This is a genomic window from Janthinobacterium sp. (genome assembly GCF_009923995.1).
In the GTDB taxonomy this organism is placed as follows: domain Bacteria; phylum Pseudomonadota; class Gammaproteobacteria; order Burkholderiales; family Burkholderiaceae_D; genus Janthinobacterium.
Genome location: NZ_RFSK01000040.1, coordinates 1 through 57,131, shown reverse-complemented (window position 1 = coordinate 57,131; position 57,131 = coordinate 1). Strand labels below are relative to the sequence as shown.

Annotated in this window: 46 protein-coding genes and 1 pseudogene; 9 read left to right on the top strand and 38 right to left on the bottom strand. The window is 63.7% G+C overall.

The features are described 5' to 3' along the window. Positions 1-114: 114 nt before the first annotated feature. Positions 115-1,953 (top strand): annotated as a pseudogene (locus EBS11_RS18955) (phosphatase PAP2 family protein); the annotation flags it as partial. Between the two features lie 50 nt (positions 1,954-2,003). Here EBS11_RS18955 and EBS11_RS18950 read toward each other — a convergent pair. The 6 genes from EBS11_RS18950 to EBS11_RS18925 form a co-directional block, all read right to left on the bottom strand. After that, entirely contained in the window at positions 2,004-3,962 is a 1,959-nt protein-coding gene (locus EBS11_RS18950; RefSeq protein ID WP_290605305.1) for a S9 family peptidase, read from the bottom strand. A gap of 67 nt (positions 3,963-4,029) precedes the next feature. Continuing rightward, entirely contained in the window at positions 4,030-5,502 is a 1,473-nt protein-coding gene (locus EBS11_RS18945; RefSeq protein WP_290605303.1) for an amino acid permease, read from the bottom strand. A gap of 601 nt (positions 5,503-6,103) precedes the next feature. Further along, positions 6,104-7,534 carry an amino acid permease gene (locus tag EBS11_RS18940; RefSeq protein ID WP_290605301.1) on the bottom strand — a complete coding sequence of 477 codons (1,431 nt, stop codon included), beginning with the start codon at positions 7,532-7,534 and terminating at the stop codon, positions 6,104-6,106. Between the two features lie 116 nt (positions 7,535-7,650). After that, positions 7,651-8,109 carry a RidA family protein gene (locus EBS11_RS18935; RefSeq protein ID WP_102297355.1) on the bottom strand — a complete coding sequence of 153 codons (459 nt, stop codon included), beginning with the start codon at positions 8,107-8,109 and terminating at the stop codon, positions 7,651-7,653. A 219-nt stretch (positions 8,110-8,328) separates the two neighbouring features. Next, complete coding sequence (locus EBS11_RS18930; RefSeq protein WP_290605298.1) at positions 8,329-9,948, bottom strand: ATP-binding cassette domain-containing protein; 1,620 nt, start codon at positions 9,946-9,948, stop codon at positions 8,329-8,331. Between the two features lie 169 nt (positions 9,949-10,117). Next, positions 10,118-11,230, bottom strand: coding sequence for an NADH:flavin oxidoreductase/NADH oxidase (locus tag EBS11_RS18925; RefSeq protein ID WP_290605296.1), 1,113 nt, complete (start codon positions 11,228-11,230; stop codon positions 10,118-10,120). A 160-nt stretch (positions 11,231-11,390) separates the two neighbouring features. Here EBS11_RS18925 and EBS11_RS18920 point away from each other — a divergent pair, with 160 nt between their 5' ends. Further along, complete coding sequence (locus EBS11_RS18920; RefSeq protein ID WP_290605294.1) at positions 11,391-11,954, top strand: glycine zipper 2TM domain-containing protein; 564 nt, start codon at positions 11,391-11,393, stop codon at positions 11,952-11,954. Positions 11,955-12,064: 110 nt separating this feature from the next. Here EBS11_RS18920 and EBS11_RS18915 read toward each other — a convergent pair whose 3' ends face one another. The 9 genes from EBS11_RS18915 to EBS11_RS18875 all read right to left on the bottom strand — a co-directional run bounded on the left by EBS11_RS18915 (position 12,065) and on the right by EBS11_RS18875 (position 26,129). Then, entirely contained in the window at positions 12,065-12,574 is a 510-nt protein-coding gene (locus EBS11_RS18915; RefSeq protein WP_290605292.1) for a DUF1993 domain-containing protein, read from the bottom strand. Between the two features lie 137 nt (positions 12,575-12,711). Then, positions 12,712-13,737: a succinylglutamate desuccinylase gene (locus EBS11_RS18910; RefSeq protein ID WP_290605290.1), complete on the bottom strand. Its 1,026-nt coding sequence runs from the start codon at positions 13,735-13,737 to the stop codon at positions 12,712-12,714. Next, positions 13,737-18,452 carry an NAD-glutamate dehydrogenase domain-containing protein gene (locus EBS11_RS18905; RefSeq protein ID WP_290605288.1) on the bottom strand — a complete coding sequence of 1,572 codons (4,716 nt, stop codon included), beginning with the start codon at positions 18,450-18,452 and terminating at the stop codon, positions 13,737-13,739. Before EBS11_RS18905 ends, EBS11_RS18910 begins: the two co-directional genes overlap by 1 nt. A 309-nt stretch (positions 18,453-18,761) precedes the next feature. Beyond that, entirely contained in the window at positions 18,762-20,102 is a 1,341-nt protein-coding gene (gene astB, locus EBS11_RS18900; protein ID WP_290605286.1) for an N-succinylarginine dihydrolase, read from the bottom strand. A gap of 25 nt (positions 20,103-20,127) precedes the next feature. Beyond that, on the bottom strand, positions 20,128-21,618 hold the full coding sequence (astD, locus tag EBS11_RS18895) for a succinylglutamate-semialdehyde dehydrogenase (RefSeq protein WP_290605284.1): 1,491 nt from the start codon (positions 21,616-21,618) through the stop codon (positions 20,128-20,130). Further along, positions 21,611-22,663, bottom strand: coding sequence for an arginine N-succinyltransferase (gene astA, locus EBS11_RS18890; protein WP_290605282.1), 1,053 nt, complete (start codon positions 22,661-22,663; stop codon positions 21,611-21,613). The genes astD and astA overlap by 8 nt, the downstream gene beginning before the upstream one ends. Positions 22,664-22,676: 13 nt before the next feature. Next, positions 22,677-23,708: an arginine N-succinyltransferase gene (locus tag EBS11_RS18885; protein WP_290605280.1), complete on the bottom strand. Its 1,032-nt coding sequence runs from the start codon at positions 23,706-23,708 to the stop codon at positions 22,677-22,679. Between the two features lie 94 nt (positions 23,709-23,802). Continuing rightward, positions 23,803-25,044: an acetylornithine/succinylornithine family transaminase gene (gene astC / locus EBS11_RS18880; RefSeq protein ID WP_290605278.1), complete on the bottom strand. Its 1,242-nt coding sequence runs from the start codon at positions 25,042-25,044 to the stop codon at positions 23,803-23,805. A gap of 140 nt (positions 25,045-25,184) precedes the next feature. After that, on the bottom strand, positions 25,185-26,129 hold the full coding sequence (locus tag EBS11_RS18875; RefSeq protein ID WP_290605276.1) for a helix-turn-helix domain-containing protein: 945 nt from the start codon (positions 26,127-26,129) through the stop codon (positions 25,185-25,187). 131 nt (positions 26,130-26,260) lie between these two features. Here EBS11_RS18875 and EBS11_RS18870 point away from each other — a divergent pair, with 131 nt between their 5' ends. The 3 genes from EBS11_RS18870 to EBS11_RS18860 all read left to right on the top strand — a co-directional run bounded on the left by EBS11_RS18870 (position 26,261) and on the right by EBS11_RS18860 (position 28,170). After that, positions 26,261-26,695, top strand: coding sequence for a MarR family transcriptional regulator (locus tag EBS11_RS18870; RefSeq protein WP_290605273.1), 435 nt, complete (start codon positions 26,261-26,263; stop codon positions 26,693-26,695). Between the two features lie 48 nt (positions 26,696-26,743). After that, positions 26,744-27,028 carry a hypothetical protein gene (locus tag EBS11_RS18865; RefSeq protein WP_215403557.1) on the top strand — a complete coding sequence of 95 codons (285 nt, stop codon included), beginning with the start codon at positions 26,744-26,746 and terminating at the stop codon, positions 27,026-27,028. Between the two features lie 293 nt (positions 27,029-27,321). Then, complete coding sequence (locus tag EBS11_RS18860) at positions 27,322-28,170, top strand: HDOD domain-containing protein (RefSeq protein ID WP_290605270.1); 849 nt, start codon at positions 27,322-27,324, stop codon at positions 28,168-28,170. On the opposite strand, the gene EBS11_RS18855 is transcribed toward EBS11_RS18860, so the two are convergent. From EBS11_RS18855 to queA, 9 genes are all read right to left on the bottom strand, one after another. After that, entirely contained in the window at positions 28,167-28,331 is a 165-nt protein-coding gene (locus EBS11_RS18855; protein WP_290605268.1) for a hypothetical protein, read from the bottom strand. The two genes, EBS11_RS18860 and EBS11_RS18855, sit on opposite strands and share 4 nt — an antisense overlap. Positions 28,332-28,530: 199 nt before the next feature. Beyond that, positions 28,531-29,157 carry a glutathione S-transferase family protein gene (locus tag EBS11_RS18850; protein ID WP_290605266.1) on the bottom strand — a complete coding sequence of 209 codons (627 nt, stop codon included), beginning with the start codon at positions 29,155-29,157 and terminating at the stop codon, positions 28,531-28,533. Positions 29,158-29,231: 74 nt separating this feature from the next. Then, positions 29,232-29,933, bottom strand: coding sequence for a YafY family protein (locus tag EBS11_RS18845; protein ID WP_290605264.1), 702 nt, complete (start codon positions 29,931-29,933; stop codon positions 29,232-29,234). Further along, positions 29,930-30,679 (bottom strand): hypothetical protein, encoded by a 750-nt coding sequence (locus EBS11_RS18840; protein WP_290605263.1) that lies wholly within the window; start codon positions 30,677-30,679, stop codon positions 29,930-29,932. The genes EBS11_RS18845 and EBS11_RS18840 overlap by 4 nt, the downstream gene beginning before the upstream one ends. A 73-nt stretch (positions 30,680-30,752) precedes the next feature. Further along, a complete protein-coding gene (secF, locus tag EBS11_RS18835) occupies positions 30,753-31,775 on the bottom strand; it encodes a protein translocase subunit SecF (RefSeq protein WP_290605261.1) in 1,023 nt (340 codons plus the stop codon). Between the two features lie 90 nt (positions 31,776-31,865). Beyond that, positions 31,866-33,731 (bottom strand): protein translocase subunit SecD, encoded by a 1,866-nt coding sequence (gene secD, locus EBS11_RS18830; protein WP_290605259.1) that lies wholly within the window; start codon positions 33,729-33,731, stop codon positions 31,866-31,868. Between the two features lie 96 nt (positions 33,732-33,827). After that, positions 33,828-34,157 carry a preprotein translocase subunit YajC gene (yajC, locus tag EBS11_RS18825; protein WP_290605257.1) on the bottom strand — a complete coding sequence of 110 codons (330 nt, stop codon included), beginning with the start codon at positions 34,155-34,157 and terminating at the stop codon, positions 33,828-33,830. Between the two features lie 195 nt (positions 34,158-34,352). Continuing rightward, a complete protein-coding gene (gene tgt, locus EBS11_RS18820) occupies positions 34,353-35,492 on the bottom strand; it encodes a tRNA guanosine(34) transglycosylase Tgt (RefSeq protein WP_290605255.1) in 1,140 nt (379 codons plus the stop codon). Between the two features lie 2 nt (positions 35,493-35,494). Further along, a complete protein-coding gene (queA, locus tag EBS11_RS18815; RefSeq protein WP_290605254.1) occupies positions 35,495-36,550 on the bottom strand; it encodes a tRNA preQ1(34) S-adenosylmethionine ribosyltransferase-isomerase QueA in 1,056 nt (351 codons plus the stop codon). Between the two features lie 197 nt (positions 36,551-36,747). On the opposite strand from queA, the gene recG reads away from it, so the two are divergent. Continuing rightward, on the top strand, positions 36,748-38,850 hold the full coding sequence (recG, locus tag EBS11_RS18810) for an ATP-dependent DNA helicase RecG (protein WP_290605252.1): 2,103 nt from the start codon (positions 36,748-36,750) through the stop codon (positions 38,848-38,850). 11 nt (positions 38,851-38,861) lie between these two features. Here recG and EBS11_RS18805 read toward each other — a convergent pair whose 3' ends face one another. From EBS11_RS18805 to EBS11_RS18755, 11 genes are all read right to left on the bottom strand, one after another. Further along, positions 38,862-38,987: a hypothetical protein gene (locus EBS11_RS18805; protein ID WP_290605250.1), complete on the bottom strand. Its 126-nt coding sequence runs from the start codon at positions 38,985-38,987 to the stop codon at positions 38,862-38,864. Continuing rightward, positions 38,987-40,201 (bottom strand): MFS transporter, encoded by a 1,215-nt coding sequence (locus EBS11_RS18800; RefSeq protein ID WP_290605248.1) that lies wholly within the window; start codon positions 40,199-40,201, stop codon positions 38,987-38,989. The genes EBS11_RS18805 and EBS11_RS18800 overlap by 1 nt, the downstream gene beginning before the upstream one ends. Before the next feature lie 8 nt (positions 40,202-40,209). Further along, on the bottom strand, positions 40,210-41,199 hold the full coding sequence (locus EBS11_RS18795; protein WP_290605246.1) for a Gfo/Idh/MocA family oxidoreductase: 990 nt from the start codon (positions 41,197-41,199) through the stop codon (positions 40,210-40,212). Between the two features lie 41 nt (positions 41,200-41,240). Further along, entirely contained in the window at positions 41,241-42,044 is an 804-nt protein-coding gene (locus tag EBS11_RS18790; RefSeq protein WP_290605244.1) for a DUF3025 domain-containing protein, read from the bottom strand. 7 nt (positions 42,045-42,051) lie between these two features. Beyond that, positions 42,052-43,116, bottom strand: a complete 1,065-nt coding sequence (gene pyrC / locus EBS11_RS18785) for a dihydroorotase (protein WP_290605242.1) — start codon at positions 43,114-43,116, stop codon at positions 42,052-42,054. A 151-nt stretch (positions 43,117-43,267) separates the two neighbouring features. After that, the gene (locus EBS11_RS18780) at positions 43,268-44,716 is read right to left on the bottom strand and encodes an amidohydrolase family protein (protein WP_290605240.1); all 1,449 of its coding nucleotides are present in this window, start codon (positions 44,714-44,716) and stop codon (positions 43,268-43,270) included. Positions 44,717-44,754: 38 nt separating this feature from the next. Continuing rightward, positions 44,755-45,480, bottom strand: coding sequence for an amino acid ABC transporter ATP-binding protein (locus EBS11_RS18775; protein WP_290605238.1), 726 nt, complete (start codon positions 45,478-45,480; stop codon positions 44,755-44,757). A gap of 19 nt (positions 45,481-45,499) precedes the next feature. Then, positions 45,500-46,192, bottom strand: coding sequence for an ABC transporter permease subunit (locus EBS11_RS18770; RefSeq protein ID WP_290605236.1), 693 nt, complete (start codon positions 46,190-46,192; stop codon positions 45,500-45,502). A gap of 1 nt (position 46,193) precedes the next feature. Then, entirely contained in the window at positions 46,194-46,943 is a 750-nt protein-coding gene (locus tag EBS11_RS18765; RefSeq protein ID WP_290605234.1) for an amino acid ABC transporter permease, read from the bottom strand. Positions 46,944-47,040: 97 nt separating this feature from the next. Then, complete coding sequence (locus tag EBS11_RS18760; RefSeq protein ID WP_290605232.1) at positions 47,041-47,997, bottom strand: amino acid ABC transporter substrate-binding protein; 957 nt, start codon at positions 47,995-47,997, stop codon at positions 47,041-47,043. Between the two features lie 195 nt (positions 47,998-48,192). Continuing rightward, complete coding sequence (locus tag EBS11_RS18755; RefSeq protein WP_290605230.1) at positions 48,193-50,046, bottom strand: ABC transporter ATP-binding protein/permease; 1,854 nt, start codon at positions 50,044-50,046, stop codon at positions 48,193-48,195. Positions 50,047-50,107: 61 nt separating this feature from the next. On the opposite strand from EBS11_RS18755, the gene EBS11_RS18750 reads away from it, so the two are divergent. After that, a complete protein-coding gene (locus tag EBS11_RS18750) occupies positions 50,108-50,548 on the top strand; it encodes an acyl-CoA thioesterase (protein WP_052139932.1) in 441 nt (146 codons plus the stop codon). A 23-nt stretch (positions 50,549-50,571) separates the two neighbouring features. Further along, positions 50,572-52,164 carry an alkaline phosphatase D family protein gene (locus EBS11_RS18745; protein ID WP_290605225.1) on the top strand — a complete coding sequence of 531 codons (1,593 nt, stop codon included), beginning with the start codon at positions 50,572-50,574 and terminating at the stop codon, positions 52,162-52,164. On the opposite strand, the gene EBS11_RS18740 is transcribed toward EBS11_RS18745, so the two are convergent. Then, on the bottom strand, positions 52,161-53,027 hold the full coding sequence (locus EBS11_RS18740) for a LytTR family DNA-binding domain-containing protein (protein WP_290605223.1): 867 nt from the start codon (positions 53,025-53,027) through the stop codon (positions 52,161-52,163). The two genes, EBS11_RS18745 and EBS11_RS18740, sit on opposite strands and share 4 nt — an antisense overlap. A 157-nt stretch (positions 53,028-53,184) precedes the next feature. On the opposite strand from EBS11_RS18740, the gene EBS11_RS18735 reads away from it, so the two are divergent. Continuing rightward, positions 53,185-54,357 (top strand): acyltransferase, encoded by a 1,173-nt coding sequence (locus EBS11_RS18735; RefSeq protein WP_290605221.1) that lies wholly within the window; start codon positions 53,185-53,187, stop codon positions 54,355-54,357. Here the strand turns inward: EBS11_RS18735 and EBS11_RS18730 are convergent. Together EBS11_RS18730 and EBS11_RS18725 are read right to left on the bottom strand one after the other, a co-directional pair. Continuing rightward, a complete protein-coding gene (locus tag EBS11_RS18730) occupies positions 54,354-56,036 on the bottom strand; it encodes a long-chain-fatty-acid--CoA ligase (protein ID WP_290605219.1) in 1,683 nt (560 codons plus the stop codon). The two genes, EBS11_RS18735 and EBS11_RS18730, sit on opposite strands and share 4 nt — an antisense overlap. Positions 56,037-56,096: 60 nt before the next feature. Beyond that, positions 56,097-57,131: AMP-binding protein (locus tag EBS11_RS18725; RefSeq protein ID WP_290605217.1), on the bottom strand; the 1,035-nt coding region annotated here is incomplete at its 5' end.

The window sequence follows — 57,131 nt, the reverse complement described above, 5'->3', positions numbered from 1 at the left end:
CCTGATGCGCCACGCCGACGTCACCGCCGCGACCCGCGCGCTGCTCGGTGCCTGATCAGCCGCTCAAGCTGTTTTTCGACGGCGGCTGCCGCCCCAATCCTGGCCTGATGGAAACTGCCGTCGCCGCGCGCGGGCGCGTCTGGCACCGCGCCGCCATCGGCCACGGCCCTTCCTTTCGTCGATAACATTGCCAGCAACCAGCGCGGCGACGCCCGCTACGCGACGGCCGCCACGAATGCGGGCGTGCGCGTGCTGATCGGCATGCTCGACATCTGGAAACCATTGACGGAAATCGTTGATGCGGGCGTGAGCGCACCGGCCGTGGACGGTTTCCCCGCCGTCGTGCCTTCCGCCTGGACGGGCGTGCCCAACGATGGCACGCCGGGCGGCACCATCGTCAATGCCAGCGTGCACAACGCGAATATCGATTTCGTCGTGAAAGCCACCACCAGCCGCACGCCGGCACAGGAACTGGCCGCCTACCTGGACGACCGCCGCGGCAAGGGCTACAGCATCACCGACGGCATGGGCCCGCTGACGGACGCCTGGCGCAGCGCGGCGCGCCAGACCACCAGCATCACGTCCATCGCGCCGGACGCGACGAGCGTGCTGTACAACGACAGCGGCACGAACACGGGCGTGGCCGGCAGCGGCAATGCCGAATTCGGCAACGTGGTTGGCCTCGTCAATGCCATGGGCAACAATGGCTCGACGGAACCGGCCAAGCGCTTCTACAAATATGCGCGCCCCTTCCGCTGGAGCAGCAAGGTGGTGCTGATTCCCGCCCTGGTGCCGGCCAAGAGCGCCACGCCCGCCACCGATGGCGGCTTTACCAGCGGCCACTCGGCCGAAGCCGTGCGCGGCGCGCTGGGCATGGCCTATGCCTTGCCGGAGCGCTACCAGGAAATGGTGGCGCGGGGACTGGAACTGGGCGAAAACCGCATCATCGCCGGCATGCATTCGCCGCTCGACGTGATCAGCGGCCGCGTGCAGGCGCAAGCCATCGTCGCCGCCAACCTGCTCGATCCCGTCACGGCCGCCACCAAGGCCGCCGCCGTGACGCAGGCGCACGCGACCCTGATGGCAAAAACGGGGACCACGGCCGATACCTTCTATGACTATGCCCATTCGGGCACCAGCGCCAACGACCGCTTTTCGGATTACGCCAGCACCAAGGCCGCGTATATCCGCCGCCTGACCTTCGGCTTCGCGCAGACGGGCGCCACCAATGCGCCGGCCGTCGTGCCCAAGGGCGCGGAAGTGCTGCTGGAAACCCGTTTGCCCTACCTGTCCGACGCACAGCGCCGCGTGGTGCTGAAAACCACGGCCTTGCCATCGGGCTACCCGGTGATGGACGATGCGGAGGGCTGGGGCCGTTTGAACCTGTTTGCCGCCGCCGACGGCTATGCCGTCTTCACGGGCAATGTGGTGGTGGCCATGGATGCGGCCAAAGGCGGCTTTTCCGCCGTCGACCGCTGGCGCAACGATATCAGCGGCACGGGCAAGCTGAACAAGCAAGGCTCGGGCACCCTGAAACTGGGCGGCAACAATAGCTGGAGCGGCGGCACGCAGGTGGAAGCGGGGCGCCTGGAAGGCGTGTCGGCCACGGCCTTCGGCAAGGGCGACGTGTATGTCAGCGGCGGCACCGTGGTCAGCAATGCCCAGTCCGCCCTGGCGCTGGCCGGCAAGTACACCCAGCTGGCTGGCGGCAACCTGGAATTGAAGCTGGGCAGCAGCCAGGCTGGCCGCCTGAGCGTGGCGGGCCTGATGACGGTGGCGGGCGGCAGCCTGAAAGTGACGTTCCAGAATGGCTACAAACCGGCCGCCGGCGATACCCTGAACGTGATCACGGCGGCCAGCCTGAAAGGCAAGTTTGACAGCATCACCGTCGATGGCTTCAAGGTGACGCCGACGTACACGGAAACGGGCTTGCAGCTGCGCCTGGATATGTGATCTGTATCAAGCCGCATGCAACAAGCCGCCCCCGGGCGGCCTGTTGACTGTTACTTCAGGTACTGCTCGAACCAGCCGACGATGCGCCGCTGCAAGTCACGCTGGTGCTCGGGCTTGCGGAAGGAGTGCCCCTCGCCATCGTAGATGAACAGGCTGGACGGCACGCCCATGGCGCGCAAGCCGTGCCAGAATTCCAGCGACTGGGCGGCCGGCGTTTCCACGTCGCGCTCGCCCACGTAGATCAGGGTCGGCGTCTTCGCCGCCTTGATCGATTCGATGGGCGAGGCCTTGCGGTAGACGGCCGGATCGTCATACGCGGAGGCGCCGAAGAAGGGAATCATCCACTGGTTGATGCCGTTCTGGCCGTAATAGCTGATCCAGTTCGCCACGCCCGCGCCCGCCACGGCCGCCTTGAAGCGGTCGCTGTGCGTGACGCCCCACATGGTCATGAAGCCGCCGTACGAGTGGCCGATCAGGCCCAGGCGCTGGCCGTCGACGGGCGCCACTTTTTGCACGGCATCGATGCCGGCCAGGATATCGCGCCAGTCGCCGCCGCCAAAATCAGCCATATTGGCGCGCGTAAAGGCCTGGCCCTGGCCAAAGCTGCCGCGCGGATTGGGCAGGAAGACAAAATAGCCTTTCTGCGTCAATTCCTCGATCACGGTGGCCGTTTCCACGTAACGGGGCGCAGCGGCAGCGCCGGGGCCGCCGTGCACGTTGACGATCATCGGATACTGCTTGCCCGCGTCCTTCTGCAACGGTCCCAGCAGCCAGCCCTGCTCCCGGTATTGCTCATTGTTCCAGCCCACGTTTTGCACGCTCACCTGCGGCGCAAACTGATCATTGTCGTGCGTAATCTTTTTCAGCTGGCCGAGCTGCCCCGCCACCAGGTGACTGGCGTGCGTAAAATCTTCCTGCACGGCCGCCGCCTGCCGGCCATCGACACTGAACGACAGGCGGCCATCGCTGCCGCTGCTGCTCAGTTCACCGAGCAGCACGGGCTGGGCAGGGCCGGCCTGCGCGTCGACGGGTACCAGCGCCAGCTGCGAGTCGATCAGGGCCGTCGCCAGCAGGCCGGCGCCGCGCCAGACGACGCCATTGAAGGTGCCGCGGTAATCGGGGGTCAGGTTGCGCGGCGTGCCGCCGGCCAGCGGCACTGTATAAATGTCGCCGCCGATGGAGCCGAAGTCGCTCATCAGGCCGCCGATGAAGGCCACCGTCTGGCCATCCGGCGAGACCGAGGGCAGGTTCAGCTGCATGGCCGGCGAGGCGATCACGCGCAGGGCGCCCGAGGCTGCATCGATATAGCTGAGCTTGGCCACCCACCAGTTGCTGTCGCCATTGCCCTGCGCGCTGGTGGCCACGAAGCCGCGGCCATCGGGGGTCCAGTTGTATTCATACACATAGGTGTCGGCGGGCGACAGCAGGCGCAGCTCGCCGCCGCCGGCCGGCACCACGGCGATGCGCTGGGCGTCATCCTCGCTGCCCACTTCGCCCACCTGGCGCGCACCCGCTTCCACGGCGCCGGCCAGCTTGCGCGCGCCCACGGTGGCCAGCAGGGCCAGCTGCTGGCCATCGGGCGACCAGCGCGCCGTACTGGCCACGCCTTTGATACTGATCAACATCCTGGCCTGCGCCTGTGTCATCGTGGCCAGATACAGATGCGCCTTGCCCGCCTTGGCATCGTAAGCGATGAAGGCCAGCTGGCGGCCGTCCGGCGACCAGCTGGGCTTGTCATAGGAACACGCGGCGCAAGGATCGAACTGCCGCACGATGGCGCCGTTGGCGGCGTCGCGCACGACAATGGCCGCATGCGGGCGCTGCGGCTGCTCGCCCGCCTTGACGGACTCTATGGCGGCGATGCGCTGGCCATTGGCGGACAGGGCCACGGCGCGGTAGTCGCGCAAGGCCGGCGCCGCACCGTTCGCCGCAGGGGACGCTTGTGCCGCCACGCCCAGGAAAAGGCTTGCGAACAAGCCACAGCTGACCACATCAGTTATTTTCATCATGTAAATTCCGGTTAGAAATAAAAAAACCGCCGGCAAGCGCGGCGGTTTCTGAGTCAACAACACAACATCACTTGGCTTGCTTGCCCAGGTGCGAGTGCCGCACGCTGTACAGGAAGTAAATGGCCACCGTCACCGCCATCCAGATGCTGAAGACGACGAACGTCGTGTGCGGCAAGTCGCGCATGATGTACAGGCAAGCGAGCACGCTCAGGCCGGGAATCACGTACGGGCCGAATGGCACGCTGAAGCCTTCGATGCGGTTGGCGCCCTGCTTGCGGCGCAGCACGGGCACGGCGATCGACACCACCATGAAGGCCGTCAGGGTGCCGATGCTGACCATGTCCCACAAATACGTCGCATCCACCGTACCCGCCACCACGGCCACCACCAGGCAGACCATGATGGTATTGCTGACCGGCACCAGAGTGCGCGGGTGGATTTTCTGGAACGATTTCGGGATCAGGCCGTCGCGGCTGACGGCGAACAGGATACGCGTCTGGCCGTAGATCGTCACCAGGGTCACGCTGAAGACGGAAATGACGGCGCCGGCCGACAGCACGAGCGCGGGCCAGGTCTTGCCCGTGACGTTTTGCAGGATCACCGCCAGGCCCGCTTCCTGGCCCTCGAACAGTTTCGCCTGTTGCGCGCCAAGGGCGGCCACGGCCACCAGCAAGTAAAACACGGTGACGATCAGCAAGGCGCCGAGGATGCCGCGCGGCACATTGCGCGTGGGATTCTTCACTTCGTCGCCCGCCGTGGCCACCGTGTCGAGGCCGATGAAGGAGAAGAACACGGTGCCGGCAGCGGCCGTCACGCCCGTCATGCCGGCAAAGCCCTTGCTGTTGTCGGCATTAAAGAAGGGAAAGAAGTTGTCGGCATTGAAACCGGAAAACGCGATGACGATGAAAAACACGAGGATCGCCAGCTTGATGATGACCATAATGGCATTCATCAGCGCCGATTCCTTGGCGCCGCGCAGCAGCAGGAAGCCGCACATGCAGATCAGGAAGATGGGCGGCAGGTTGATGTGGCCCGCCCGGAATTCCATGCCATGGGGGCCGGACACGATCATCGGCGTGCGCAGCATCTCGGGGATATGCCAGCCAAACGCATTTTCCAGGAAGTTGTTCAGGTACGATGACCAGCCGATGGCCACGGCACTGCCGGCCAGCCCGTATTCGAGCAGCAGGCAGGCAGCCATGATGAAGGCAAGAAACTCACCCACGGTGGCGTAGGCAAACGAATACGAGGACCCGGAGGCGGGGATGCGGAACGACAGTTCCGCATAGCACAAGGCCGTCAGGCCGGCCGTGATGGCGGCGATCAGGAAGGACAGGATGACCGATGGCCCCGCCTTCGGGACGGCTTCGACCATGGTAAAGAAGATGCCCGTGCCGACGGTGGCGCCGACGCCGATCATGGTGAGGGAAAACAGGCCGATGGACCGGCTCAAGCCACTACTGCTGAGGCCTTCACCATACTCGACCGTGGTATCGATCGGCTTGGTGCGGCAAATTTTCTGGACCAGGGTTTGGCTCACTAGACTTCCTTTATGAGGCATGCGTTTGAACACCTGTCAAAACCTGCTGCGCGTCGCGATGCGCGGCCTGCGATGCTCACCGGCTCGGCGTCCCCGTGCATTCGCACAGCTGCGCTGCTTAGCCCGGGAGCACCGAGCCTCGCATCCGCTCGCTACGGTTTTGTCAGATGTTGTTAGGAACATGACGACTAAAAACACTTAAAAACGGCGCTCCGGCCTTAAGTAAGCCCCAATAAATTCTTGTGTTTTCTAGCTTCCATAAGTGGCGCGCTGCTGCGTTACCCATCGCTAGCAGTGCTCGCACTGCGTCGCGCCGGGCGCCTTGCATCACATCCACTTCTGTTTGCTATAAATTCACACTCATTTCCTGGAGATTACTTACCTGGAAAAAACCGGAAAGATCGCGTCCATTTTCAAAACTAAGCGATTATAGGGCTTTCATCGGCTCAGCTAAACAGAACTTTGATGTAAGGAAACAACGTCAGGCATGCGCCCGGCAACGCGCATGGCTGCTGGCGGGAAACGATATTATCAATATGAAATAAAAAACGCGCCGCTGCAGGCGCAGCGACGCGTTTTTGATACAGCTCAATGGTGCCGTTTATTTCTTGCCGCGTGGGGCATCGGCCGGTGGCCAGCCTGCTTCGTAGCCTTGCGGCACTTCATCGCGGCGCTCTTTCGGCGCCAGGCCCAGCACGTAGTACAGCACCGTCAGCAGGATCAGCCAGGCTGGTCCGATCATCAGGGCGATGCGCGTATCGGGGAAATACGCCATCAGGCCGATCACCAGCGCCAGGAAGGCCAGCGAAATCCAGGAACCATACGGCGCGAACGGCATGCGGAAGGCCAGGTTCTTGATTTCCAGCGGGCTCAAGGTCTTGCGGAACTGGATCTGCGTCACCAGGATCACGCCCCAGGTCCAGACGGCGCCAAAGGTGGAAATCGAGGTGACCCAGATAAACACTTTCTCCGGCACCATGTAGTTCAGCAGCACGCCGATCAGCAGTGCCACGACGGACACGAGGATGGCGCGGCGCGGCACGCCGCTGGCCGTCGTTTCTGCAAACGCTTTCGGCGCCTGGCCTTGCAGCGCCAGGTTGTACAGCATGCGGCCCGTGCTGAAGATACCGCCGTTGCAGGAGGACAAGGCCGCCGTCAGCACGACGAAGTTGATGATGCCGGCCGCCGTCTTGATGCCCAGGCGCTCGAAGGTCATGACGAACGGGCTGCCCGAGGTGCCGATTTCATTCCATGGGTAGATCGACAGGATGACGAACAAGGCGCCGACATAGAAGATCAGGATGCGCCAGAACACGGAATTGATGGCGTCCGGGATCGATTTCTTCGGATTGGCCGCTTCACCGGCCGTCAGGCCGATCATTTCCACGCCCAGGTAGGCAAACATCACCATCTGCAAGGACATCAGCACGCCCTGCGCGCCGTTCGGGAAGAAGCCGCCATGCGTCCACAGGTTGGAAATGCCGACGGCCACGCCGCCATTGCCGAGACCGAAGATGATCATGCCCGTGCCGCCGACGATCATCAGGATGATGGTGACGACCTTGATCAGGGCAAACCAGAATTCGAACTCGCCGTAGGCTTTCACGGCCAGCAGGTTGATGGCGCCCATGGAGCCCAGGGCGGCCAGGGCCCAGATCCAGCGCGGCACGTCGGGGAACCAGATGCCCATGTAGATGGCGACGGCGGTAATTTCCGCCACGCAAGTAACCAGCCACAGGAACCAGTAATTCCAGCCCGTCAGGTAGCCTTGCAGGGGTCCCAGGTAATCCTGGGCATAGCGGCTGAACGAGCCGGCCACCGGGTTGTGCACGGCCATTTCGCCCAGGGCGCGCATGATCATGAAAATGACCGCGCCGCCGATAATATATGACAGCATGATGCCGGGACCGGCCATCTTGATTGCATTGCCGGAACCCAGAAACAGGCCCACGCCAATCGCGGCACCCAGCGCCATCAGGCGGATCTGTCGCTCGCCCAGGCCGCGGTGCAAGCCCTCTTCACTCGTTTTCATTACGTGTCTCCGTTTTTTCTTGAATACAGCTCTCCCTCCACCCCGATGGCGGTTCCGCTCTTGCTGGAATGGAGGAAAGGGCTGGCCGGCGGCTGAGCGCCGGCATGCTCAGTTGATCAGGCCAGTTCGGCGATCAGTTCGATCTCGACGCAAGCGCCCAGCGGGATTTGCGCCACGCCGAAGGCGGAGCGGGCGTGCTTGCCGCTGTCGCCGAAGACTTCGACGAACAGTTCCGACGCGCCGTTGGTGACCAGGTGCTGTTCCGTGAAGGTGGACGTGGAATTGACCAGGCTCATGACCTTGACGATGCGCTTGACCTTGTTCAAGTCGCCGCCGCAGGCGTCTTGCAGGGTCGCGATCAGTTCGATGGCGATGCCTCGTGCGGCCACTTTGCCTTCTTCCGTGGTGACATCCTTGCCCAGCTGGCCAACCCAGACCTTGCCATCCTTCTTGGCCAGGTGGCCGGACAGGAAGACGGTATTGCCCGTGCGGGCATGCATCACGTAGGCAGCGGCGGGCGCGGCAACGACGGGCAGTTCGATGTTGAGGGCCTTGAGTTTTTCGTAAAACGACATGCTATTTCTCCAAGAAAACAATATAAACGAAACCGATATTCATCAACAGCGGGGCACGGATGAAGGCGTCCCGGCAGCGCGGTCATGCACCGCCAACAGTGCCAGATTAAACGTCATCATATTGGTGAACCAGCAGTTTTAGTTCACAAATAGGCCCGGTTATTCAGTGGATTATACCGACAATCAAACAAAATTCAGCATCGTTTCATGAAGCATGCTCTACAGGCATCGAGCGTGACTTTTTTCATTCAATTGCCACTTATGCAATGTCAAGCCCTGCGGATCAAGGTTTATCGCCTTCAGAAATGCCTGGTCATGCGATACCACAAGTAACGCGCCCTGATAGTGGCCCAGCATCCGCTCCAGCGCCTGCAGGCTGGCCAGGTCCAGGTGATTGTCCGGTTCGTCCAGCAGCAGCAGTTGCGGCGGCGCCTGCGCATACAGTTCGGCGGCCAGCGCCACCTTCATGCGCTCGCCCCCGCTGAGCAAGCGGCTGGGCAAGGTGGCGCGCGCGCCGGCAATGCCCAGCAGCGCCAGCCGCGTGCGCTGCTCGCCTTCCGCCGCGAGCGTATTGCGCGCCTGCAAACGCTGCACGGCACTCAGCTCGCCGTCGCGCCCGCCCGCATGCTGGTCCAGCCAGGCGACCCGGGCATGGCTGCGCAGCGCGCCACCGGCAGGCGCCAGCTGGCCCGCAATCACGCGCAGCAAGGTCGACTTGCCGCTGCCATTGTCTCCCGTCACGGCCAGGCGGCACGGGCCGCTCATGACCAGGTTCAGCGGCCGGGCCTGGCCATATGGCAAGACCAGTTCGCGCAGCTCCAGGATTAATTTTCCGTTTGGCACGGCGCTGTCAGGCGCCAGCAGCAGGCGTTCGGCCTCGGGCGCGCAGCGGGCGCCGGCGTCCATCACCCTTTGCCGGCGCGCCTGCTGCGCTTCCTGCGCGCGCAGGCGCAGCTTGCCCTGGCTATCCTGGCTGCGCTCCTTGCGGGCATCGAGCAGCAGCTTGCTTTGATTGCCTTCGCGTCCGTCCCGCTCGCCGCGCATCACCCGTTTCTGCTGGCGCTCGGCCTGCTGCTGCGCTTCGCGCTGTTCGCGTCGGGCAACGGCCTTTTCCGCCTGCAAGGCGGCGGCAAAGGCGGCCTGCTCCAGCGCGCGCTGCTGCGCATACAGGGCGTAATTGCCGCCATAGCTGCGCAAGCCTTGCGGCGACAGTTCCGCGATCATATCGACGTGCGCCAGCAAGCCGCGGTCGTGGCTGACGAGCAGCAAGCCGCGCGGCCAGCGTGCCATCTGCGCCACCAGCCGCGCGCGTTGATGGGCGTCAAGGTGGTTGCTCGGCTCATCGAGCACCAGCCAGTCCGCCTGCGACAGCCAGGCGCCCTGCAAGGCGATGCGCTGGCGTTCGCCGCCGCTCAGCCTGGCCGTGGGCGTGCCGGCATCGACGTGACGCAGATCAAGCTCGTCGAGCGCCTGGCGCAGACGGACGGGGGCATCCCAGCGCTCGCCCACCAGGGCGTAATCGGCCTCGTCGACCGAGCCGGCGGCGATGCGCTCCAGGGCGACCAGCACGGCGTCCATGCCGGCCAGCGCGGCGACGGTGGGGTAGCAGTGCGGCTCCAGCTCCTGCGGCACGTAGTGCACGCTGCCATCGCAGCGCACGGCGCCGGCAGATGGCTGCGCCAGGCCTGCCAGCAGGCGCGCCAGCACGCTCTTGCCCACGCCGTTATCGCCGACGAGGCCGATACGCTGCGGGGCAAACGACAGTTGCAAATCGGAAAACAGGGCGCGGCCATCGGGCAGCACGCAGGAAAGGCGGTCGAGTTGTAGTAATGCAGGCATGGATACTCCTTGTATGTGCAGACAGGGCTGGCGTACCCGCGGGCGCAATGGGGCGCTGGCGGGAAGGGCAAGGCCGTGCACAGCACGGCAGTATCAATGGCGCATGTCGAAGCGTCCTGGAGGAATGAGGTAGGGAAAGGCGAGTGTAGCAGAACGGGCAATGATCCGCTCAGCGCTGGCCCAGGGTCGTGTCGCCGAACAGCTGCTTGTATTCGCGCGGCTGCGAGCGCCAGTACTGGGGCGGCGCCTGCACCTGCGCGCCCAGCTGGGCCGCCGCATGCCAGGGCCAGCGCGGGTCGAACAGGATGGCGCGCGCCAGCGCCACCATGTCGGATTGACCTTGCGCAATGATGTCTTCCGCCTGCTGCGCTTGCGTGATCAGGCCGACGCTGATGGTGGGCAAGCCGCTGTCGCGCTTGATGCGCTCGGCAAACGCCACCTGGTAGCCTGGCCCCACGGGAATCTGCTGCTGCGGAGAAATCCCGCCGCTGGAGACGTGGATGAAGTCGGCGCCCAGCTGCTTGAGTTCCTGCGCGAAACGCACGCTTTGCTCGATTTCCCAGCCGCCATCGACCCAGTCGGTGGCGGAAATGCGCACGCCCACGGCCACGCTGGCGGGCACGGCGGCGCGCACGGCTTCATAGACTTCCAGCGGAAAACGCATGCGGTTGTCCAGGCTGCCGCCATACGCATCCGTGCGGTGATTCGACAGGGGCGACAGGAACTGGTGCAGCAGGTAGCCATGCGCCGCGTGCAGTTCGATACCCTCGATACCGAGCGCATGCACGCGCTGGGCGGCGGCGACAAAGGCGCCCTTGATCTGCAACAAGCCCATCTCGTCGAGGGCGATCGGCACCGTCTCGCCCGGGGCATGGGCGATGGCGGACGGCGCCACCGTTTGCCATCCCCCGTCGGCCAGGTGCACGCAGGCGCCGCCCTGCCACGGCGCGCGGCTCGACGCCTTGCGTCCCGCGTGACCGAGCTGCACCACCAGGGGAATCGGAGAGTGGCGGCGGATGGCCTGCACCACATTGGCCAGCGCAGCCTGATTCGCATCCGACCACAGGCCCAGGTCTTCGGCCGAGATGCGTCCCTCGGGCGAGACGGCCGTCGCTTCCGTCATCAGCAAGCCTGCGCCGGACAGGGCCAGGTGCCCCAGGTGGATCATGTGCCAGTCGGTGGCGTTGCCATTGTCGGCCGAGTACTGGCACATGGGGGCGATGGCGATGCGGTTGGCCACCTGCAAGGGCCCCAGCGCATACGGCGTGAATAACTGGCTCATGGCGGACTCCGGAAAGGGGGAAGCACCGATTCTACTGTGCTTTACCAATCCGGGCTTACACCTGCTTACGTTTGATACAGCGCCATGTCTAGCCTTGCGACAAGGAGGCCGTTAATCTGGACACATCAACAACACCCGCAGTGCCACCCCAGGAGAACACATGAACACGACGACCACCGCCAACCGCATCCACCCCTTGATGGCCGGCGCCGCCATTTCCGTCACGGTCCTGTGCCTGGTGGGCGCGGCGTCCATCGCCGGCATCCTGCCCAATTCGCGGGCGAACGTGCCGGCCACGTCTGCCGTACCGGCCGATGTGGCGGCCATGACGCCAGCCAGCGCCGCCGCCCTGGCAGCGCCCGTGGCAGCCCCGCTGGCCGCTCCCGTCGTCGCGCAGGCGGCGCCGGCGCCGGCGCCGGCACCCGTCGTGCACAAGCGTGTCGTGCACCACACGCAAGTGGCGCAAGCGCGCCCTGCCTACAACGATAACAATGATGGCTACCGCGACACGGCCTACCGCGAACCCGCGCGCCAGCCACAGCCTGCGCCCGCCCCGGCCCAGCCCAATTACGTGGGCATCGGCACGGGCGCCGTCATCGGCGGCTTGATCGGCAACCAGGTCGGTGGCGGCCGCGGCAAGGCGCTGGCGACGGTGGCCGGCGTGATCGGCGGCGGCATGCTGGGTAATGCGGTGCAGAACCAGGTGCAGCAGCCGCAACGTTAAAAAACCTGCCGCGCGGCGCGCTTTGCGCGCCTGCGATGCCCACTGTGCTTCAGCACAGCTGCGTTTCCCGGCCACAAATCATCGCCGCCCGCGACGGTTTTTCAGGCCTGTCAATCGTAAGGGCCAAGATAGTCGAGCTTGCCCACGGCCACGCCATTGTTTCTCAAAATGGCGTGGACCATGGAGACGTGAAAATAGAAGTTCGGCAAGGCAAAGCTGAGCAGGTAATCGTCGCCCGAGAATTTCTTGCCTTCGTCCGTCCAGTTCAGCACCACTTCCTTTTGCGCGCTGCCCGCCATCTGGCCTGCGTTGACGCTGTCGATGTAGGCGATGGTGTTGGCGACGCGCTCCTGCAACTGCTCGAACGACGTTTCGTTATCCTCGAATTTCGGCGCCGGCACGCCGCTCAGACGCTCGACGGACATCTTCGACGTGTCGCTGACGCGCTGCACTTGCGCCGTCAGGTCCAGCATGTCGGGCGCCAGCTGCGCGCCCAATAAAATCTCGGGCACGATGCCATCTTCCTCCACATGCGCCTGGCCCTTTTCCAGCAAGGCCGAGACGACTTTCAAGCCGCGGATGAAGACGGGGATGGTTGCCTGATACATGGACACCGACATGGCTGACTCCTCGAAAATGAACGATGAGCCAGTGTACCCGAGGCAGCGCCCGCGGGCGCGCACCAGATGCCGCGCAAAAAAAATGGCGCCGGCGGATTGCTCCGGACGGCGCCACACCTTGCTGCAACTGCACGCATTCAGGACACGCGCACCACCATCAGCCCCGCGCGCAAGCCCACCCGCACGTCCGGGTTGGGAAACACCACCAGCTCTTCCGCATGCTGCACCGTATAGACATGGTCGCCATCGCTGGCAATCACGGCGTGCTGCGGCAGGGACGTGAAATTCTGCGTGCTGCGATCAAACGCCATGCGGAATTCATCGCTGTGCTTGATGATTTCCTGCGCCACCTTGAACACGTGCGGTTGCGCCTTGAGCGCTTGCGCCGGCAGCCCGCGCAGCAGGCCGTCCAGCGCCCGCGCCACGTCGTCGAACAGGGACAAATCGTTCTGCCCCAGGGTGCCCACCCGGCCCAGTTCCACCGTGCTGGCGGCCGCGCCGAAGTGCTCGGCCGAATAATAGCTATACGTGCCGGCCGACTGCGGATTCATGATGATGGCGCCGATGGCCGCCTGGCCCAGCCAGTCGACCAGCTGCGCCTTGGCCGCGTCGGCCACCAGGTCCGGCACGATGGCAAACGTGGGATACACGGAAGGCCGGATGGCCGTGTGCAGATCCAGGTGCCAGCGTTCCGGCCCCGCCGCGTCGAAGAACGCCTTGGTCGCGGCGATCATTTCATCGGCGCGCGCGCTTTCCGCCGCCTGCGCCAGGCTGCCCCGCACGGGGCGGAACATGCGATTGAGGTCGGCGTCGATGAAACGCTTGCCGGCCCGGATCGCATCGACATTGCCCACGCAGACGAGCAAATCGACGGCCAGGGCTGGCGCATCGCGCGACAGGGCGTCGAGCAGGTGCGCCAGCACTTCGATCGGCCCCGTTTCGTCGCCATGCACGCCCACGGAGACGGCCACGCTGGCGCGACCCTCTCCCGGCTTACGCACTTGCAGCATGCCGGGCGCCGGCAAGGCCACCGTGAAACCGGCGTCCGAGAACAACTGCGCCACGGCGCTGAAATCGGCCTGCGCCAGCGCCTGGACGGCCGGCGGCAAGCCGCCGGCACCCTGCACTACCTGTGCTACTGCTGGTGTTGCTGCTTGCGTCATTACACGGCCGCTTCCGCTGTCACTTTGTTCACCGCTTCGGAAAGCGTCCACACATCCAGCATGGCCTGCTCCAGTTCCGTTGCCGCCACATAGGCCGACAGGCCCAGTGCGCCCGTTACCGCATCGACGGCCTGGCCAGCGTTACCTTGCTCGGCGCGCGCCAGCACCTGCGTCAGCAAACACTGTTGCGTGCGGCGCAGGGCTTGCTGCGCGTAGTTGCGCAGCTGTTCCTGCGACTTGCCCTGCGCGGCCAGCTTCAGGCCACGCTCCAGGGTATCGATGCCCGCCTGGCTGCGCAGGGCCAGGCCCACTTGCAGGAAGGCCGCCAGGTCCATCGAAGCAGGACGCGGCACGGACAGGGCCGGGAACAGGAAGCCGGCGACGACTTCCAGCGCATCGACCGCATCCCAGGCCTGCACGAAGGCCGGCTTGAGGCCCGGTACCAGCGCCGCCTCGGACTTGATGCCGACGGCCTTGAGCAGGTCGCGCTTCGATTCCGCGCCAAACAGGCCCGTCAGCTCGGCCAGGCCGGCACCGCGCAATTGCTCGGCTGGCACGGACAGCACGCCGGCGATCATGGTCTGCTGCAGCACGCGCGTCTGCGCATCGACCTTGATCGACACTTCGCGCGGAATCGTCAAGGCATCCGCGTCGAGCGCGTCGAAGACGGGCGCCAGGTTCAAGGCCACCCAGGCCTGGCCCCAGGCCAGGATCACGGTCGATTCGTCCACGCCGTGTTCCGCCGCCAGGTCGCGGATCATCAACGGGCCGCAGCGGTTGATCACTTCATTGGCCAGCACGGTGGCCAGGATGGCGTTGGCCAGCGGGTGGTCCAGCGCCGAACGGGTTGCCACCAGCAGGGACGGGAAGTAAGGCTTCAGCACCGGCTCGGCCCACGTTTCATCCGTCAGCGGCAGCGCGGAGAGAATGCGCTTGAAGCGGTTCTTCACGTTGGCGATCACCACCGCCAGCTCCGGCGTCGTCAAGCCACGGCCGTCGGCCTTGCGGCGCGCCAGTTCGGCCACCGACGGCAGTTGCTCCAGTTCGCGCGACAGGGCGCCCTCTTCTTCCAGGCTGGCGATCAGGGCGGCATAGCCATCCTGCACGGCGCTCTCGCCTTGTGCCTGCAACTCGCGCACCAGCAAGTGCGTCTGCTGCGTGTTGTCGCGCAGGACCAGGCGCTCGACGTCGTCCGTCATCGCATACAGCTCGCGATTGCGTTCTTCTTCCGTCAGCTTGCCCGCGTTGACCTCCACGTCCAGCCAGATTTTCACGTTCACTTCATGGTCCGAGCAATCCACGCCGGCCGAGTTGTCGATCGCATCGGTGAAGATACGCCCGCCCGCCAGTGCGAACTCGATGCGGCCCGCCTGCGTCGCACCCAGATTGCCGCCTTCGGCGACGACCTTCACGCGCAGCTCGTTGCCGTTGACGCGGATATGGTCATTCGCGCGGTCCTTCACTTGCGCGTGGCTTTCCGTCGAGGCCTTGATATAGGTACCGATACCGCCGTTGTAGAACAGGTCCACGGGCGACTTCAGGATGCGGTGCATCAGTTCTTCCGGCGCCAGCGACGTTTCCGCGATATCGAGCGCGGCGCGGATCTGCGGCGACAGCTCGATCGTGCGGGCGGAGCGCGGATACACGCCGCCGCCTGCCGAGATCAAGTCCTTGTTGTAGTCGTCCCACGAGGAGCGCGGCAAGGCGAACAGGCGCGCGCGCTCCTCGAACGAGACGGCGACGTCCGGCGTCGGGTCGAGGAAGATGTGGCGGTGGTCGAACGCGGCCACCAGTTTCAGCTGGCGCGACAGCAGCACGCCATTGCCGAACACGTCACCCGACATGTCACCCACGCCGACCATGGTGATCGGGGTGGTGTTCAGGTCGTGGTCCATTTCATAGAAATGGCGTTTCACGGCTTCGAATGCGCCCTTGGCGGTGATGCCCAGCTTCTTGTGGTCGTAGCCGTTCGAACCGCCCGAGGCGAACGCGTCACCGAGCCAGAAACCGCGCTGCACGGCGATGCCGTTGGCGATGTCCGAGAAGGTGGCCGTGCCCTTGTCGGCGGCCACCACCAGGTAGGGATCGGCGTCGTCGAAGCAGACGGTATCGACGGGCGGCACGATATTGCCCAGCGAGCGGTTGTCCGTCACTTCCAGCAGGCTGGAAATGAACAGGCGGTAGACAGCTTCGCCTTCGGCCGCGATGGTTTCGCGCACGGCGTCCTTCGGCATCATCTTGCAGACAAAGCCGCCCTTCGCGCCGGCCGGCACGATGACGGCATTCTTCACCATCTGCGCCTTCACCAGGCCCAGGACTTCGGTGCGGTAGTCTTCCATGCGGTCGGACCAGCGCAAGCCGCCACGGGCGACCGGGCCGCCGCGCAGGTGCACGCCTTCGAAGCGGCGCGAGAAGACGAAAATCTCGCGGTACGGGCGCGGTTCCGGCACCAGCGCCAGGCTGCTGGTATCGAACTTGAAGATGATCTTGTCACCTTGCTGATTGTTCTGGAAGTAGCTCGTGCGCAGGGTGGCGGCCATCAGGTCGGCCAGCGCGCCGAGGATTTCCTCGGTGTCCGCATGGTTCACGGACGGCAAGCCGGCCTTGATGGTGGCGATGGCCTCCAGGGCGGCCGCGTGCTGCGCGTCCGGCAGGGACGGATCGAAGCGCTGCAGGAAGGCGTCGACCAGGGCTTTCACGTGGGCCGGCTGCTTGCGCAGGCTTTCGGCGATATAGCGCACCGAGAAGCGGCTGCCCGCCTGGCGCCAGTAGCTGGTATAGGCACGCACCAGTTGCACTTCGCGCGTCGACAGGCCGCCTTCGATGACCAGGCCGTTCAGACGGCCATCTTCGGCCGTGTCGTTGAACAGCGAGGCGAACAATTCCTGCGCCACGGCGACGACGGATGGCTGCGCCAGTTTCGCCGCGCTGGCGGCATCGACCGTCAGGCTGGTGACGAAATAGCGCGTGCCGTCGGACAGCGACACCGAATATGCCTGTTCACGGTCGATGGCCACGCCCGCGTTGTGCAGGGCCGGCAGGATGGTCGACAGGGACGGCACCCGGTTGGCCGAGTACAGGCGGATGGTGGTGACGGCACCCGTCTCGATGCGCACGGCCACGTGTGCCGGATCGGTGTTGCGCAGGATGGTATCGAGATCGCGGAAGGCGATGGCCGGCGCGGTGGCGGCCACGTAGTCGAGCGGCAGGGTGGCGCACAGTTTGCGCAGGCTGGTGCGCAGGGCCACGTCGGGCACGGCGTCGGCCACGGCGGCAAAGCCGTTATGCCAGCCATCGAGCACGCCCAGCAGCGGCTGTTCGATATCCGTTTCCAGGTCCAGCGGGTAGCGGGCGGCGTGGGCGATCAGGTGGACGCGCGCCAGGGGGCCATCGGCCACCAGGGTTTGCGTGCTCACATGCGTGGCGCCGGAACTGGCTTGCAGGGCCTTGGCCAGGCTCGATGCCACGCTGGCGCTGTAGCGCTCGCGCGGCAGGTAGACCAGCACGTTCAGGTGGCGCGCATACACGTCGCGGCGTGCGAAGACCTTGGTGCGCGGCTGCTTGTACAGCGAAACGACGGCGCCGCACACCTGCGCCAGCCAGTCGAGGTCCGCTTCCAGCGCTTCGGTGCGCGGCAGCGATTCAAGGATCTCGCGGAATTTCTCGGCACGGAAACCTTGCTGGCGCACGCCGGCCAGGCTCAGTACCTTGGCCACGCGGCCGCGCGCAAAGGGCAGCGCCGCCAATGGGGTGGAATTGCCGGCGCGGGTGAACAGGCCGACGAAGCAGTGCTCGCCCAGGATGGCGCCTTGCGCATCCGTGTCGCGCACGCCGATGAAATCCAACTGCTGGTCGCGGTGCAGGGTACCGGCCACGTCGGCCTTGACGATGGACAGCGCCGATTCGCGCTTGGCCAGGGTATCGAAGTCGCCCGGGATATTCGCCAGGCAGGTGCCGTAGACGGGGTGTGCCGTGTCCTGCAGCACGCCCACGCGGCTCGGAATGTCGCGTTCCAGTTCGCGCACGCCCGGCTTGACGCGGTAATACGCGTAGCCGAACACTTCAAAGCCGCCGCTGCGGGCCCATTCCAGGAAGGCGGACACTTCCGCGCCTTCTTCGCCGTGCTGGGCGGAGGTCGTGGCGACGGCGGCCAGGCGCTCGCTCATGGCAGCGCTGTCGCGGCGCACGACGGCAGCGTCGCGCGCCACCATGTCGATGGAAGCGACCAAGGCGGCCAGCGCGTCCGGCGCCAGTTCTTCATCGAGCAGCACCAGCACATACGATTCAAGCGGGTCGCCAGGCTGGCGCACCGCTTCCACGCTGCCGTCGGCGGCGCGGCGCACGGGCAGCACGGTATTCATCACGCCGCGCACGGCCAGGTGCTGGCGGCGCATGGCCATGACGATGGAGTCGACCAGGTAAGGCATGTCTTCGTTCAGGATCAGCAAGGCGCTCGCCATGCCGCCACGGCCATCCGCATAACGCAGGGTGGCGATCTGGCAGCCGCTGCCCGTACGCTTGGCTGCCTGGGTAAAACCGTCGACCAGCACGGGCGCCAGGCTGCCGGGCGCGATATCGGCCAGGTCTTCGGCGTCGAGCGAATCGAGCCATGCCTGCACCAGCTGCACGACAGGCGCTGCCGCCTTGCCCGCACTGCCAGCCGCGTTAACCAGCTCCAGCGTTTGTGTACGCAAATCTTGTGGCGTGTGATTCATCTTGCATCTCCATTACGGTAATGTGAATGTCCAACGCTGTCGTTCGGGCTTGTGGCTGGGCGGCAGCGGTGTCAAGAGACGGGGGTCACCCGTCCAATTCTGTGCTACGGAAAAAGTAATCCCCAATAAATTATTGTGATTTCTGACTTCCATAACCGGCGCTCTGCGGCGTTGCCCGCTGCTAGCAGTGCTCGCACTGCTAGCAGCGGGCGCCTTGCATAGCATCCAGTTCTGTTTGTCATAACTTCACAATAATTTCCCGTGGATTACTTAGCTGTCTCGGATTTTTTCTGTGTGTTTTTCTATCGCCTACAAGTCGTACAATCCCGGTAAGTTGAGGATGATCGTCAATTCTTCAAGCGCCGCGTGCACTTCCAGTGCCAGCTGCGGGTCGGCCAGGTCGCTCGGCTCCAGATGGTCGCGGTAGTGCTTCTCCACCCAGGCCACCAGCCGATGGTACAGCGCTTCCGTCATGATCACGCCCTGGTGCATGGCGCGCGCTTCGTTTTCCGTCAGGGCCACGCGCAAGCGCAGGCAGGCAGGCCCGCCGCCGTTGCGCATGCTCTGGCGCAGGTCGAAATGAATCAGTTCATCGACCGGGCCGCCACTGGCCACCAGGCCTTCCAGGTAGCGCGACACGGCGCGGTTTTCCTGGCATTCCTGCGGAATCACCAGCGCCATCTTGCCGCCCTCTTTCGTCAGCAACTGGCTGTTGAACAGATAGCTGCTGACGGCATCCGCGATCGGCACCTGGCCCGTGTCCACGCGCAGCGCCTCCAGCTGCGCACCCGTGGCAGCGACGGCGCGGCGCAGCTGCGACAGGCTGGCTTCTTCGTCGGCAAACGCCTGCTCGTGATAGAACAGCACATTGCCGTTGCCGACGGCGATGACGTCGTTATGGAACACGCCCTGGTCGATCACGTCCGGATTCTGCTGCACGTACACGGTGCGTTTCGCATCCAGGCCATGCAGGCGCGCCACGGCCTGCGACGCTTCCAGGGTCTGGCGCGCAGGGTAGCGCTTCGGCGATGGCGCCGATGGGTCGAACTCCACGCGACCATACACGAACATCTCGACCGATGGCGCGCCGTGGCCGGCGCCCAGGCGCGTGTGATTGGCCGCGCCCTCGTCGCCAAAGGCGGGCGTCGACGGCAGCGCCTCGTGCACGGCAAAGTGCCTGTCGTCGCTGAAGATGGCGCGCAGGCTGCGCGCCGACTGCGCGTGCTCGAAGGCGCGGTGCAGCTTGTTATTCAGGTTGGCGGCCGTGAAGTGCACGCGGCCATCCTGCGTGTCGGCCGACGGGCTGACGGTGGCGGCATTCGCCGTCCACATGGGCGAGGCGGAATACGCGCAAGCCAGGATGACGGGCGACTCCTGGTAGGCGCGCGCCAGCACCTCGGCGTCCGTGCCCGTGAAACCGATGGAGCGCAGCAGGCGGAAGTTCGGCCGGTCCTGCGGCGGCAGCAAGGCTTGCGCAAAGCCGCGCGCGGCCAGGGCGCGCATCTTGGCCAGGCCCTGCAAGGCGGCCTGCTTCGGATTCGAAGCGCTTTTCACATTGCTGAACGAGGCCACGTTGCCGAACGAGAGTCCCGCATAGTTATGCGATGGGCCGACCAGGCCGTCAAAGTTGTATTCGCGCGTGCTGTGCATGGAGATTCCTTGATAAATCTAAAACTTAAAAATTCAGGCCGGGCGACAGCTTGGCCGGCATTTCCAACGCGCTGTTCTCGATCGAGGCGACCGGATAGGCGCAGTAGTCGGCTGCGTAATAGGCGCTCGGACGGTGGTTGCCCGACTTGCCGATGCCGCCGAACGGCGCCGTGCTGGCCGCGCCCGTGGTCGGACGGTTCCAGTTGATGATGCCGGCGCGCGCGCGCACCTGGAAGGTCTGCCACAGGGCCGGGTCGTCCGACAGCAGTGCCGCGGCCAGGCCGAATTCGGTGGCGTTGGCCACTTTCAGGGCCGTGGCGAAATCGGCCACGCGTATCACTTGCAGCAGGGGGCCGAACCATTCCTCGTCGGGGATGCCAACGGCATCGGTGACGTCGACGATGCCGGCCGTGACAAAGCCCGCCTCGGGATTCAACTGGCGCATCTGCAGCAGGGTGGTGCCGCCCTTGGCCACCATGTCCGCCTGCGCCTGCACCAGGCGCGCGGCCACGACGCTCGATACCACTGGCCCCATGAAGGGCTGCGGCTGCGCGTCGGAGGCACCGATGCCCAGTTTCGTCGCCACTTCCACCAGGCGCGCGACAAACGCGGCACCGGCTGCGTTGTCCTGCACTACCAGGCGGCGCGCGCAGGTGCAGCGCTGGCCGGCCGAGACAAAGGCGGAGAAGATGGCGTGATGCACGGCCGCATCCACGTCCTTGACATCCCACACGACGAGGGCATTGTTGCCGCCCATTTCCAGCGCCAGCATCTTGCCCGGCTGGCCGCCGAACTGGCGGTGCAGGCTGATGCCCGTCTGGCAGGAACCCGTAAACAGCACGCCGTCGAGGTGCGCATTGGCGCCCAGGGCCACGCCCGTGTCGCGCCCGCCGTTGACGAGGTTGACGACGCCGTCCGGCAAGCCCGCCTGCTGCCACAGCTGCACGGTCTTCACGGCCGTACGCGGCGCATATTCGCTGGGCTTGAAGACGATGGTGTTACCGGCAATCAGGGCCGGCACAATGTGGCCGTTCGGCAGGTGACCGGGGAAGTTATACGGGCCGAAGACGCCGAAGACGCCATGCGGATGGTGGCGCAGCACGGCGTCGCCATCGGCGATCTTGCTTTGCGTGATGCCCGTGCGCGCGTGATACGACTGCACCGAGATATCGATCTTGTTGGCCATGGTGGCCACTTCCGTGCGCGATTCCCACAAGGGTTTACCCACTTCTTCCGAGATCAGCAGCGCCAGCGCTTCCGCGTGTTCCTTCAGCAGTTCGCGAAAGCGCACGCAGATGGCGATGCGTTCGTCGACGGGGGTGTCGGCCCACGCTTCGAACGCTGCACGGGCGGCCTGGCAAGCCTCTTCGACCTGTGTTGGCGTCGCTTCCAGGCTGGCCCAGGTCTGCTTGCCGTTCGACGGGTCGATGGTGAGCAGTTCGCGGCCCGTGCCTGGCAGCCAGGCGCCGTTGATGAAGTTCGATGCTGCGGCAGATGAATTAAACACGTTAGACATGGGTATGCTTCCTCGGGTTGAGTGACAGCGTGCGCACGGTGTCGCCGTTGTGGCTACGCAGCAGATGCAGTTCAGCGTCATCGAGCGCGATCTTGCCGTTGTGCGGATTGGCGCTGGTGACGATCATGCGGAAATCTTTCAGGTCGGTGTTCGACACCAGGTAAGGCTCGGCCTGGACGGCATCGCCACAAGCGTCGGGAGCCGTCTCGGCATCGAGCACGGCCGGCATGCTGTCGCGCATGGCGCGCAGCTCGGAGACGCGCGCCTGCAGCACGGGGCCGGCGTCGAAAATGTCGACATAGCCTTCGAAGTGCAAGCCTTCCTGCTCCAGCAGGCGGCGCGCGGGCGCCGTGCTCAGATGCACCTTGCCGATGACTTCCTGCGCCTCGTCGGGCAGGTAGGCCACGTACATGGGCTGGCGCGGCATCAGTTCGGCGATGAAGGATTTTTTCCCCAGGCTCGTCAGGTCGTCGACGTGGTGGAAATCCATCTTGAAGAAGTGGCGGCCCAGGCCCTCGTAGAATGGCGAGCTGCCGTCCGGTGCCTGGTAGCCGCGCATTTCCGCGATCAGCTTTTCCGTAAACAGGTGCGGGAACTGGGCGATGAAGAGAAAACGGCTTTTCGACAGCAGCTTGCCGTTGTTGCCGCTGCGGTAGTCGGGGTGCAAGAACAGCGAGCACAGTTCCGTGCTGCCCGTCAGGTCGTTCGACAGGTACAGCGTCTCCATGCGCGTAAACACATCGAGCTCGCGGCTCGAGTGCACCAGCGTGCCGATGCGATAGTTATAGAACGGTTCGTCCAGGCCCACGGCGCCCTTGATGGCGCACACGCCGGCCAGGCGGCCCGTGTCGGTATCCTCCATGACGAACATGTAGTCGCGTTTTTCGGGCGGGATGGTTTCGGCGAACGAGGCGCAGGCGATGGCCAGGCGGTCGCCCAGCATCTTCATGTCCGGCTTGAGGGTGGTCATGCCCGTGCCGACCTGGCTGGCCAGGCCATACAGGGCATCGAGGTCATTGGCGTTGATGGCGCGTACTACTAGCATAAAATGGACTCCCTTAGATACGCACGCAAATGACGCTGTCGCCTTCGGCCACGGCCAGCGCCTCGAGCAGGTCGGCCGGCAAACCGACGCTGTCCTGCGCCTCGAGCGCATCGCAGGCGAAGGTCACGGCGCGGAAATTGCGCTCGGCGCCGGACGCGATCGCATAATTGACTTTCAGGCCAGTGCGGCTGGGCGTGACGCCGGCCACCACGCGGCGCGTGAGCGAGCCCGTAAACGAGCGCAGCGAGTTCTTGTGCGCCTGCAGGATCGGGCCGCCATCGAAGATATCGATGTAATCGTCCGCTTCAAAGCCTTCTTCCGTCAGCAGGTTGAAGGCCAGTTCACCGCTCGGGTGGATCTGGCCCATGGCCGCCTGCGCGTCGCCGGGCAGGAGCGGCACGTACACGGGGTAATGCGGCATCAGTTCGACGATCAGGGTGCGGTTGCGCGCACCGCCGATGACTTTTTCGGCGTCGAGGAAATCCATCTGGAAGAACTTGCGGCCCAGCGCATCCCAGAACGGCGACTGACCGTTGGCGTCCGTGATGCCGGCCAGCGGCACGAAGAAGCGGTCGCCGAAGCGGTGCGGCGCCAGCACGGCGAACAGCAGCCGCGCGCGCGACAGCAAAGCCGCTTCCAGGCCCGCCTGCTCCATGTTGCGCACATAGAAACCGGACAGCTGCGAGTACGCCGTCAGCTCGGAACACAGGGTCAGCGCATGCACGCTGTGACTGATGTTCAGGTCACGCGAAACTTGCTGGATGACGTCGTTGCGAAAGGAAAAATAGGTGCCGTTCGAGCCGGCCGAGGCGAAGATGGCGGCCGTACCAAAGATGCTCTTCTCGGGCAGGGATTCCAGCACGAACAGATACGACTCTTCGCTGGGGATGTCGACATGGGCGGCAAACGAGGCGATGGAGCGCTCGACGGAGGCGGCGATTTTCTCGCGCGTCTTCGGCAGGGTATGGACACCCGGCATGGTTACCGCGGCCAGCGCTTCGAGGGCTGCAATATCCGCAATTTCTACCGGACGGACAACATACATGGGTACTCCTTCAATGCTGACAATGCTGGGGTAGAACCAAGCCGGCCCGCAGCAAAGCGGCGGGCCGGTGATCAAACAGGGAGCGGGGCTAGCTTCAGGCTTTCAGCAAGCCGTCGATGGCCACGCGCAGCAAACGGCCCGCTTCGGCGATCTGCTCGTCCGAAACGATCAGGGCCGGCGCCAGGCGTACCACGTCCATGCCGGCGATCAGCACCATCAGGCCTTGCGCTTCGGCGGCCTTCTGGATGTCTTTCGCGCGGCCTTTGTAGGCATCGCTGACTACCAGGCCCAGCAGCAAACCGCTGCCGCGCACGGCGGAGAACACTTGCGGGTAATCCGTGATCAGGCCTTGCAGCATGGCGATGGTGTTGACGCTGGCTTCCTTCACGCGCGCCAGGAAGGCTGGCGTATTGATCGTTTCCAGCACGGTCAGCGCGACGGTGGCGGCCAGCGGGTTGCCGCCGTAGGTGGTGCCGTGGGTGCCGACGGCCAGGGTCTGCGCCAGCGCGTCGGTGGTCAGCATGGCGCCGATCGGGTAGCCATTGCCCAGGGCCTTGGCGGCCGTCAGGATGTCCGGCGTGACGCCATAGCCCATGTACGCGAACAACGCGCCAGTGCGGCCCATGCCGCACTGGACTTCGTCGAAAATCAACAGGGCGCCGGTCTTGTCGCACAGGGCGCGCAGTTCCTTGAGGAATTCCGGATTGCCTGGCACGACGCCGCCTTCGCCTTGCACCGGCTCGACGATCACGGCGCACACGTCATCGCCGATGGCGGCGCGCGCCGCTTCGATGTCGTTGTAGGCGATGTGGTCGATCGATGGCGGCAGCGGCTCGAAGCCTTCCGTGTACTTGGCCTGGCCGCCGACGGACACCGTAAACAGGGTGCGGCCGTGGAAGGAGCTGAAGCACGAGATGATGCGCGACTTGTGCGCGCCAAACTTGGTGTGGGCGTACTTGCGCGCCAGTTTCAAGGCCGCTTCATTGGCTTCCGCACCCGAGTTGCAGAAGAAGGCGCGGTCGGCGAAGGTCGCTTCCGTCAGGGCCAGCGCCAGGCGCAGCACGGGTTCGTTGGTGTAGCCGTTGCCCAAATGCCACAAGCTGTTGATTTGCTTGGTCAGCACGTCGACCAGGGCCGGATGGCAGTGACCCAGGCTGTTGACGGCGATGCCGGAGGTGAAATCGAGGTAATGCTTGCCGGACTGGTCCCACAGATCCAGGCCGGCACCGCGCACGGGTACCATGGCAGCGGGAGCGTAGGTAGGAACCAGGACCTGGTCAAAGGTTTCCCGGCTGACTGGGCGAGCGGTTACGGTCGAATCAAGCTTGGCATTCATAGCATTTCCCCATCAATATGTTAGGTACTCCGCAGCTACGACAGCTACGTGTGTACAGCATTATAAAAAGCGGGATGCTAAAACTCTTTTGAATCTGCGACAAGGATTTTCACAATTCATCACAGCCGGGCTTGCCTGGATCAAGCTGGGGGCATGAGCTTTCTTTGGCGCTCTTCCCGGGGCGTATTGCCAAACAGGGTGCCAAACGCCGTGGAAAAGTGCGAACCGGAGGAAAAACCGCACATCAGGCCTACTTGCACGATGGAATAATGTGTATCAAGCAATAGTTGCCGGGAGCGTTGCAAGCGCAGCTCCAGGTAATAGCGCGACGGCAGGCTGCCCAGGTATTGCTTGAACAGCCGCTCCAGCTGGCGCCGCGACAGGCCCACCAGGCTGGCGATATCGTCGGTCGACAGGGGTTCCTCGATATTGGCTTCCATCAAGGTCACCGCTTCGGACAGTTTCGGCTGCAGCACGCCGAAACGCGCCTGCAGGGCCACCCGCTGGCGCTCTTCCTTGCCGCGCACCTTGTCCACGCACAGCGCTTCCTTGACGAGTGCCTGCACGTCGGCGCCGAACACGGTCTCGATCAGGGTCAATGAAAAATCGATGCTGGCCGCGCCGCCGCAGCAGGTGATGTGCGGACCGTCGATGTCGAACAGGTGCGGCGTCAGGATGGCCCGTTCGGCCTTCGCTTCCGCGTCCGCATACAGGGCCCAGGGCAAGGCGATGCGCACGCCGTCCATGACGCCCGCGCCGGCCAGCCACAGCACGGCCGCACCCACGCCGCCCCAGAACGGCGCCGATCGGCAGCGCTCGATCACCGCGCGGCACAGCTCGGCACGCAGCGGCGCTTCCGTCTCATCGGCCACCAGCAGCGCGATATGCCAGTTGCCGCCCTGCGCGGCCACTTGCTCGGGCGTACGCACGTCCAGCTGGAATGCTTCCGGCCCCAGCGCGCGGGCGCACAGCCGCAAGGGCTGCACCAGGCCGGCCCAGGTGATCGACTCGGCATCGCCGGCATGCACCAGCAGCAGGCGCAAGGGTTTGTCGAGGCCGATACGGGAAAGATTAGCGAAAGACATCGGCGGGGCAGGATGGGAGCAAGGGCTGAGTTGCCCACATGATACCGGAGTTCCGCCCCATCGCAGCCCTCATGCAATAACGCGGCTGCGGTGGCGGAAAAAAGCGGGGCAGAAGGATATAATCACACCCCATGGGTGAACGATATTTAAAAAGTATCCGGCTGCTGGCCGAATGCATGCAGGGCTTCGAGCGGTTTTCTAGCGACTTCGTGCGCCAGTACGGCTTGACGCATGCGCAATTCGACATCATTGCCACACTCGGCAATACCTGCGGCATGTCCTACAAGGAGCTGGGCCAGAAAACCCTGATCACCAAGGGCACGTTGACGGGCGTGGTGGACCGCCTGGAACAAAAGGGGCTGGTGATACGGGAACGTTGTCCACGCGACAAGCGCTCCTACTACGTGCGCCTGAGCGACGCGGGTGAACAACTGTTCCAGGACGTGTTCCCCAAACTGACCAGGCAAGGCCAGCACCTGTTTGCCGCATATACGGACGACGACTTCAGTCGCCTGGAAACGACCCTGACGGGCCTGAAACAGGCTATTGCTAACGGTCACAGCTGACATTTCATCAAGCACAGACTCAGATTCAAACAAGACAAAGGAAACAAGTTGAAAACCTCATTGCTCGAAGGCAAAAAGCCCGCTCATTTCGATAAACACATCATCGGCAACCTGTTGCTCAATGCCAGCACGCCGGAACTGGTGCGCCAGGAAAAGCTGATCATCGGCGTGCGCAATGAAGACGGTGAAATCTACCGCCTGATCGGTGCTACCAAGCACAACAGTTTCATGAACGCCGTCGAGGAACTCTTCGACCTGGGCCTGACGGATGAGCTGGAAGACAGCGACGAACTGGTCGAAGGCTGCGACGCCATCTTCAGCGAAGCTCTGTAGTCGCGCTAGACAGGACCGGCTGCGCGGTGGGCCTTGCGGCCGGCGCTGCTCACCGGCTCGGCGCCCCGTACTGAAGTACGGTTGCGCTTCTCGGCCACACATCCCATCCGCTCGCGATGGTCCCGTCCAGCGCCGTGACGACCATTGTCGTTAAAAAAAGGCATGCCACCGATCGATATAGGGGCGTGCCTTTTTCCGTTTACGGGGCAGTTGCTTGCCTTTTGCTTGACTGTTTGCGAAAAGATCACGGTTAAAAAGTTCCGTACGGAAATATTGCGAGTATAATTTTTTCAATGAACAGACTCGACGCCTTTAAAAGTATCGCTGCACTTGCCGGTCGCGGCGAGCTGACTTTCCCTGCCAATGTGGACGCTTCGCTCAAGCTGCAGCAGGCGCTGGCCGATCCCGACTGCCATATCGAGGCGGCCGCCAAGCTGGTGCAGGCCGACCCGCTGCTGGCGGCGCGCACGGTGGCCATCGCCAATTCGGTGGCCTTCAACCGTTCCGGCAACGAAATCACCAGCGTGCGCAATGCCGTGCAGCGCCTCGGCGTGCGCACCCTGCAGTCCGTGGTGGCGTCGCTGATCGTGCGCCAGCTGGGCAGCACCATCACCGATCCCTTGCTGCAAGCCAAGGCCAACCAGCTGTGGGAACATACGGCCCACGTGGCGGCGCTGGCGCAGGTCATTGCGCGCCGCGTGACGAAGGTCGACCCCGATACGGCCCTGTTCGCGGGCATCATGCATGAGGTGGGCGGCTTTTACATGCTGTCGCGCGCAGCCGAGTTTCCCGGCATCCTGGACGGCGAACCGCAGGACTGGGTCGAACATGGCGAACAAGCCATCGGCCATGGCGTATTGACCAAGCTCAAGGTGCCGGAAGCCGTGATGCACGCCATCGCATCCCTGTGGGAAGGCTTGCGCGCCATCCCGCCCGAATCGCTGGGCGACACCCTGCTACTGGCGAACGACCTGGCGCCCGTGGCCTCCCCCCTGAATGAAAGCCCGGCGGCCATCGCCGTACGCGCCGCCCGCGCCGCGCGCAGCATCGACTGCGTCATCGGCGAGAGCGCTACCCTGTCGAGCATCCTGGAAGAATCGGACGATGAAGTGCAGTCGCTGCTGAAGGTGCTGGTGCACTAAGGCAATATCTTCTTGGCAATTTCTGGCGGCGGCGCCGGCTTGACCGTCTCGACGATCAGCACGTGCTTGTCCACGGCCTTGCTCGACTGCTCCTGCCTGACGACTTGCATGGCGACGGCACGGGTACTCAACAGCGGTTTCGGATGGCGTGGCGTGAACATGGCATACCTGCTTGAGAATGGTGTGCGCCCCACTTGCATGGCACTTGCCAAATTTTCAAGTGCCTTACCAAGCGCCAGACAAAAAAAACCCGCTCGAAAGCGGGTAAAGTCCAAAGCTAGGGATGTCCTGAAAGAGACAGCCCTATCTTATGCGTACCGCGGCACCGGCTCCGTGCGTTGACACACTTAGCAGCCATATTTATACGACAGCCAGTTCCACTTCCGTTTCCTGCCACGCACGCAACTGCCGCACGCGGGCAAACCAGGCCTGGATATGGGCATACTGCGCCAGCGGCAGCCGCACCGCCTCGCTGTACATCAGCGGCGCGGCCACGGCGAAATCGGCCAGGCTCAGGGTATTGCCACAGAGCCAGTCGCGCTGCGCCAGATGCGCATCGAGCACCACGGCGCATGCATGCAGTTCGTGCTCGCCGCGCGCCTCTTCCAGCGGGTCCGCCGGACCGCCACCCGTCATGCCCTTCCACGCCCGTTCCCAGGCCAGCACGGCAACGGCAGGAGAGAAATGCTGCGCCGCCCAGAACAGCCAGCGGTTGACGTCGGCGCGGGCCTGCGGCGCCGCCGGGTACAGCGTCTGGCCCGGCACCTGTTCGGCCAGGTATTGCATGATGGCGCACGATTCCCACAGCAGAAAACCGCCATCGGCCAGCACGGGCAGCTTGCCATTCGGATTCAGTTCGCCCAGGCGGCGGCGGTCATCGGCATTCATCAGGTCGACTTCGGCCAGCTCCAAAGGCAGGCCGAGGTGGATCGCCGTCATCAGGGCGCGGCGGGCATTCGAGGACATGGGGTAATGGTACAGGCGCATGGTGGAAAACTCCGGTGAGTGAAGAAGCCACCATCGTAGTCGCCGTCACTGACAGTTTTTGTCAGGAGAAAAAACTAGGATTCCGGGTCGATATCGTGCATGTTGCGCCAGGTGGCGAGCAGGACATGGCGGCGCGTGGCATAGCGCTCCGCATGCTGCTGCACGCTGGCGATGCGGTCGATGCGGAAATGGCGGTAGTCGCCGCGCAGTTCGCACCAGGCGGCCAGCAGGCGCTTGCCCTCGAAAAACGCCAGGGCGAAGGGCCATACCGTGCGCAAGGTGGCGCTGCCGTGTTCGTCCTGGTAGCCCAGCGTCAGTTTCTGCTCGTAGCGGATCGCCTCGCGCACCGGCTGCACGTAGCGGTCGGCCGGCTGCGTGCCATCGGCGGGACGGCCCAGCGGCACCCACAGGCTGGTCTCGGCCATGCTGTCGCGCAGGTCGCGCGGCGAAGCGGTGGCGATCTTTGCCAGCGCCGCTTCGGCTGCCTGCGCCAGGCCCGCATCGCCCTGGCGGCGCACCCAGCGCGCACCCAGCACCAACGCCTCCAGTTCATCGGGACCGAACATCAGCGGCGGTAAAAAGCTGCCACGGCGCAACACGTAGCCGACGCCAGCCTCGCCCTGCAACGGTGCGCCCAGCTCGGCCAGGGTCTGGATATCGCGGTAGATCGTGCGCTCGGATACGCCCAGCTGCTGCGCCAGCTGGGCGGCCGTGACGGGCACCCTCTTCGCGCGCATCGCGTCCATCAGCAGGAACAGGCGGCCGCTGCGGCTCATGGGCAGCCCGGCAAGGCCTGGTCGCCCATGACGAGCGCCGACAGGGCGGGCACGTACAGGTAGCCAGCGGGCTGCAGGCGCGCCGCGCGCGTGCCCTCGTCCACACCGGCAATGCCGTAGCAGCGCTGCAGGCGTGTCGCGGCCGGCCACCAGAAGACGGCCGCCTCCTGGTCCGGGAAGCGCCGGCGCGCGCCATCGGCCTGCGCTGCCACCTGCCGGAAGTCGCGGTAGAACGTGGGCGCGATGCCCAGATCCGAGGCAAAGGCCGCTTCCAGCGCCGCCACGCTTGCCAGCTGCGCCGCCAGCGCCACCGTTTCGCCGTCCAGGTCTTCGGCCGCCACGCCCGCGTCGACCAGGGTGCGCCACATCTGCTCCGGGTCCGCCTGCGCGCGCAGGAAGGCCGAGGCCTGCAGCGCCAGCACGGCATCGGCGGGGATGTGCTTGCGGCGCGCGGAGGGGAAGACGTACAGGGCGCAGTTGCCCGCGCACACGGTGTCGACGGCCAGATCCCACTGCTGCTGGCGCAGGTAGCGCCCCAGCAGCATCGCCGCCTGCGGTTCGCCGCCTTCGCTATTCACGCGCAGCATGGTGGTCGCCGGCGTGGCCAGCTGGCGCAGCTTGTCCACGTCGCCTTCGGCGATCGCGCCGCGCAGGGCGAGGCTGCCGGCGTCCACGCGGCTGACATCGGCCGCGGCCGCCAGCGTGCCGAGGCCTGCCATGATGCCCATCAAGATAAAACGCTTCATCTTCATCCGTTACAAAAAAAAACGACCACCGCGAGGGTGATCGTTCTTCCATTCGTCATGCAACAGGCGGCGCTTACACCACGGCGCCGTCGGTTTCGTCTTTTTCCTTGACCGGCTTGATCAAGTCTTCGCGCTTGACGCCCAGCCACATGGCGATCGATGCCGCCACGAACACGGACGAGTAAATGCCGAAGCAGATACCGATGGTCAGCGCCAGGGCAAAGTGATGCAGGGTCTGGCCGCCGAAGATCAGCATCGACAGCACCATCATCTGGGTCGAGCCGTGGGTGATGATGGTACGCGAAATGGTGCTGGTGATCGCGCTGTCGATCACTTCATGCACGCTCGCCTTGCGCTGCTTGCGGAAATTTTCGCGGATACGGTCAAAGATCACCACCGATTCGTTGACCGAGTAGCCCAGCACCGCCAGGATCGCCGCCAGCACCGTCAACGAGAATTCCCACTGGAAGAAGGCGAAGAAGCCCAGGATGATCACCACGTCATGCAAGTTGGCGATAATCGCCGAAACGGCGTATTTCCATTCGAAGCGCACGGCCAGGTAAGCCATCACGCCCAAGATCACCATCACCAGCGCGTTCAAGCCGTTCTGCGTCAGTTCGTCGCCCACCTGCGGGCCGACGAATTCGACTTTCTGCAAGACCACCGCCTCATTACCGGCAGCGTCCATGCACGCGTTCTTGAGCACGTGCTCGCCCTTGTCGGTAACGGTATCGATGCCCTTGGTCGTGCCCTGCTCGGCCTTGCACAGCGCGTCAAACACGCGCTGCGAGGTGTTCGCGGCAGTCACGCCCTTTTCCACCGGCAGGCGGATCATCACGTCGCGCGCCGTGTCGAAGCTGGTCACGCCCGGCTCTTCATAGCCCATGGCGATCAGGGTGCCGCGTATGCCTTCAAGGTTGGCCGCTTTCGGGTATTTGACCTCCATCAGGGTGCCGCCCTTGAATTCCACGGACAGGTGCAAGCCCTTGTGGAACAGGAAGAAGACGGCGGCAAGGAAGGTCACGGCCGAAATGACGTTGAAAATCAACGCATGGCGCATGAAGGGAATATCTTTTTTGATCCGGAAAAATTCCATGAAATCCTCTGAGTTCTATTCTGTGCGTCCGGCGGCTGTGCCACCGGACGCTATCGCTGTTGACGCTGTTAGGTAGGGCTGGACCGTCGCTTATTTGCTCGTGCCCGGCACCCACACCGTGCCGATCGACAAGGTCGTCAGTTTTTTCTTGCGGCCATACCAGAGGTTGACCACGCCGCGCGAGACGAAGACGGAGGAGAACATCGAGGTCAGGATGCCCAGGCAATGCACGACGGCAAAGCCGCGCACGGGACCGCTGCCAAAGGCCAGCAGCGCCAGGCCGACGATCAGGGTGGTCACGTTCGAGTCGAGAATCGTGGCCCAGGCGCGGTCGAAACCGGCGGCGATGGCCGCCTGTGGCGTATTGCCTGCACGCAGCTCTTCGCGGATACGTTCGTTGATCAGCACGTTGGCGTCAATCGCCATGCCCAGCGCCAGCGCGATAGCGGCGATACCTGGCAGTGTCAGCGTGACCTGGATCATCGACAGCAAGGCGATCAGCAACAGCAGGTTGGAGGCCAGTGCCAGAACGCTGAAGGCGCCGAACAGCATGTAGTAGGCGATCATGAAGATGGCGATGGCGATGAAGCCATACAGGGTCGAGTGGAAGCCCTTGGCGATGTTTTCCGCGCCCAGTTGCGGTCCGATCGTGCGTTCCTCGATGACGGTCATCGGTGCCGACAGGGCACCCGAGCGCAGCAGCAGCGCCAGTTCGGTGGCGTTTTCCGCGCCGCCCATGCCCGTGATCTGGAAGCGCGAACCGAGTTCCTGCTGGATGGTGGCGACCGACAGCACTTCCGGCTTGCCCTTTTCAAACAGCACGATGGCCATGCGCTTGCCCACGCGGTCGCGCGTCGCTTCGCGCATCTTGCGTCCGCCGTCGCCGTTCAGGTCGATCGATACGGCCGCTTGCTGGTTCTGGTCGAAGCTGGCCGTGGCGCTGGAGATATAGTCGCCTGTCAGGATCACGTCTTTCGCCAGCACGACAGGGACGCCCTTGCCGACGGTGAACAGTTCCGAATTGAACGGGATGGCGCTCGACAGTTCCGTGCCCGGCACGATGGTTTCATCGACCAGGCGCACTTCCAGGGTCGCCGTGCGGCCGATGATGGCTTTCGCGCGGGCCACGTCCTGCACGCCAGGCAGTTGCACCACGATGCGGTCAGGGCCTTGCTGCTGGATCAGCGGCTCGGCCACGCCCAGCTCGTTGACCCGCTTGGACAGGGTGGAGATATTCTGTTTCACGCCTTCATCGATGGTGGCTTTCAGGGCCGCCGGTTTCAGCGTGATGTTGAGTTTCAAATCGCTGCCTTCACCCGCATCGGCAAAGGCCAGTTCCGACATCTGGTCGGACAGCACCGTCTTGGCCTTCAGGCGCGTTTCCGCGTCGCGGAAGTTGATCTGCACACTGTCGCCCACGCGCTCGATGCCGGCGTGGCGGATATTCTTGTCGCGCAGCACGCTACGCGCGGCGGACTGGACACCCTGGATTTTCTTGTTGAGTACGGCTTTCGCATCGACTTGCATCAGGAAGTGCACGCCACCGCGCAAGTCCAGGCCCAGATACATGGGCAAGGCATGCAATTTTTGCATCCACATCGGGGTGTTGGCTTGCAGGTTGACCGTCACGATGTACGCGGGGTCGCTCGGATCCGCATTCAAATCCTTTTCCAGCGCCAGTTTTGCCTTGAACTGGGTATCGGGATCGGCGAAACGCACGCGCACGGAGGCGAGATTGCCGGAGCCATCCATGGTGACACCTTCCGACTTGACGTTCTCTTTCGTCAATATTTGATCGACTTGCGTCATCAGCTCGCTCGTCACTTTGACGGTCGACTTGCCGCTGGTTACTTGCAGCGCCGGTGATTCACCGAAATAATTGGGCGCCGTATAGAGTGCGCCCAGCAATAAGGCGACGACGATGATGATGTATTTCCAGGCAGGATAGCGATTCATATTGATTCAGCGTTCAGTGTTGAGCGTCGGAGGCGTCGCGAGGGGCGGCGGATAACCGCCCCGGTCAGTCGCCACATGCGTGGCGACGGCGAGGAATTACAGCGCCTTCAGGGTGCCTTTAGGCAGCAGGGTGGTGATGGAGCTCTTTTGCACCGTGATTTCGGTGCCGCTGGCCACTTCGATGGTGACGTAAGCGTCCACTACCTTGACAACACGGCCCAGCATGCCGCCGGCGGTGACGACTTCGTCACCCTTGGTCAGCGCATCCATCATCGCCCGTTGTTCTTTGGCGCGTTTTTGCTGTGGGCGGATCATCAGGAAATACATGACCACAAACATCAATACCAGCGGCAGGAAGCTGGTCAGGTTGCCGCCGAGGCCGAGGGCATCGGCCGGTTGCGCGTAAGCGTTGGAAATGAAAAACACGGTGACTCCAGTTCTAATCAGTTTGAAAAAACAGCGCTGTATTCTAGCATTGGCAAAAGGCCATCCCCCGAATTGCAGGCATGGCAGCTCCAAATGGGGCTAAAAAAGCATTATGCAATGCTTTATCGCCCCGTCCAAGCACCAATCTCGAAAACATCGGTTCACGGCTTCGCGGCCCGTAAACCTAAGCATTTCTTAAGTTCCCCGTGCCCGTTCCGCGTGGAACTGCAGGGTGAACGCGTGGAAACGGTCTTCGTCGAGCGCTACACGCATCTGACGCATCAGGTCCAGGTAGTAATGCAGGTTGTGGATGGTGTTCAGGCGCGCGCCGAGGATTTCCTTGGAACGGTGCAGATGGTGCAGGTAAGCACGCGAGAAGTTGCGGCAGGCGTAGCAGCTGCACGTCTCGTCCAGCGGCGCCTGGTCTTCCTTGTACTTGGCGTTCTTGATCTTGATGTCGCCAAAACGGGTAAACAGCCAGCCATTGCGGGCATTGCGCGTCGGCATGACGCAGTCGAACATGTCGATGCCGTTCGATACGCCCGCCACCAGGTCTTCCGGCGTGCCCACGCCCATCAGGTAATGGGGCTTGTTGGCCGGCAGGCGCGGACCCACGTGGGCCAGCATGCGCATCATGTCTTCCTTCGGCTCGCCGACGGACAGGCCGCCGATGGCGATGCCGGGGAAGTCGATCTCTTCCAGCTTGGCCAGCGACTCGTCGCGCAGCATTTCGAACATGCCGCCCTGCACGATGCCGAACAGCGCATTCGGATTCTCGCCGCGGTGGAACTCGTCCTTCGAGCGCTGCGCCCAGCGCAGCGACATGCGCATGGACTTGGCCGCTTCCTCGATGGTGGCAGGACGGCCCTGGATCTCATACGGCGTGCATTCGTCGAACTGCATGACGATGTCGGAATTAAGCACGCGCTGCACCTGCATCGATACTTCCGGCGACAGGAACAGCTTATCGCCGTTGATGGGCGAATTGAAATGCACGCCCTCTTCCGTGATCTTGCGCATGGCGCCCAGCGAAAACACCTGGAAACCGCCCGAATCCGTCAGGATCGGCTTGTTCCAGCCCATGAAACCATGCAAGCCGCCGAATTTCTCCATGACGTTGTTGCCTGGACGCAACCACAAATGAAACGTGTTGCCCAGGATGATCTGTGCGTCGATCTCGTTGAGTTCCAGCGGCGACATGGCTTTCACGGAGCCGTAAGTGCCCACTGGCATGAAGATCGGCGTCTGCACGACGCCATGGTTGAGTTTCAAGGTGCCGCGGCGCGCCTTGGTCAGGCCGCTCGTGTCGGTCTTGAGGAGGGTAAATTCCAGCATTCTTATTCTTTCACGGGAGTATCAAGATTCAGCGGAGCGCGCGACTGCGTGGTGAGCAGCATCGCATCGCCATAGCTGAAGAAACGGTAGTTCTGCGCGATCGCATGCGCATAGGCGCTGCGGATCGGCTCATAGCCGGCAAAGGCCGACACCAGCATCAGCAGGGTCGATTTCGGCAAATGGAAGTTGGTGATCAGGCGCGTCACCGTCTTGAAGGCATAGCCGGGCGTGATGAACAGGGCCGTATCGGCGCTGCCCGCCACCAGCCGGCCGCTTTGCGAGGCCGATTCCAGCGCGCGCAGGCTGGTCGTGCCGACGGCCACCACGTCACGTCCGGCCTGCTGCGCGGCGCGCACGGCGTCCACCGTTTCCTGCGGCATGGTGTACCACTCGGTATGCATCTTGTGCTCGGACAGCACTTCCGTGCGCACGGGCTGGAAGGTGCCGGCACCCACGTGCAGGGTCACATAGGCGAAGTTGACGCCCTTGGCCTTTAATTGGTCGAGCAGGGCCTGGTCGAAATGCAGGCCTGCCGTCGGCGCGGCCACGGCGCCGGGCACCTTGTTGAACACGGTCTGGTAGCGCGTTTCGTCAAATTCGTCCGCATCATGCTCGATGTAGGGCGGCAGCGGCAGGCGGCCATGCGCCTCGATCAGCTCGAACACGTCGGCGTCGAAGTGCAGGGTGAAGAATTCGCCGGCGCGCTGGCCCACCGTCACGTCGAAGGCGTCGGCCAGACGGATGCGGCAGCCGGGCGGCGGCGACTTCGACGCGCGCACCTGGGCCAGCACGGTGCGCTCGTCCAGGACACGCTCGACGAGCGCCTCGATCTTGCCGCCGCTTTCCTTGACGCCAAAGAAGCGCGCCTTCAGCACGCGCGTGTCGTTCATCACCAGCAGGTCGCCCGCCTGCAGCAGCCCGACGATGTCGGCGAACTGGCGGTCGACGAGGGCGTTGCCGTCCAGGTGCAACAGGCGCGAGGCGCTGCGCTCGGCCAGCGGAGTTTGCGCAATGTTTTCTTGCGGCAAATTAAAATCGAAATCGGAAAGCGAATACATGCGTTTTGCTTCAAAAGTACGTCAAAAATGATTAGGAGTGCGCAACTGGACTTCTGGCACTATACTGTGCGCCTATACAGGCATTACAATAATCCGCCGCAACAATACGACTGCGGTACGCACGGGGTGTGCCGGACAACCCTCTATTTTACGCTAGCGGCATAAAAACCTGCGCCAATGGCACCAAAACCTTGCATATGCCCGATCCTAAGCCCGATCTTCCACCCGCTCCCAAGCCTGCCGCGAAGCCGAAAGCCGTCAAAAAGGCGGTCAGCACGGAAAGCCGGCTGGCCAAGCTGGGCCTGCGCTCGGACATGGACCTGGTGCTGCACCTGCCAATGCGCTACGAAGACGAAACCAAGGTCTACACCATCCGCGATGCCTGCATGCGGGGTGGCGAGTCGTGGCAGGTCGAGGGCATCGTCACCAAGTGCGAAGTCAATTTCAAGCCGCGCAAGCAGCTGCTGGTGACGATCGCCGATGAAACGGGCAATTTGCTCCTGCGTTTCATGAATTTCTACGGCAGCCAGGTCAAGCAGCTGGCCGAAGGCACGCGCGTGCGCGCGCGCGCCGAGCTGAAACACGGCTTTTTCGGCGCCGAGATGGTGCACCCGACGTACAAGGTCGTCAACGAGGGCGCGCCGCTGCCCACGGCGCTGACGCCCGTGTATCCATCGGGCGAAGGCCTGTCGCAGCACGTGCTGCGGCGCGAGATCGCCGACGCCATGCGCCGCATCGACTGGCAGGACACCTTGCCCGAGCAGCTGCTGCGCGAGATGCAGCTGTCGCCCTTCCGCGCCGCCGTGCACCTGCTGCACTATCCGCCGCAGGACATCGATGAAAGCGCGCTGACGGACCGCTCGCACCCGGCCTGGGTGCGCATGAAGTTCGATGAACTGCTGGCGCAGCAGCTGTCGCTGAAACGCGCCCAGCGCGCGCGCCGCTCGAAAGGCGCCGCCTCCCTGCCCATCGTCGGTACTCTCTCGGAAGCCTTCGGCGCCGCCCTGCCCTTCAAGCTGACGGGCGCGCAGGCGCGCGTGCTCGAGGAGATCCGCGCCGACCTGCGCCAGCCGTATCCCATGCAGCGCCTGCTGCAGGGCGACGTCGGCAGCGGCAAGACGGTGGTCGCCGCCCTGTCCGCCACGCAGGCCATCGACAGCGGCTACCAGGCCGCGCTGATGGCCCCCACGGAAATCCTGGCCGAGCAGCACTTTCGCAAGATCGCCGCCTGGATGGAACCGCTGGGCGTGAAGGTGGCTTGGCTGACGGGCAGCCTGAAGAAAAAGGAAAAGACGGCGGCGCTGGCCCTGATCGAATCGGGCGAGGCGCAGCTGGTGATCGGCACGCATGCGCTGATCCAGGATAACGTGCTGTTTGCCAAACTGGGCCTGGTGATCGTCGACGAGCAGCACCGCTTCGGCGTGGGCCAGCGCCTGACCCTGCGCAACAAGGGTGACAGCGCAGCCGTGCCGCACCAGCTGATGATGTCGGCCACGCCGATCCCGCGTACCCTGGCCATGACGTATTACGCCGACCTGGAAGTGTCGGTGATCGACGAGCTGCCGCCCGGGCGCAGTCCCATCGTCACGCGCGCCATCGACCAGAACCGGCGCGACGAAGTCATCGCCCGCGTGTATGCGGCCGCGCTGGAAGGCCGGCAGGTGTACTGGGTTTGCCCGCTGATCGAGGAATCGGAAGCGCTGCAGCTGCAGACGGCCACCGACACCTACATGATGCTGGCCGAAGCCCTGCCCGCGCTGCAGGTGGGCCTGGTGCACGGCCGCCTGAAGCCGGCGGAAAAGCAGGAAGTGATGGATGCCTTCATCGCCGGGCAAATCCACGTGCTGGTGGCCACCACCGTCATCGAGGTGGGCGTGGACGTGCCGAATGCCTCGCTGATGGTGATCGAGCACGCCGAGCGCTTCGGCTTGTCGCAGCTGCACCAGCTGCGCGGGCGCGTGGGGCGCGGCTCGGCGGCCAGCGTCTGCCTGCTGCTGTACCAGGGCCCGCTGGGCGGCGTGGCGCGCCAGCGCCTGATGACCATGCGCGAAACGACGGACGGTTTTGAAATTGCCCGCCGCGACCTGGAAATCCGCGGCCCGGGCGAATTCCTTGGCGCGCGCCAGTCCGGCCAGGCCATGCTGCGCTTCGCCGACCTGGAAACGGACCAGTGGCTGGTGGACCAGGCCCGCGACGTGGCGCACGACCTGCTGCACGCCACCACGGCCGCCGCCGCGGCCACCGTGGAAGCGCATCTGGCGCGCTGGCTCGGTGGCAAAGAGGAATTCCTGAAAGTGTAAAGCCCGGCGCCCTACATGCACATCCAGAAGCGGTTCGCCAGGTCCAGCATGAAGTCGGGCCGCAGATAGGCCAGGAAGACGAGGGCCAGCAGCGCGGCGCCAGCCAGGCGCCAGAGCCACGTGCGCCAGCTGCCCATTACGCGGCCACCGCCGTGCGCTTGACGGCACGCTCGTCGATGGGCAGGTTGATCAGCGCGGCCAGCAGGCCCAGGCCGATGGTGATCAGCCACACGACGTGGTACGTGCCCTGGTGTTCGTACAGGTAGCCGCCCAGCCACGCGCCCAGAAAACTGCCCACCTGGTGCGAGAAGAACACCATCCCGGCCAGCATCGACAAGTGCTTCACGCCGAAGATGCCGGCGATGATGCCGTTCGTCAGTGGCACCGTCGACAGCCACAGCACGCCCATGCCGGCGGCGAACAGGTACACCGACCATGCCGACAAGGGCGCCAGCAGGAACAGCGTGATGACCACCGCGCGCGCCACGTAGATGGCAGACAGCAGGTGGCGCTTGGCGATCTTGCCACCGAGCTTGCCCGCGTAGTAGGAGCCGACGATGTTGAACAGGCCGATCAGGGCCAGCGCCGTGACGGCGATGTTCGGATTCATCAAGCCCTGGTCCTTCAGGTAGGCGGGCAAATGCACGCCGATGAAGACCAGCTGGAAGCCGCAGACGAAATACCCTGCCAGCAGCAGCCAGAACGACCGGTTGCCGACGGCTTCGCTGAAGGCGGCGCCCACGCTCTGCTGCGGGCCGCCGGCATGCGAGACAGGCGGCTCGCGCAGATAAAACGCCATCGGGATCATGGCCAGCAGCACCAGCGCGGCCAGCACATAGAAGGCGTTTTGCCAGCCCACAGCGGAAATCAATTGCTGCTCCACCGGCATCATCAGGAACTGGCCGAACGAGCCGGCCGCCGAGGAAATGCCGAAGGCCCACGAACGCTGCTCGGGCGGCGCGCTTCGGCCGATGATGCCGCTGATGGCGCCAAAGGCCGTGCAGGCCAGCGCCAGGCCGATGAAGATGCCCGACCCGACGATGAACAGGGTCGGCTGCGTCACCAGCGCCATCCACACGAGGCCCGCCATGTAGCTGATGGCGCCGATGATGACGACGCGCATGGTGCCGAAGCGGTCGGCAGCCATGCCGGCAAACGGTCCGAAGACGCCCCACATCAGGTTTTGCATGGCCAGCGCCAGCGAATAGGTTTCGCGCGTCCAGCCATTGGCTTGCGAAATGGGCTGCATCCAGAAGCCCAGGCCATGACGCACGCCCATCGCCAGGGTCAGCACGACGCCGCTGGCGATGAGGACGGTCTTCAGGCTGGGACGCGATGAGTGCAATGTCATGGGAGTTCTCATGCCTTGTCGGCGCTGTACACCAGGCCAATCTGGCCGCGCATGGTGTCGAGATTCGTCATCAGCGCCACGCTGTCCGCGTGCGGCATGAGGTGGCTTTCCAGCAGGCCGGCGCGGATGCAGCGCATCGCTTCGATCGCTTCGTGCGCGTAGCCATTGCCCAGGTAAGGCGCGGACACGACGCGGCGCTCGCCATCCATGGGTTCGATGACCAGGTGATCGGGCCTGTAAAAACGGTTGGGCAGGCGGATGCGCCCCAGGCTGCCGGAAATGGTCATTTCCGTGGGCGTCAGCGCGCGCAGGCTGCAGGCGCAGGACGAGGTGCCGCCGCCCGCATGGCGCAGCGAGAACACCACCTGCTCATCGACGCCGGTGGCGCCCATCTCGGCCAGCGCCTGCACCTGCGCCACGGGGCCGAGGAAGAAGGCGGCCATCGACAGCGGATAGATGCCCACGTCGAGCAGCGCGCCGCCGCCGAGTTCCGCATTGAACATGCGGTGCTCGGGCGGGAAATTGGCGACGAAGCCGATATCGGCCTGCACCTGCTGCAGCACGCCGATTTCACCGCTGGCGATGATGCGCCGCGCTTCCTGCACGGCGGGCAGGAAACGGCTCCACATGGCTTCCATCAGGAACAGCTTTTTCTCGCGCGCCAGGTCGACCACGGCCTGCGCCTGTCGCGCGTTCATCGTGAACGGCTTTTCGCAGACGACGTGCTTGCCGGCGGCCAAACACATCAGGGCATTTTCCGCATGCAGGGTGTGCGGCGTGGCGATGTAGATGACGTCCACGCCAGCATCATCGGCCAGCGCCTGGTAGGAGCCATGGCAACGCGCGATGCCGAATTCGGCGCCGAATGCCTGCGCGCCGGCGGCGCTGCGCGAAGCGACCGCGACCAGTTGCGCACCTGGCGCGTCGCGCAGGCCTTCGGCCATCGCGCGGGCGATCTTGCCAGTGCCGAGGATACCCCAGCGAATTACCTTATCCATGCCTGTCTCTCTCGTTCTCTCAGGCCGCTGCGCGGCATTGTTTAATTTGACGGCTTGCGTTTCGGCCGGAACACCGCCGCATCATCATAAAAATCGTCATCCTGACCCTCGCACCAGCCGGGCAAGCCGAGTACCGGCAATGGCGTGAAGTCCGCCGTGGTAAGGCCTTGCTGCGCCAGGTCCTGCGCCACGCGCGCGTCCAGCCAGGAGCGTCTGGCGACATCGTCCAGGGTGAAATAGGCGTCGCCGGCAAAGATCACGCGCGTGTGCGCCGTGATGGCCTTGCGCGGCGCCACCAGTTTTTCCATCAGCGCGTGGCCGAACAGCCAGACTTCGGCATCGCCGCCGGCGGCAAATTTATCGCGCTGGGCGACAAAAACACTGCGCCAGTCGTGCCCGCGCAGCGCCGCTTCCAGCACCCGCCCCGCATCGCTGTCGCGCAGCACCAGCAGGGCGGAATTTTCGTCGAAAATCGTCGCGCCATCGCGCGCCGGCCCGCGCGACTTGCCCACGCCGGACAGGGCGATCTGCGCCGCCTGCAGCGCGTTCAGCTGCCGCTTGATAAGGGGAAAGGTCAGCCACACGAGCGCGTTGAAGAAATCGTGCAGATTGTCGCGCGTGGGCACGCCGCCGGTGGCGCCGATGAACTCTTCGTAGGCCACGCCTTCGGGCAGGTCCGCTTGCGGCACGAAGCACAGGGGCAGGCCGGACGGATTGCGCAAGTCCAGCGCCCGCGCCCGCCCGTTCAGGGCGGTAATCACCGTATCGCGCTGCAGATCCAGCTGCCGTCGCGCCGGCAGCACCGTGGCAAACCAGGGGCGGCTCCAGTCTATCGATGGCAGCATGGAGCGCTTACACCATTTTCCAGTTGATCTGCTCGCCCGCATTGAGCGGAATCACATGGCTGTCGCCCAGCGGCAGCGAGGCCGGCAGGGTCCAGCTTTCGCGGCGCAAGGTGATGGTGTCCGTATTGCGCGGCACGCCGTAGAAGGCCGGGCCGTGGAAGCTGGCAAACGCTTCCAGTTTATCCAGCGCGCCGGCCCGTTCGAACGCTTCCGCATACATTTCCATCGCGTGCAGGGCCGTGTAGCAACCCGCGCAGCCGCAGGCCATTTCCTTGGCGCCTTGCGCGTGCGGCGCCGAGTCCGTACCGAGGAAGAAGCGCTCGTCGCCGCTGGCGGCCGCCGTCATCAGCGCCAGGCGGTGTTCTTCTCGCTTGAGGATGGGCAGGCAGTAGTAATGTGGGCGGATGCCGCCCTTGAAAATCTCGTTGCGGTTGTACAGCAGGTGATGCGCCGTGATGGTGGCGGCGATCGGGCCTTCCGCTTCGGCCACATACTGCGCCGCGTCCTTGGTGGTGATGTGCTCGAACACGACGGACAGGGCCGGGAAGGCGCTGCGCAGCGGACGCATCACGCGCTCGATGAAGACGGCTTCGCGGTCGAAAATGTCGATTTCCGGATCCGTCACTTCGCCGTGCACGAGGAAGGGCATGCCCACTTCCTGCATCACTTCCAGGACCTTGTAGCAGTTCTTCAGGTCCGTCACACCCAGGTCGGAGTTTGTCGTGGCGCCGGCCGGATACAGTTTGACGGCCTGCACGATGCCGCTGTCCTGCGCGCGGCGGATTTCGTCGGGCGAGGTGTTGTTCGTCAGATACAGCACCATCAGCGGATCGAAGTTCACGCCCTCCGGCACGGCGGCCAGGATACGCTCGCGGTAGGCGGCGGCATCGACCGTGGTGGTGACGGGCGGTTTCAGGTTCGGCATGACGATGGCGCGGCCGAACTGGCGCGCGCTGTGCGGCAGCACGCTGGCCATGACGGCGCCATCGCGCAGGTGCAAATGCCAGTCGTCTGGACGGGTGATGGTGATGGAGGATGGAACGGCGGTCTGGGTGTGATCGAGTGTGGACATGGCGGCTGCTCTCAGGCGGTCATTGCGAATAGCGCCATTTTACCAGCCGCGGGGCGGTACCGCAGGCCGTCAGCACCTGCGCGCGCTGCCTGGCAAGCGGCAAAACGGCCGGTTCGCACCGGCCGTTTTCAGTGTCAGGACGACATGGGAATCACGACTTGGCCGGCGCCGCCTCTTCCTTTGCCACCCAGGCGCGGATATCGGCCAGCATCCGGTCCAGCGCGGCGCGGTCGTACACGTGGCCGCGGCTGACCACCAGGCGGATCTGGCGCGTGGCGCCGATATCCTGCAGCGGGTTCGCGTCGAGCACCAGCAGGTCGGCCGCCTTGCCGGCCGCCACGCTGCCGTAGCGATCCAGCTTGCCCAGGAAGCGGGGACCGTTGATCACGGCCGACTGCAAGGCTTGCTGCGGCGTCAAGCCGTATTGCACGTACAGGCCGATTTCATCGTGCAAGGCCTGGCCAGGATAGTCGAAGGAATTCAGGAATCCCGCATCCGTGCCGGCGATGATGCTCACGCCCTGCTGCTGCAGGATGGGCAGCAGCTTGGCCGACTGCTCGAACTGCGCGTGGCGCTGGGCGATCGCTTCCGGGCCATCCTTGGCGGCGCGCTGCACGCGCCAGTCGTAGGTGGCGCGCAAGCCCTTGCCGATGTATTGCAGGGCCGGGTCGTGGGTATGGTCTTCACGGTCCAGGTACGCCGTCACGCGCGAACCCCACAGGGTCGGCACGATGGCCGTGCCGCGCGCTGCCAGGTAGCTGAATGCCTTGCGCGCCGTCGGCTCGTCATAGCTTTGCAGGCTCTCGCGCATGGCTTCGCGGCCCGTCAGGGTACCGGCGGCCACCTTGGCCGTCAGTTCCTGTTCGCGCGGCGTGGTCGCGCGCAGCAAATACGATTGATGCTCGATCGTGCCCAGGCCCGCATCGGCCATCTGCTCCAGCGTCAACTGCACGGGAATATGACCCGAGGTGCGCATGCCCCGTTCGCGCGCCTGGCGCAAGGCTTCCAGGTACAGCTCCGGCTTCAGGGTGTTTTCCGTGATCTTCACGAAGTCCACCCGCTGCGCCTGCAGGCCGTCCAGCGCGCGCGTGACTTCCTGCGGCGTGCCCACTTCGATGGTGCCCTTCCACAGCGGCTTGATGCCTTCCAGCTTCGCGCCGGACGTGAAGATCGTCGGGCCTTCCAGCTGGCCCGCGTTGATCTGCTGGCGCCATGCCAGCACCGTGTCGGGCAAGTCGCCCGAGCAGTCGCGCACCGTGGTGATGCCATGCGCCAGGTACAGCGGCAGCAGCTGCTTGTTCTCGTCGATCAGCTCAGGGCCGCCGCCAAAATGCACGTGCGTGTCCCACAGGCCCGGCATCAGGTACTTGCCTGGCAGGCGGATGGTTTGCTTGGGCGCGTAGTCGCGCAGCTGCGCGTCATCGACGACGGCGACGATGCTGTCGCCCTTGAGCAGCACGGATTTCCCCGTGAGCGACTTGCCGCCGGCAACGTCAATCAGGGTGGCGTCGCGCAGGGCGATATCGACGGCGATCTTGTCGGCCGCGTGGGCCTGGGCCAGCAAGCCCAGAGCCAGCATCGCGCCGGCTATTTTTTTCATGACAGGCATTAGCACTCAACTTCAAAAGTGATGGAAAATTAATGGATGATTTTGGCGAGGAAGTCGCGCGCGCGGTCCGAGCGCGTGGTGGTGAAAAACTCATCCTTGCTGCAATCTTCGATGATCTTACCCTGATCCATGAAGACGATGCGGTTGGCGACTCGTTTTGCAAAGCCCATTTCGTGGGTGACGACCATCATCGTCATGCCTTCCTGCGCCAGGCCTACCATCACGTCGAGCACTTCGTTGATCATTTCGGGGTCGAGCGCCGACGTGGGTTCGTCGAACAGCATGGCGATCGGGTCCATCGACAACGCGCGGGCGATCGCCACCCTCTGCTGCTGGCCGCCCGACAGCTGGCCGGGGAATTTATCCTGCTGCGACAGCAGGCCCACGCGGTCCAGGTATTTCAAGCCCTTGGCATTGGCTTCGTCGGCGCTGCGTTTCAGCACCTTGATCTGGCCGATGGTCAGGTTTTCGCGGATCGACAGGTGCGGGAACAGCTCGAAATTCTGGAACACCATGCCGATGCGCGCGCGCAGCTTCGACAGATTCGTCTTCGGGTCGTTGACGGCGATGCCGTCGACGATGATCTGTCCCTGCTGGATGGGTTCGAGGCCGTTGACGGTCTTGATCAGGGTCGACTTGCCGGAACCGGACGGGCCGCAAATGACCATCACGTCACCCTTGGCGACCTTGGTGGTGCAGTCGGTCAGGACCTGGAACTGGCCATACCATTTGCTGACGTTATTAAGTTCAATCATCTTGTTCTTTCTATTGCGGTTAGCGAATGATGGCGACGCGTTTCTGCAGGCGTTTGACGAGGAAGGACAAGGCATAGCACAGCACGAAATACACGACGGCGACAAACACGTACATCTCCACCAGGCGGCCGTCGCGCTGGGCGATTTTGGAGGCGGCGCCGACGAAATCGGGGATCGACAGCACGTACACGAGCGACACGTCCTGGAACAGCACGATGGTTTGTGTCAGCAGCACGGGGATCATGTTGCGGAAAGCTTGCGGCAGGACGATGCTGGCCATGGTCTGCCGGTAGTTCATGCCCAGCGCCTGGCCCGCCCACACTTGGCCGCGGGGAATCGACTGTATGCCGCTGCGCATGATTTCGCAATAGTAGGCTGCCTCGAACATGATGAAAGTGATCAGCGCGGAGGAAAACGCGCCCACCTTCACGGGCTCGCTGGCGCCGATGATCCAGGCGGCGATGTACGGCACGAGGAAGTAGAACCAGAAGATCACCAGCACCAGCGGGATCGAGCGTATCAGGTTGACGTAAGCCGACGCCACGCCCGAGACGAGGCGATTGCCGGACAGGCGCATCAGCGCCAGCACGGTGCCCAGCACGATGCCGCCCACCATGGACAGCGCCGTCAGTTTCAGGGTAAACACCATGCCGGTCTGGAACAGGTAGACCCATGAGCGGGAGATGACATCGAAGTCGAAATTACCGAGCATGTCAGTGTCCTCCCGTCTTGGCGCCGGCGACGATGAAGCCGGGGATGGCGACCTTTTTTTCGATCAGGTGCATCAGCACCACCACCAGCAGATTGACGACGATGTAGATGATGGTGGCGGCGGAAAATGCCTCGAATACCTGGAACGAGAATTCCTGGATGGCGCGCGCGCTGGCCGTCAGCTCGATCAGGCCTATCGTCAGGGCCACGGAGCTGTTCTTGATGATGTTCAAAAACTCGCTGGTCAGCGGCGGCATGATGACGCGCGCGGCCATCGGCAGCAGGATATAGCGGTAGGTTTGCGGCAGGGTCAGGCCCAGCGCCGTACCGGCCAGTTTCTGCCCGCGCGGCAGCGCCTCGATGCCCGTCGTCACCTGCACGGCCACGCGCGAAGACGTGAAAAATCCCAGGCACAGCACGGCCGTGACGAACGGCGCATTCGGCAGCGACTTGACCCAGGTGCCCAGGTCCGGCGGCAGCAATTCCGGCATGACGAAATACCACAGGAACATCTGCACCAGCAGCGGCACGTTGCGGAATAATTCGACGTACGCATTGGCCACGCCCACCACCCATTTATTCGGCAGGGTGCGCACGGTGCCGATCACCAGGCCCAGGACCAGGGCCATGATCCACGCCGCGCCGGCCGTGGCCAGGGTCCAGGTCAGCCCGGACCACAGGGTGTCCATGTACGTGCCGACGCCATCGGGCGACATCTCCCAGAAGATGCGCCAATTCCAGTTGTAATTCATGATCATCCTTCCCATGCAGCCCAAGGACAGCGGCCGGCCGCCCGCCCCGCAAATGAAACGGGAGGCTTGCGCCCCCCGGTTTGTTACGCAGTCTTGATTACTTTTTCCGTTTGTCCGAGGTCTTCTGCGCTTCGGGCACGGCTGCATACGCGGCAGGATCACCGGAGTCGGTCGGGTTCATGAACACGGCCTTCAATTGCGGCGGCATGGGGAATTTCAGGTTGATGTTTTTTGGCGGGATCGGTGAGGTAAACCATTTCGCATAGATGCGGTTGATGTCTTCGCTCTTGTACAGGCGGATCAGGGCATCGTCGACGACCTTCTTGAAGGCGGGATCGCCCTTGCGCAGCATGATGCCGTACGGCTCGACCGACAGCGCTTCCTTGGTGATTTCATAGTCGTTCGGGTTCTTCGAATTGGCCACCTGCGACGCCAGCAGGATGTCGTCGTTGGCTTCAGCCACCGCGCGGCCCGTTTCGAGCATCAGGAACGATTCAGGATGGTCCTTGCCGACGGCGATATTCATGCCCAGGTTTTTTTCCTTGTTCAGGATGGTCATCTGCTTGATGGTGGACGTGCCGGCCGTGGCCACCAGGGTCTTGCCGCGCAAGTCTTCCAGGGTCTTGATGTTCGAGGATTTTTTCGCCAGGATACGGTTGCCGATGACGAACATGGTGGGCGCAAACGCCACCTGCTGCTGGCGCTCCAGGTTGTTCGTCGTCGAGCCGCATTCGAGGTCGATGGTGCCGTTGGCCATCAGCGGGATGCGGTTGGCCGACGTGACGGGGCTCATCACCACTTTCAGTTCGCTCATGCCCAGGTGTTTTTGCAGGGCCGTGACGACTTTCATGCACAGGTCGATCGAATAGCCCTGATATTGCTGCTTGTCATCGAGATAGGAGAAAGGCACGGAGCCGTCGCGCACGCCGAGGGTGACGGAACCGGCTTTCTTGATCTTGGCCAAGGTGCCCGTCAATTCCTGGGCCTGGACGGGCACCATGCTGCTGATGACGCCGACGCTGAGCAATGTGGCGATGATTTTGGTCAATTTCATAAATTCTCCTGGGCGGACAAACCGGATAGATTCCGAACGAAACAACTGTGGTGCAAACGCCACCAATGGAATTAATTTTATTTCATTTTCAGCGCCGGACCAGCCGTTTTCTGTGATTGCCCGCAAATAGGCGCTATACGCGCGCCTGAATCGGCGCGCCTGTAGCATTTTTCCTACTGATTTCCCATTCCCGATTTATTTTGCCGGTGCCAGGCCCGCCAGCGCATCGTCCTCTTCCCCCTCATCGTCCATGTTCGCCTGCTGGCGTTGCCACATCTGCGCGTACAGGCCATCGGCCGCCAGCAATTGCGGATGCGTGCCCCGCTCGACGATGCGGCCATGGTCGAGCACCAGGATTTGCTGGGCGTCCGCCACCGTCGACAGCCGGTGCGCAATCACCAGGGTGGTGCGGTTTTTGGCGATTTCCTTGAGCTGCGACTGGATCGCCTGCTCGGCCTTCGAGTCGAGCGCGGAGGTGGCCTCGTCGAAGATCAGGATGGCCGGGTCTTTCAGCAGAGTGCGGGCGATGGCCACGCGCTGCTTTTCGCCGCCCGACAGTTTCAAGCCCCGTTCGCCCACCATGGAGTTATAACCATCCGGCAAGCTTTCAATAAAATCATGGATCGACGCGGCCTTGGCCGCCGCCACGATGGCGTCCTTGCTGGCGCCCGGCTTGCCATAGGCGATGTTGTATTCGATGGTGTCGTTGAACAACACCGTGTCCTGCGGCACGATGCCGATGGCCGCGCGCAGGGAATCCTGCGTGACGGCGCGCAAGTCCTGGCCATCGATGGTGATGCCGCCGCCATCGACTTCATAGAAGCGGAACAGCAAACGCGACAGGGTCGACTTGCCCGAGCCGCTATGGCCCACCACGGCCGTGGTGGTGCCGGCGGGGATCTGGAAATCCACGTCGAACAGGATTTGCCGCTTGGCTTCATAGCTGAAGTCCACGTGCGCGAAACGCACGGCCGCGCCCCGCGTGACGAGCGGTTTTGCTTCCGGCGTATCGGCGATTTCGCGGTTTTCGTTCAGCAGTGAAAACAGGCGCTCCATGTCGGCCAGGCTTTGCTTGATTTCGCGGTAGATGACGCCCAGGAAATTGAGGGGTATGTACAGCTGGATCATGAAGGCATTGACCAGTACCAGGTCGCCCAGGGTCATCGTGCCGGCGATCACGCCCACGGTGGCGCGCCAGAGTATCAATGTCACGGCCGTGGCGATGATCAGGGACTGGCCCGTATTGAGCAAGGACAAGGAAGTCTGCGATTTCACGGCCGCCGACTCGTAGCGCTGCAAGCCTTCGTCGTAGCGCCGTGCCTCGTAATCCTCGTTGCCGAAATACTTCACAGTTTCATAGTTGATCAAGGAGTCGATGGCCTTGGTATTCGCCTTCGAATCGAGGTCGTTCATGGTGCGGCGGAAATGCGTGCGCCAGTTCGTCACCAGCACGGTAAACGCGATGTAGGACACGAGCGCCACCGCCGTGATGACGGTAAACCAGATGTCGTAGTGCAAGACCAGGTAGCCCAGCACGAGGGTAATTTCCACCAGGGTCGGCAGGATGTTGAACAGGGTGTAGGAAATGAGCGAGCCGACGCTGCGCGTGCCCCGTTCGATGTCGCGCGTCATGCCGCCCGTCTGGCGGTTCAGGTGAAAGCGCAGCGACAGCGCGTGCAGGTGGCGGAACACTTGCAGCGCGATGGTGCGCACGGCCCGCTGCGTGACGCGGGCGAAGAGGAATTCGCGCAATTCCGTAAACAGGGTGGTGGACAGGCGCAGCAAGCCATACGCCACCAGCAAGCCGACCGGCAGCACCAGCAGCGCTTGCGGGTGCGCCGCCGTGATGGTCATGGCATCGACGAGTTTTTTCAGGACCAGCGGCACGCCCACGTTGGCCAGCTTGGCGCCCACCAGGCATAGCAACGCCAGCAGCACCCGCCATTTGTAGACCCACAGATACGGCAGCAAGGTCTTGATGGTGGCGAAATCGCTGTGGCTGGCGGAAGCGGGCGAGCGGGGCGGAGGGGGAGTCTGGGAACGGCGCATGGCGAAGGTCGGCTTTTTATGGTTCAATCGGGGCAATTGTAGCCTTTCATGAGAATAAAAGATGAGCACCTCCCCCGACCGCCCTGATAACTGCCTCGCCTCCGGCCTGCCCGCCGGAAAAATGCCGGAACTGCGCATGATGCCCGCCCCGTCGGACGCCAATGTGTACGGCGACGTCTTCGGCGGCTGGATCATGGCGCAGGTCGACATCGCCGGCTCGCTGCCAGCCACGCGGCGCGCCAACGGCCGCGTCGCCACCATCGCCGTCAACTCCTTTGTCTTCAAAAATCCCGTCTTCGTCGGCGATCTGCTGTCGTTCTACGCCGATATCGTCAAGGTTGGCAATACCTCGATCACCGTCAACGTGGAAGTGTATGCCGAACGCAACCGCCTGCAGGCGTGCATCGTGAAAGTCACGGAAGCAACGCTGATCTATGTCGCCACGGATTCCGACCGCAAGCCGCGCAAGGTACCGCCCATCGAGACCCTGCTGTCACCTTAATCCCACATTCGTCCCCACGCTCCATGGATAGCCAGCGCCGCATCTTCCTGCTCAGCGCTGCCCGCATGGCGTCCCTGGCCGCGGCCGGCAGCGTGCTGTCCGGCTCCGGCGCCGGTGCCGCCACGCGCCTGAACGGCAGCGGCTATCCCTTTGCGCTCGGCGTCGCCTCCGGCTCGCCCCTGCCCGATGCCGTCGTGTTGTGGACGCGCATCTGCTACGACCCGCTGTACGCCGCCGCTACGCCCACCATCGCCCTGAACGTGCGCTGGGAAGTGGCCGATGACGACGGTTTCAGACGCGTCGTGGCCAAGGGGCATGCCACGGCCACGCCCGCCCTCGCCCACAGCGTGCACGTCGACGTGGGCGGCCTGGCGCCCGGGCGCTGGTACTGGTACCGTTTCATGTTTGGTGACGCCGTCAGTCCCGTGGGCCGCACGCGCACGGCGCCGGCCGTCGACGCCATGCCCGCCTCGCTGAAACTGGCCGTCGCCTCGTGCCAGCACTGGGAATTTGGCACCTACGCGGCGCACCGGCATATCGCGGCGGCCGCACCCGACCTGGTGGCCTTCCTCGGCGATTACATTTACGAGTGGGGTCCGTACCAGCTGCAGCATCCCGGCCGGGCCGTGCGCACGCATGAAAGTTTTACCCTGGACGAATACCGCGCCCGCTACGCGCAATACAAAAGCGACCTGGATTTGCAGGGCGCCCACCTGGCCGCGCCGTGGATCGTCACCTGGGACGACCATGAAGTGGCCAACGATTACGCCAACGACCGCGACGAACTGCTGACACCCACGTTTCTTGCGCGCCGCGCGGCCGCCTACCAGGCGTTCTATGAACACATGCCGCTGCGCCTGCTGCCGCTGGGGCGACGGGGCTTCGTCGACATGCGCATCTACCAGCGCTATGATTGGGGCCGATTGGCACGCTTCCACGTACTGGACGACCGGCAATACCGCGCCTACCATGCCTGCGCCAAACCGGGTCGCGGCGGCTCCAATTCCATCACCACGCGCCACTGCCCCGACCTGCTGAAACCCGAGCGCACGATGCTGGGCGAGGAGCAGCAGCGCTGGCTGCAAGCCGGCCTCGATGGCTCTCCGGCACGCTGGAATATCCTGGCACAGCAAACCCTGATGGCGCAATCGAGCCAGGTGCCCATCGTGCGCCCCGGCGATGAACGCATCTGGACCGATGGCTGGGATGGCTATCCGCTGGCGCGCCAGCACCTGCTCGATGCCCTGCGCAGCAGCAAGGCCAGCAATCCGCTGGTACTGTCGGGCGACGTGCACACCTTTTATGCCACGGAACTGAGCCGCAATGCCATGCGTCCCACCAGCAAGGATAATCCCGTGCTGGCCACGGAGTTTTGCGGTACCTCAATCACCTCGAGTTCACGCCCGCAGGCGCGCACGGAGCAATACGTGGCGATGAATCCGCACATCCGCTATGGACGCAGCGACAAGCGGGGCTACATGCTACTGGACATCACACCAGAGAAAACCACGACCCTGTTCCAGGGCCTGGAAAACGTGCGCGACAGCGCGTCCCCCATCGCGACCCTGGCCCGCTTCACCGTGCAGGATGGCAAGGCGGGCGTGCAAACAGCTTAGCGCGTACTTTTCAAGGCATCTCGGTAGCGACGGCTGACGGGCACTTCGCCGCCCGTGCGCAGCACGGCGCGCGCGTCGCCCGAATCCAGCGGCACGATGCTCTGCACAAAATCGAGGTTGACGATGTAGCTGCGGTGCACGCGCACGAAACGCTTGCCGTCGAGGCGACGCTCGATGGCGGCCATGGTCGAGCGCAACGGATAGTCGTGGCCCCGCACGTGCAGGTTCACATAATTGCCCCAGGCCTGTATCCATTCGATCTCGAAGGCGGGCAGCAAAAAATCCTTGCCCAGCTTGCGCACCAAAAACCGTTCCGGCTGCTGCACCGGCTCCACGGCCGGCCCTTCATCCGGTTCCCCCAGCAACGTCGCCTCGCCTTGCCAGCGCATCAGCAGCAAACGATAAAAGCCCACCGTCAGCAAGACGAGGAAGTAAGCACGCACATCTTTCAAGTATTCATAGGGCAGCTCGCGCCACCAGGCGCCGAAATCGTAGTCGCTGCCCTGGCTCCAGTAGGCCAGCTTGCGCAGGGCCACCATGGCCGCCACATGCACGAGGCTGTACACGACCGAGGCGGCCAGGTGCCAGCGCAGGTTCTGGCGCTGGAATACCAGGTGCAGCGGCCGGCACTGTTCCGCCAGGATGACCACGGGCACCAGCGCCAGCAGCACCAGGTTGCTGCTCCATTCCCACACGGCCACTTCCCAGAACGCCGTGCCCACGCCGCTGCGCTGCAGGTCGGTCCAGGCCAGCCAGCTGTTCACGCTGGCCTGCATCAGGGTCAGCAGGATCCAGAATCCCGGTTCGGCCACGCGGCGCCAGCGTTGATAACGTTGCAACAGGTCGGTGGAGGAAGCGGCCATGGTCTCAGCGGTTGAATTAGTTGCACAATTGTAAGGTCCCACGCCCGTCCCAGGCTGCCCATTCGTCCCAGCCAGCCGTCCGCTCGTCCCATTTCGCTGGCTGGCCGCCGCCCCCCTGCCTATGCTGGGACCTTCCTTCACCACTTCCCCACCGATCATGACCATAGAATCCCGCCGTCACGACATCGACGCCTTGCGCTTTCTCGTTTTCAGCCTGCTGATCGTCTATCACACCGCCCTGGTGTACATGGATGGCTGGAACTTTCACATGCACAGCAGCTATGCCACCGATACCCTGAACATGCCGCTGGTCTTCCTCAACCGCTGGCGCATGGAAATCGTCTTCCTGATTTCCGGCGTGTCCTGCGCCATGATGACGCAACACACACGCGGCGCCTTCCTGTGGCGCAGGGTCAAGCGCCTGCTGCTGCCGCTGCTGTTTGGCATGGCCGTCATCGTTCCCCTCCAGCCGTATTGCGAAGGTGTCAGCAAGGGCCTGGTCGAGCCTGGCTATGGACAGTTCCTGCTGCATTACTTTGGCGGCTACGCCTGGCCGGAGGGCGCCTTCGCCGGCTGGCAATATGGATTTACGTGGAATCATCTGTGGTACCTGGTGTACCTGCTGCTCTACACCATCGTGCTGGTGGCGCTGCAGCCGTTGCTGGCGGTGCTGAAACCATGCTTCCGGCGCCTGCGTGGCTGGCGTTTGCTGGTGCTGCCTGCGCTGCCGGCATTGGCGGCCATGGTCTTCCTGAAAATGCGCTATCCGGAAACCCATGCGGTGGTGCGCGACTGGTATGCGCACGCCATGTATTTCACGATGTTCGTGTATGGCTGGTGGCTGGGCAATGACAAGGGCTTATGGGCGGAACTGGCGCGCCTGCGCTGGCATACGCTGTGGCTGGGCCTGGGCGCGTTCGCCGGATACATGGTTTTTGACCAGATTTACTCGGAAAACATGCTGACCTGGGCCTCGGCCGGTTCCTGGCCCCTGCGCAACCTGTACATGTGGCTGGCCATCTGCACCATCCTGGGCTGGTCGCATACGCTCTTGAACCGTCCCTTTGCCTGGCTGCCATGGGCGCGGCAGGCCGTCTTTCCCTGGTATATCCTGCACCAGAGCGCGATCATCCTGTTGGCCTACTGGCTGGTGCCGCTGATGCTGGGGCCGGTGGTCGAACCCCTGCTGATCCTGGCCGGCACGGTGGCCATCTGCTGGCTGGGCACTTCGCTGGTGATCAGCAAGGTGAACTGGCTGCGTCCCTGCTTCGGCCTGTCCGCCCGGCCACGGCAATCCGTAGCGGCGGACACGGCCGTGCCGGCGAATTAAGCCGCTTTCTTTTCGTCGCGCAACTGACGGCGCAAGATCTTGCCAACGTTGGTTTTCGGCAATTCATCGCGGAACTCGATGTATTTCGGCTTCTTGTATGCCGTCAATTCATGCTTGCAGTGCTCGCGGATCTGTTCCACCGTCAGGTTCGGGTCCTTGCGCACGACAAACACTTTCACGGCTTCGCCCGAGTTGGCGTCCGGCACACCGATGCAGGCGCATTCGAGCACGCCCGGGCACGAGGCGACCACGTCTTCCACCTCGTTCGGGTACACATTGAAGCCGGAAACGATGATCATGTCCTTCTTGCGGTCGACGATCTTCACGTAGCCGCGCTCATCCATGACGCCCACGTCGCCCGTCTTGAAGAAACCGTCCGCCGTCATCGACTTGGCCGTCTCGTCCGGACGCTGCCAGTAGCCGGCCATCACCTGCGGGCCGCGCACGGCGATCTCGCCCGGCTCGCCCAGCGGCACTTCCACGCCGTCGTCGTTGAGGATGGCCACTTCCGTCGACGGGAAAGGCAGGCCGATGGTGCCCGTGAATTCCGTGATGTCGACGCGGTTGCCCGTCACCACGGGCGACGTTTCCGACATGCCATAACCTTCGATCAGCGGGCAGCCCGTCAGTTTCAGCCAGCGTTCGGCCACGTTGCGCTGCAGGGCCATGCCGCCGCCATTGCACACCTTATAGCTGGAAAAATCGAGCTTGGCGAAGTCCGCATTGTTCAGCAGGGCGTTGTACAGGGTATTGACGGCCGGGAAGACGACGATCTTGTGCTTGGCGAGTTCCTTGACGAAGCCGGGAATGTCGCGCGGGTTCGGGATCAGCACGTTCAAGCCGCCCACGCGCATGCCCATCAGGGCGCTGACCGTCAGCGAATAGATGTGATACAGGGGCAAGGCGCACATGAAACCCATCGAGGTGGCGCGCATCTCCGGCGTCATCACGGGCGAAATCCACGCCTCGTTTTGCAGCACGTTGGCGATCACATTGCGATGCAACAACATCGCGCCTTTCGACACGCCCGTCGTGCCGCCCGTGTATTGCAGGAAGACGATGTCGTCATGGCCCTGCTGCACGGGCGTGAGGGTCAGGCGCGCGCCTTCGGCCAGCATCTTGTTGAAACTGATGGCGCCCGGCAAGGAAAACGCGGGCACCATTTTCTTGATCTTGCGCACGACGAAGTTGACGATCGTCCCCTTCAAGCCGCCCAGCAAGTCGCCCATGGTGGCCACGATCACATGCTTGACCTGGGTGTGCGGCAACACCTGCTCCACCGTGGTGGCGAAGTTTTCCAGCACGATGATCGCTTCGCTGCCCGAATCGATCAGCTGATGCTGCAATTCGCGCGGCGTGTACAGCGGGTTGACGTTGACCACGGTGTAGCCGGCGCGCAGGATCGCCGCCATCGCCACCGGATACTGCAGCACGTTGGGCAGCATGATCGCCACGCGCGCGCCCGTCTTGAGGCCCTTGCTTTGCAGCCAGGCCCCCATCTGCAGCGACAGCTTGTCGAGCTCGCGATACGTGAGGAATTTATCCATGCACACGAAAGCGTTGCGGTCCGCGTATTTCTGGAACGATTCTTCCAGCAAATGCGTGACGGAACGGTATTGCGTGCAGTCAATCTCTGCGGGAACGCTGTCCGGGTACGACTTCAACCAAATCTTGTCCATCTATGCCTCATCTTTATCTGTATGAAAGGGTGCGCGCCCTGGACGCGCACCCTGCACTGTTTATGCTGCTTTCTTCGTTTCGTCGCGCAGGGCGCGACGCAAAATCTTGCCGACGTTGGTTTTCGGCAGTTCATCGCGGAACTCGATGTATTTCGGCCGCTTGTAGCCCGTGAATTGTTCCTTGCAATACGCCATCAGCGTCTCCGCCGTCAGGCCGGGGTCCTTGCGCACGACAAACACCTTCACGGCCTCGCCCGAATGCTCGTCCGGCACGCCCACGCAGGCGCACTCGAGCACGCCCGGATGGGCCGCGATGACGGCTTCGACTTCGTTCGGATACACATTGAAGCCGGAGACGAGAATCATGTCTTTCTTGCGGTCCACGATCTTCACGTAGCCGCGTTCATCCATGATGCCCACGTCGCCCGACTTGAAGTAGCCGTCCGCTGTCATGACCTTCGCCGTTTCATCGGGACGGTTCCAGTAACCGCTCATCACCTGCGGGCCGCGGATGGCGATTTCGCCCGTCTGGCCCAGCGGCACTTCCTTGCCGTCATCGTCGAGGATGGCGATCTCGGTCGACGGCACGGGCAAGCCGATGGTGCCGGAAAACGCCGTGCTGTCGGCGCGGTTGCAGGTGGCGACAGGCGACGTTTCCGACAGGCCATAGCCTTCGATGATGGACACGCCCGTCACTTGCAGCCACTTGTCGTTGACGGCTTGCTGCACCGCCATGCCGCCGCCGTTGGCGATCTTCAAGCCCGAGAAGTCGAGCTTGGCAAAATCGGGATGGTTGACCAGCGCGTTATACAGCGTATTGACTGCAGGCAACAGATTGAATTTGTACTTGCCCAGTTCCTTGATCAGGCCGGGGATATCGCGCGGATTCGGGATGAGGATATTCAGCGCGCCCACGCGCGTGCCCCACATGGCGCACGCCGTCAGCGCAAAGATATGGTACAGCGGCAGGGCGCAGACGACGATCAGCTGTTCCTTGCTGTTCTGGTCGAGCGCCGCGCCCGACCACGCTTCGCTCTGCAGTACATTGGCGATCACATTGCGGTGGCTCAAGGTCGCGCCTTTCGACACGCCCGT

Excerpts from the sequence above, each read along its gene's own strand:
- EBS11_RS18745 (WP_290605225.1), top strand. The coding sequence starts at position 50,572 with ATGGATAGCCAGCGCCGCATCTTCCTGCTCAGCGCTGCCCGCATGGCG.
- EBS11_RS18790 (WP_290605244.1), bottom strand. The coding sequence starts at position 42,044 with ATGCTGCCATCGATAGACTGGAGCCGCCCCTGGTTTGCCACGGTGCTG.
- astA (WP_290605282.1), bottom strand. The coding sequence starts at position 22,663 with ATGCTAGTAGTACGCGCCATCAACGCCAATGACCTCGATGCCCTGTAT.
- EBS11_RS18910 (WP_290605290.1), bottom strand. The coding sequence starts at position 13,737 with ATGACGCAAGCAGCAACACCAGCAGTAGCACAGGTAGTGCAGGGTGCC.
- EBS11_RS18775 (WP_290605238.1), bottom strand. The coding sequence starts at position 45,480 with ATGATTGAACTTAATAACGTCAGCAAATGGTATGGCCAGTTCCAGGTC.
- queA (WP_290605254.1), bottom strand. The coding sequence starts at position 36,550 with ATGTATTCGCTTTCCGATTTCGATTTTAATTTGCCGCAAGAAAACATT.
- EBS11_RS18740 (WP_290605223.1), bottom strand. The coding sequence starts at position 53,027 with ATGGCCGCTTCCTCCACCGACCTGTTGCAACGTTATCAACGCTGGCGC.
- EBS11_RS18730 (WP_290605219.1), bottom strand. The coding sequence starts at position 56,036 with ATGGACAAGATTTGGTTGAAGTCGTACCCGGACAGCGTTCCCGCAGAG.
- EBS11_RS18750 (WP_052139932.1), top strand. The coding sequence starts at position 50,108 with ATGAGCACCTCCCCCGACCGCCCTGATAACTGCCTCGCCTCCGGCCTG.
- EBS11_RS18940 (WP_290605301.1), bottom strand. The coding sequence starts at position 7,534 with ATGAAAACGAGTGAAGAGGGCTTGCACCGCGGCCTGGGCGAGCGACAG.
- EBS11_RS18920 (WP_290605294.1), top strand. The coding sequence starts at position 11,391 with ATGAACACGACGACCACCGCCAACCGCATCCACCCCTTGATGGCCGGC.
- astD (WP_290605284.1), bottom strand. The coding sequence starts at position 21,618 with ATGTCTAACGTGTTTAATTCATCTGCCGCAGCATCGAACTTCATCAAC.
- EBS11_RS18930 (WP_290605298.1), bottom strand. The coding sequence starts at position 9,948 with ATGCCTGCATTACTACAACTCGACCGCCTTTCCTGCGTGCTGCCCGAT.
- EBS11_RS18800 (WP_290605248.1), bottom strand. The coding sequence starts at position 40,201 with ATGACATTGCACTCATCGCGTCCCAGCCTGAAGACCGTCCTCATCGCC.
- EBS11_RS18870 (WP_290605273.1), top strand. The coding sequence starts at position 26,261 with ATGGGTGAACGATATTTAAAAAGTATCCGGCTGCTGGCCGAATGCATG.
- EBS11_RS18845 (WP_290605264.1), bottom strand. The coding sequence starts at position 29,933 with ATGAGCCGCAGCGGCCGCCTGTTCCTGCTGATGGACGCGATGCGCGCG.
- EBS11_RS18780 (WP_290605240.1), bottom strand. The coding sequence starts at position 44,716 with ATGAAAAAAATAGCCGGCGCGATGCTGGCTCTGGGCTTGCTGGCCCAG.
- EBS11_RS18855 (WP_290605268.1), bottom strand. The coding sequence starts at position 28,331 with ATGTTCACGCCACGCCATCCGAAACCGCTGTTGAGTACCCGTGCCGTC.
- EBS11_RS18885 (WP_290605280.1), bottom strand. The coding sequence starts at position 23,708 with ATGTATGTTGTCCGTCCGGTAGAAATTGCGGATATTGCAGCCCTCGAA.
- astC (WP_290605278.1), bottom strand. The coding sequence starts at position 25,044 with ATGAATGCCAAGCTTGATTCGACCGTAACCGCTCGCCCAGTCAGCCGG.
- EBS11_RS18840 (WP_290605263.1), bottom strand. The coding sequence starts at position 30,679 with ATGAAGCGTTTTATCTTGATGGGCATCATGGCAGGCCTCGGCACGCTG.
- EBS11_RS18770 (WP_290605236.1), bottom strand. The coding sequence starts at position 46,192 with ATGCTCGGTAATTTCGACTTCGATGTCATCTCCCGCTCATGGGTCTAC.
- EBS11_RS18795 (WP_290605246.1), bottom strand. The coding sequence starts at position 41,199 with ATGGATAAGGTAATTCGCTGGGGTATCCTCGGCACTGGCAAGATCGCC.
- EBS11_RS18950 (WP_290605305.1), bottom strand. The coding sequence starts at position 3,962 with ATGATGAAAATAACTGATGTGGTCAGCTGTGGCTTGTTCGCAAGCCTT.
- EBS11_RS18935 (WP_102297355.1), bottom strand. The coding sequence starts at position 8,109 with ATGTCGTTTTACGAAAAACTCAAGGCCCTCAACATCGAACTGCCCGTC.
- EBS11_RS18760 (WP_290605232.1), bottom strand. The coding sequence starts at position 47,997 with ATGAAATTGACCAAAATCATCGCCACATTGCTCAGCGTCGGCGTCATC.
- EBS11_RS18765 (WP_290605234.1), bottom strand. The coding sequence starts at position 46,943 with ATGAATTACAACTGGAATTGGCGCATCTTCTGGGAGATGTCGCCCGAT.
- EBS11_RS18925 (WP_290605296.1), bottom strand. The coding sequence starts at position 11,230 with ATGAGCCAGTTATTCACGCCGTATGCGCTGGGGCCCTTGCAGGTGGCC.
- secF (WP_290605261.1), bottom strand. The coding sequence starts at position 31,775 with ATGGAATTTTTCCGGATCAAAAAAGATATTCCCTTCATGCGCCATGCG.
- EBS11_RS18850 (WP_290605266.1), bottom strand. The coding sequence starts at position 29,157 with ATGCGCCTGTACCATTACCCCATGTCCTCGAATGCCCGCCGCGCCCTG.
- secD (WP_290605259.1), bottom strand. The coding sequence starts at position 33,731 with ATGAATCGCTATCCTGCCTGGAAATACATCATCATCGTCGTCGCCTTA.
- EBS11_RS18905 (WP_290605288.1), bottom strand. The coding sequence starts at position 18,452 with ATGAATCACACGCCACAAGATTTGCGTACACAAACGCTGGAGCTGGTT.
- pyrC (WP_290605242.1), bottom strand. The coding sequence starts at position 43,116 with ATGTCCACACTCGATCACACCCAGACCGCCGTTCCATCCTCCATCACC.
- EBS11_RS18915 (WP_290605292.1), bottom strand. The coding sequence starts at position 12,574 with ATGTCGGTGTCCATGTATCAGGCAACCATCCCCGTCTTCATCCGCGGC.
- EBS11_RS18805 (WP_290605250.1), bottom strand. The coding sequence starts at position 38,987 with ATGGGCAGCTGGCGCACGTGGCTCTGGCGCCTGGCTGGCGCCGCGCTG.
- tgt (WP_290605255.1), bottom strand. The coding sequence starts at position 35,492 with ATGCTGGAATTTACCCTCCTCAAGACCGACACGAGCGGCCTGACCAAG.
- EBS11_RS18875 (WP_290605276.1), bottom strand. The coding sequence starts at position 26,129 with ATGTCTTTCGCTAATCTTTCCCGTATCGGCCTCGACAAACCCTTGCGC.
- EBS11_RS18735 (WP_290605221.1), top strand. The coding sequence starts at position 53,185 with ATGACCATAGAATCCCGCCGTCACGACATCGACGCCTTGCGCTTTCTC.
- EBS11_RS18755 (WP_290605230.1), bottom strand. The coding sequence starts at position 50,046 with ATGCGCCGTTCCCAGACTCCCCCTCCGCCCCGCTCGCCCGCTTCCGCC.
- recG (WP_290605252.1), top strand. The coding sequence starts at position 36,748 with ATGCCCGATCCTAAGCCCGATCTTCCACCCGCTCCCAAGCCTGCCGCG.
- astB (WP_290605286.1), bottom strand. The coding sequence starts at position 20,102 with ATGCACAGCACGCGCGAATACAACTTTGACGGCCTGGTCGGCCCATCG.
- EBS11_RS18860 (WP_290605270.1), top strand. The coding sequence starts at position 27,322 with ATGAACAGACTCGACGCCTTTAAAAGTATCGCTGCACTTGCCGGTCGC.